The organism is Streptomyces sp. NPDC001848 (assembly GCF_042891915.1).
In the GTDB taxonomy this organism is placed as follows: domain Bacteria; phylum Actinomycetota; class Actinomycetes; order Streptomycetales; family Streptomycetaceae; genus Streptomyces.
This window is the reverse complement of record NZ_JBIATP010000003.1, coordinates 60,647-117,827: the sequence shown is the minus strand read 5'-3', so window position 1 is coordinate 117,827 and position 57,181 is coordinate 60,647. Positions and strand designations below refer to the sequence as shown.

Here is a 57,181-nt window from a genome sequence, read left to right as displayed (position 1 = left end):
TCCAGTACGCGGGTCTTGCCCCAGTCGCGGTTCTCCAGCGTGTAGTTGCTGGTGACGGTGGTCGCGGAGGTGGGGACGGTGAGCTCGGCGAGCTGGAGGCGGTACGTGGCGGGCTCGTCGGCGGCAGGGGCGCCGAGGCGTGTGACGTGCAGGCGGACGTAGCGGGCGGTCGTGGTCGTGAGCCCGTACGTCTGTGGCTGACCATCGGGGTTGGGCTCGGCGGTGACGGTGCGCTGCGCAACACCTTGGAGACGGCGGAGGTGGACACGCCCGCGCTGCGTGCGACGTCGGTGATGGTGACCCGCTTCGTGCCGCCCGCCGGTTCCCTGTGAAGCGCACCTTTCGTGGTCATGCAGCGCTCTTCCTGCGGCGTTTACGGAACGTCGGTGCAGATGGCTTGACGGCTTCGGTCCGTCCGATTCTGCCTTACGGTCTTTCTCCGTGGAACGTTGTACGTCCGGCTACGCGGAGCGGGCGGCGAGCGCTGCCACGGCTGCGGCGACCTGGTCAGGGCTGGAGATCATGGTCAGGTGCCGGGCTCCGGGGACGAGCGTGGGCGCGGGCGCACCGATGCGTCGGGCCGTCTCCATCGGCGTCTGCCTGCTGAACACGTCGTCCCGCGCACCGAACACGACCGACTTGGGGAGGGGAACGGCGGCGAGCCGTGCCACCTGGTCGGCGGGCAGGCCGGGCACGCCTTCGCCGAGCATGCTCCACAGAGCGTCCTCGGCCCCCGGCACCCGAAGCGGCCGGCGCCACTGATCCAGTCCGGCCGCGTCCAGGCGGGGGCAGGCAGGTCCGCACTGGGCGTCGTAGACGGAGCGGATCAGCCAGTCGGCGCCGAGTCCGAGCCGCAGCAGGCTGGTGCGATAGGGATCGATCAGCAGGTACCGGAAAGCCCGCGGCGGACCGGCGCCGGTGTCCAGCGCGTCCCCGTCGAGCAGCATCACGGACCCGATCCGCCCTGGAGCACGCAGCGCCGCCTGGACGACCACGGCGGCTCCGCTGGAGTGCCCCACCAGCATGGGGCGCTCGCCCGGTCCACCGAGGTGCATGGCGTCGAGGAAGCCAAGGAGCTGCTGGGTGAAGTGGCCGACGGTGTAGGGGCCGCGGCGCTCGCTGTAGCCGTCCCCCGTCAGATCCAGCGCATACACGCGGTGATGGCGTGCGAGCAGCGGGGCGAGCCGTGACCAGGTGTCCACCTGCTCGAAGGCGCCGTGGACGAGGACGACCGGCGAGCCGGTCCTGCCCCATGTCCGGTAACGGGTCCGGACGTCGGCCGCCTGGACGTACCGGAGCCCTCCGGGAGGTACGGCACGTCGTCCGGTGGCGGCGTTGTAGAGGAACGAGGCCGATGTGAGGACGACCAGCAGGACGGCACAGACCAGCACCAGGCGACGGACCCACCGCCTCAGCCGCGAACGGCGCCGAGGCGGCCTGCCGTCGTCCGTGCCTCGGGTCTCCGGCGGCGCGGGGTCGAGTGGCTGGGCCTGAGGGTCGGTACGCACGTCGGTCTCCTGTCCGGCCTGGCGGGTATGCGCGACTGCGGCCACTGTGACAGATGGCGTGGACGTACGGCGCGTCCACCCATCCGGCCCTGTGTGACCAGGGGCGCGTGGGTGATCGCGGTCAACTGGACGGCGACACCGTCGAGTTGAGTCCCGGATCGCCGACCCGGTTCAGAAGGCGGTGTGGGCGAACCAGCGGTCCAGTACCACGGTCTCTCCCGAGACGTCGAAGGCGGCCTCCTGGTACGACCGCCGCCCGTAGAGCAGCAGCAGAAGGTCCTCCGCCCGCCCCCGTACCGCCGCCCGCGCCTCGGCCGGCGCGGACCCGGCCGCTGCCGGTGGCAGCAGGCGGAAACCGTCAAGATCCAGTCGCACCCGCCACTCCTCGCCGCTTCCCCCGGCCAAGTCCGCGCACCGGAAGGCGATGACCTCCCCGTCGCCGTGCAGCTTGGTCACGGCCGGCGCGAAGAGACCCGCGTGCGGCAGGTTGACGAGGAACTCGTCCACACAGTCCGCCGCCAGTACCGGGTCGATCTCCGCCTCCCGGCCGACGGCCCGCTCCGCGTCCACCCGGTGCACCAGCGTTTCGCACAGCATCCGACGGGCCCAGAACCGCGCGTGCTGGTCCTCGCCCCAGGCCCACATCGCCGCCTGAGGATCCGCGGCCCGCAGCACCTCGCCCACTCCGGCTACGCCCGCCGCCACCCAGTCGGCGTACTCCTCCGCGTGCTCCGGCAGTCCGTACGCCACGTCACGCGTGCGTGGCGGCTCCTGCACCAGCCGGGTCAGCAGTGCGCAGAACCAGCGCTGCAGCGACCCGACGTGCCGGGCGAGTTCGGCCAGCGTCCAGTCGGGGCAGGAGGGCACGGGGGTCCCGGGGTCCACGCCCTTCACCACCTCGGCGAAACGGAGCGTCTCCCGCTCGATCGCCTGCCGGTAGGTGTCGTAGGGCAGAGGGTGCCCTGCCCGGCTGGTCGTCCCCATGTGCTGCCGCCTTCGTCTTCGCCGTCGGATTCCGCCGCGATCAGTGTGACGGCTGGAGTCCACTCGAAGACAAATCCGCGCGGTGCCCGGGCGAGTGACTGCCGGGTCCGGATGAGGGTACCGGTCAGGCCGTCAGGTGCCGGCAGCCGGAAGAGTCAGGAGGCCATCGCCTGCCGATCGAGCCGTGTGGAGGGTGATGAGGTGCGCCTGCGTCACAGTCGTCCCTGCGAACCGGGCTACACGCGCAGGCGCCGCGGTCGCGGGTTCCAGTATCTCGACGCCTCCGGGAGGGCTTTGACGGACGCGTCGGAAATCGAGCGGATCAAGGGGCTGGTCATCCCTCCGGCCTGGAAGGACGTGTGGATCTGCCGTCACCCTCACGGGCACCTCCAGGCCGTCGGCACCGATGCGGCAGGACGCCGCCAGTACCTCTACCACCCCCGGTTCCGGGCCCAGCAGGAGGAGAGCAAACACGAGCACGTCCTGGAGGTCGCCGACGCGCTGCCACGCCTGAGGGAAGCCGTGGAAGCACATCTCAGCCTGCGCGGACTGACCCGAAACCGTGTCCTCGCCACCGGCGCCCGCCTGCTCGACCTCGGCTTCTTCCGCGTGGGAAGCGAGCGCTACGCGGACATGAACAACTCCTACGGCCTGACCACGCTGCTGCGCCGGCACGCCAGGGCCTCGCGGGGACGCATCGTCTTCAGCTACCCGGCCAAACACGGCAAGGAGCTGATACAGGCCGTGGGGGACGAGGCCATACTCCGTGCGCTCACCTCCCTGCTACGGCGGCGAGGGGGAGGCGACCGGCTGCTGGCCTACCGGGAGCCGCCCGACTGGCACGAGGTCTCGGGTGACGACCTCAACACCTACCTGAAGGAAGTCAGCGGTGTGGCCATCACCGCGAAGGACTTCCGCACCTGGCACGCCACCGTTCTGGCCTCCGTCGCCCTGGGAGTCTCACAGCCCGCGGCCCGCAGCGAGACCGGGCGGCGCAGGGCGATCGCCCGTGCCGTCCGGGAGGTCGCCGACTACTTGGGCAACACGCCGGCAGTCTGCCGCGCCTCCTACATCAACCCCCGCGTGATCGAACTCTTCGAGGAGGGCACCACCCTCGCCGGGTGCCTGGACCGGCTGGGCGACGGGGCCGACTTCGGTGTGCCGGCGACGCAGGGAGCCATCGAGAAGGCCGTCATCCACATGATCAGGACCGGCCGCCCTCCCGTCGACCGTGGGGCGGCCCCGATCTAGTGCGACGCGACGCGGCCTCGTCCGCGGTCCGCGGTCCGGTGCCCGCTCCACGTGTTTTGTCGGGTGGGGCCCGGGTACTGCGGGCGGGGGTGCCGGACCGGGGTGCCGAACGGGAGGAGTCCCGATGAATCCGCTGTGCGTGGCCCGGGCCCAGGGCCTGTTCAATCTCGGCGGCGGCGGGTGGCCCCTGCTTCACCTGCGCAGCTTCGAGTGGGTCTTCGGCCCCAAGACGGAGCACTGGCTGCAACGGACGACGGCCGGCCTCCTCGCCACCAGCGGCTGGGCGCTGCTGCGCACTCCGTCCGGCTCCGGCGCCCTGGCCCAGGCACGCCGTACGGGCGTGGGCACGGCGGTGACGCTGCTGGCGATCGACCTGGTCTACGTGCCGCGGGGCCGGATCCGCCCCACCTACCTGCTGGACGCGGCGATGCAGGCCGGATGGCTGGCGGCCTGGTGGCGGTGCGGCCGTCTGGGCGGGCACCGCGGGAAGGAACGGTGACGTGTGCCGGGCACGACCGCCGCTGACGTCGGCCGGCGGCGCGACGGGCGCCTACGGCTGCGGTTCGATGGGTGGATCGCGGGGATCGGCACGTCGTCGGGTACGCGGGTGGTGCTGGGGTACTGGGTCCGGTCGCCGTTCGGTCCCTTCAGCGACGTGATGCTCGAACGGAAGGGCGGACACCGCGTCCTTCTGGCCCCGTCCGCGCAGACGGCGCGCTTCGTCGCCGGCACCTACCTCTTCGACGAGGTCCGGGTCGTACCGGTCGGGGTGGAGGTCGGCCGCGGGGAATGGACGGTGGCGGCTTCGCCGCTCGACCTGCGTTTCGTCACCGGCCGGCGGGGTCCCATGGGCCTGCTGCTCAGAGCCGTGCCCGGTCCGCTCGCCGCCCGACCGGCGTGGGCCGTGATGACGGCCCCGGCCGCCAGTGCGTTGCTGGGGGTGCGGACCCACGGCAGCGCGCGCGCCGGCCGGTACGAGTGGTACGGGGCGAAGGACCTGCGTCCTGTCATCGAGGCCCGAGCCGCCTACGAGGGCGAGGACCTCGGCTCCCTGGCACCGGTCGAACCCGCCGTGCGGTTCGGGTTCGGCTCGACGCCCCGCAGACCGTGTGTGGTGGGCGTCACCACCACGGTGGCCCTGGAGGGGAGCCGGCAGGCGGTTCCCGCACGGTGACCCGGCAGGCGGTTCCCGCACGGTGACCCGGCCGGGAGCCGCCCGGCCGGGTCACCTGCCGGTGGCGCCTTCGCCCGTCCCGTGCTCGTCGGTCCCGGTCTCCGGCTCCCGCCGGGTCCGTTCCTCCTTCTCGACCCCTTCCAGGGGCTTGCCCGCCGTGGTGCCGCGCTCGGTCTGGTAGCCCTCCTCGGCACTCGCCGTACCGGGCACCGTCCGCTCCCGCGCCTGGCTCTCCGCACCCGAGTGGGCGCCCGGCTCGCCAGGGTCACGCCCCCGTGCGTATCCGCTTCCGCGGTCGTCCTTGCGATCACTCATGTCCGTCCCTCCCGTCCCTGCGGTCGGTCTCGGGACCTCACCGGGTTCCCTCGGGGCACCGGCGGAAACTGCGCCGGGGCGCCTGCCGGGCCCGGACGTCCGCCCTGCTCGGGCAACCGTTCACGGGCCCGGCCGCGCCCACCGCGGCCGGGCGTCTCAGGCGGCCCTGCGGCCCCGGTCCCGGTGCGCGCGCACGATCTCCGCGTACCGGTGGCCGCTGCCCTTGATGGTGCGGACCTGGGTGCGGTAGTCGACGTGAACCAGGCCGAAGCGCTTGTCGTAGCCGTACGCCCACTCGAAGTTGTCCAGCAGTGACCAGGCGAAGTAGCCCGCCAGCGGCGCGCCCTTGCGGGACGCCGAGGCGCAGGCGGCGAGGTGGTTCACCAGGTAGTCCTGGCGCTCGGGGTCGTCCACCGTGCCGTCGGGGCGGACGACGTCCGGGAAGGCGGAACCGTTCTCGGTGACGTAGATCTTCCGGGCGCCGTACTCGTCGGTGAGGCGCAGCAGCAGGGTCTCCAGGCCGCTCGCGTCGATCTCCCAGTCCATGCCCGTGCGCTTCACGCCGGGACGGCGCACCGAACGGGTCCTCGGCACGGGACCGGCCGGGTCGTCGGCGACCGTGGCCGGCATGTAGTAGTTCAGGCCGAGCCAGTCCAGCGGTGCGGCGATCGTCTCCGGGTCGCCGGGCCGCTCGGGCAGGTCGACGCCGTACACCTCCCGCATGTCCGCGGGGAATCCGCGGCCGTGGACCGGGTCCAGCCACCAGCGGTTGACGTGACCGTCCATGCGACGCGCCGCGGCCTGGTCCTCGGGGCGGTCGGTGGCCGCGTGGACCGTGGAGAGGTTGTTGACGATGCCCACCTTGGCCCCGGGCGCGGCGGCGCGGATGGCCCGCACCGCCAGACCGTGTCCCAGGAGCAGGTGGTAGGAGGCGCGCACCGCCGCCGTCAGGTCGGTCAGGCCGGGGGCCATCCTGCCCTCCAGGTGGCCGATCCAGGCCGAGCACAGCGGCTCGTTGAGGGTGGCCCAGTGGGTGACGCGGTCGCCGAGGCGTTCGGCGACCGCGGAGGCGTACGCGGCGAAGTGCTCGGCGGTCGCGCGCTCGGGCCAGCCTCCCCGGTCCTGCAGCACCTGCGGCAGGTCCCAGTGGTAGAGGGTGACGGACGGGGTGATGCCCGCCTGGAGCAGGCCGTCGATCAACTCGTCGTAGAAGGCGAGACCCTTGGGGTTGACCGGTCCGTCGCCGCCCGGGACGACCCGCGGCCAGGCGATGGACAAGCGGTAGGCGTTGGTGCCGAGTCGCCGCATCAGGCCGATGTCCTCGCGCCAGCGGTGGTAGTGGTCGCAGGCGACGTCGCCGTGGTCGCCGCCCGCGGTCTTTCCCGGGGTGTGGGAGAAGGTGTCCCAGATCGACGGGGAGCGGCCGTCCTCGGTGACGGCTCCCTCGATCTGGTACGCCGATGTGGCCGTGCCCCACAGGAAGTCGTCCGGGAGCGCGGCGAGGTCGATGGTGTCAAAGGACACAGGAGTCCCTTCGTGTTCAGGGGTGTTGGTCACTTCACCGCTCCGGCGGTGAGCCCGGCGACGAGATAGCGCTGCAGCAGCAGGAAGCCGGCCACCACGGGCACGCTGACGACGAGCGAGGCGGCCATGATCTGGTTCCAGTACACGTCGTACTGCGTGGAGTAGCCCTGCAGGCCGACGGCGAGCGTGCGGGTGGTGTCGTTGGTCATGACGGAGGCGAAGAGCACCTCGCCCCAGGCGGTCATGAACGCGTAGACGGCGACGGCGACGATGCCGGGGATCGCGGCGGGCACGACGACCCGGAACAGCGCGCCGAGCGGTCCGCAGCCGTCGATCAGCGCCGCCTCGTCCAGGTCGCGCGGCACCGAGTCGAAGTACCCGATCAGCATCCAGATCGAGAACGGCAGCGAGAAGGTCAGATACGTCAGGATCAGCCCGCCGCGCGAGCCGAACAGGGCGATGCCGGTGGCGTTGCCGATGTTGACGTAGAGGAGGAACAGCGGCAGCAGGAAGAGGATGCCGGGGAACATCTGCGTGGACAGCACGGTGACCGTGAACACACGCCTGCCGCGGAAGCGGTGGCGGCTGACGGCGTACGCGGAGAACACCGCGACGACCACCGAGCAGACCGTCGCCGCACCCGCCACGATCAGGGAGTTGACGAAGTACCGTGCGAGCGGCACCGTCGACCAGATGTCGATGTAGGGCCGGATCGTCAGGCCGCTCGGCAGCCAGCGGAAGCCGCCCGTGACGTCCGCGAGCGGTTTCAGGGAGCTGGAGACCATGACGTAGACCGGCACCAGGACGAAGCCGGTCAGCAGGGTCAGGAAGATCCGCCTCGACCACAGGAACGAACGTGGCGGGGCCATCGGGGACCTATGCATCGGCGGACCTCCGTCCGCGTGAGGTGAGCGCCAGGTACACGCCCGTGACGACGAGCAGGAAGAGCAGCAGCAGGACGGACATGGCGGAACCGGTGCCGAAGTTCCAGGTGACGAAGGATGCCTGGTAGATGTGGACCGAGATGAGGTCCGCGGCCTGCGGGGCGGCCCTGCCGAACAGCACGTACGGCGTGTTGAAGTCGTTGAAGGTCCACAGGAACAGCACCAGGATCAGCACCTGGTTGACGGGGCGCAGCGACGGCAGGGTGATGCGGCGGATCTGCTGCCACGTCCCGGCACCGTCCAGGGCGGCCGCCTCGTACAGCTCCCGCGGCACGGTCTGCAGCCCGGCCATGACGATGAGGAAGGCGAACGGCCACCCCTTCCACACCGACACCGTCAGCAGGGCGACGAAGCTGTTGTCGCCGATCAGCCAGAACGAGGGCTTGCCGGTGAGGTGCAGCTGGTCGTGCAGGACGTGGTTCACCAGGCCGTTGTCGTGCTGGAACATGAACACCCAGGTGATCACGGCGGCGTAGACCGGCAGCGCGTACGGCACCAGGAACAGGGCGCGCAGCAGGCCCCGGCCGCGGAAGGCGTCCTGCATGCAGATCGCGGCCGCCGTGCCGATGAGCCAGCACAGGCCGACCGACAGCAGGGTGAAGCCGACGGTGACCAGGAAGGAGTGGAGCAGGGCCGCACCGACGGGCGCGTCGAAGTCCACCGACATGCGGTAGTTGCCGAGGCCGGACCAGGGGGCGGTGCCCCAGTCGCGGATGTAGAACTGCGTGAGCTCCTTGAAGCTCATCACGATGCCGATCACCATCGGCACCAGATGCACCAGGAGTTCGAGCAGCAGGGCGGGCAGGAGCAGCAGGTACGGCAGGGATGCGCGGCGGATCCGCCCCGCGCGGCGGCGGTGGCCGCGCGCCGCACCGGCGGAGTCCTCCCGCACCGTCGGCCTGCCGGCGTCCACGGTGGTCGTCATCGTGCTCACTTCGCCGGCATCTGCTGCTGGGCCTTCTGAAGCTTCGCCTTCACCGAGTCGGTGGTCACCGCCTGTCCGGCCGCGGCGTCGGCGAACAGCTCCTTGACGGCCGTACCGACCGTCGTCTCGAACTGGGACTCGTCGGCCACCTGCGGCAGCGCGGCGGCACTGGTGGCGAGGGTGTTCTTCAGGACCGCGTTGGCGGGCGTGCTGAACGCCGGGTCCGCCTGGGCGGCCTTGACCGGCGGGATGGAGCTGTAGGCCTTGTTGAGGATCTTCTGCTCGGCATCGCTCGTCATGAACTTCACGAACTTCGTCGCACCGTCGAGGTTGTGGCTGTTCTTGAAGACCGCCAGGTTGATGCCGGCGACCATCGAGTCGACCTGGGTGCCGGTCCCCGGGGCGCCGGACTGCACGGGCACCGGGGCGATCCCGTAGGCGTCCTCGCTCATGCCCTGGGACTTGAGGTTGGCGGACGCCGACTGCCACAGCAGCATCGCCGTCCTGCCCTTGGCGAAGTCGCTCACCGACTGGTTCTGCGCGTACTCGGCGTTGCCCTGCGGGATGACCTTGTCCTTGGCCATCAGGTCGACGTACTGCTTCACCGCGGCGACCGCGCCGTCGTTCGCGAAGTCCGGCTTGCCGTCGGCGGTGAAGAAGTCGGCGCCGTGCTGCTTGGCGAAGACGAAGACGTGGTGGATGTTCTCCGAGACGTTGGAGCCCTCGGCGCCGAGTACCTGCTTGCCCTCGGCCTGGATCTTCTTCCCGTCGGCGATCAGCTCGTCCCAGGTGGCCGGGGGCTTGGCCAGCCCCGCGTCGGCGAAGATCTTCTTGTTGTAGTACAGCGCGTACGCCATCGAGTACAGGGGTACGGCCGCCGGGTCCTTGCCCTGGGCGCCGGTCGAGCCGAGCGCGGAGTCGACGAAGCGGTCCCTGCCGCCGATCTTCGCGAAGTTCTTCGCGTCCCACGGCAGCAGTGCGCCGGTGGCCTGCAGGGAGGCGCTCCAGGTGTTGCCGATGTTGAGGACGTCGGGGCCCTGGCCGGAGGTGGTCGCGGTGAGGATCCGGTTCAGCAGGTCCGACCAGGGCACCACCTCCAGCTTCACCTTGATCCCGGTCTGCTTCTCGAACTTGTCGAGTTCGGGCCCGAGGACCTGCTTGTCGACCTCCAGGCTCGCGCCCTGGTTGGAGGCCCAGTAGGTGAGCGTCTTCGGCGAGGTGTCGGACCCACCGCCCGTCGACGAACCGCCTCCGCAGGCCGAGGCGGCGAGAGCGAGAGACAGGGTGACGGCGCCTGTGGCCGCGGCTCGGATGCTGCGCATGGCTCCTGGTGTCCCTTTCCGGGAGTCGAGAACCCGAGGATGGCCCCGGAGCGGACACGCGGTTCGACATCCGAAGCACCTCATGGCTTAATTCAGAGCGTGAGTTAAGCCTCGCGAAAAACAGGCGTCAAGAGATCCGGCAGAACTGACCGCGGAGGTATCTTGCGGGCAGGGACGCAGAACGAGGGGGTCAAGTGGCAACGCGCAACGGCCGGACGGTCCGTGACCTGCGACGTGAGAACCGCGCCACGGTGCTGCGGCGGCTGTTCTTCGACGGGCCGATGAGCCGCAACTCCCTCGGCCCGGCGACCGGTCTGAGTTCGGGCTCTGTCAGCAACGTGGTCGCCGAACTGCTCGCCGACGGACTCCTGGAGGAGGCCGGCAGCGTGGAGTCCGACGGCGGCCGTCCCCGCACTCTGTTGCGTGTCGCCCCGGGCAGCGGCCACATGGTCGGCGTGGACGTCGGCGAGACCCGGGTGCGCGTGGAGCTGTTCGATCTCTCCCTGGCCGAACTCGCCCGCGCCGAACGGCCGTTGGCCGCCCGAGGCACCGGGCGCCGGGGCCCGTACGACGACGAGCTGATCGCCGGCCACATCCGTGACGGCCTGGCCGAGGTCATGGACGCCGCAAAGGTCACCCCCGACGCCCTGCTCGGTGTCGGCATCGGCGTGCCCGGCATAGTCGAGCGGTCCGACGAGGGTGCGGTGGTGCACGGCCAGACCATCGGCTGGGACGCCGTCCCGCTGGAGCGGATGCTGCGCGCCTCGGGCCGGCTCCCCGAGGACGTGCCCTACTTCATCGACAACGGCGCGAGGACGCTGGGGCAGGCCGAGATGTGGTTCGGCGCCGGGCGCGGCGCACGCAACGCGGTCGTCGTGCTCTTCGGCTCGGGCGTCGGCGCCTGCGTCGTCACCGACGAGGTCGAGCGCGGCCGGGCCGTCGAGTGGGGACACCTCACGGTGCGGGTGCGGGGCCGCCGGTGCCGCTGCGGGGCGCTGGGCTGCCTGGAGGCGTACGCGGGGGCGGAGGCACTCCTGGAGCGCTGGCAGGAGGCGGGAGGGCGACCGCCGCAGGGGGTCGACGAGGAGACCGCGCTGACCACGATGCTGGCGGCGGCGTATCCGGTGGACGGCGGCGAGCCGGACCCGGTGGCCACGGCGGTCCTGGCCGAGACGGCGGAGTACCTGGGCGCCGGGCTGTCCGACCTGATCAATCTCTTCCAGCCCGAGCGCATCCTCATCGGCGGCTGGGCGGGCCTTCAACTCGGCTCCCGTTTCCTGGAGTCGGTGCGCGCCCACGCGCTGTCCTACGCGCTGCGGTACCCCGCCGGACGCGTCGGCATCGAACTCGGGAAACTCGGCCCGGACGCCGTCACCGTGGGCGCCGCGATCCTGCCGCTCGCCGACTTCTTCACCCGCGGTGGCCGCCGCTCCCAGCCGCCCGCACCGGTCGCCCCGTCGGATCGGTCCCCGGCGTGGCGTACGACGCTGGGCGGCCGGCTGGCGTGATGCGGGCGCTCCGCGAAAAGCCCGACTCGCGCCGATCAGCGCCGACCGCGCGTCCCGGGCGGCGGCCCCGCGGTTGCGGGTCACCGCTCAACGCCGTGGACTGAGTGCGTGGGGCGCCCGCAGCCCCGCCGACCCGGTGTGGAGGAGTCATGATCGTCGCTGCGGGGGCGGTGGCACCAGGAGGCGGCGGGCCGTGCTGAGTGTGGCGCTCGCCGTCCTGGCGGCGATCGCGAACGCCCTGGCCTCCGTGCTGCAGCGCAAGGCCGCACGGGACCGCCCGGAGAGCGAGAGCCTGAGCTGGCGGCTCGTACGGCACCTGTTGCACCGGCCGGTGTGGTTCGCCGGCGTCCTCTCGATCATCGCCGGATTCCTCCTGCAGGCCACGGCGCTGGGCAACGGCCAGATCTCCGTGGTCCAGCCGCTGCTGGTGATGGAACTGCCCGCCACCCTGCTGCTGGCGTCGCTGGTGTTCGGCAGCCGGCTGGGCGTCCGGGAATGGGGGGCGTCGATCATGATGGCCGCCGGTCTCGCGGCGCTGCTGTACTCCCTGTCCCCCTCGCCCGGCTCCACCGCACACGCGACCGCGGTGAGGTGGGCGTTCGCCTCGGGAGTGAACGTGCTCCTGGTCGCCGCCATGGTGGTGTGGGCCCGTCTCACCGGTCCCGGAGCCCGCAAGGCGGCGCTCCTGGGCGTGGCGACCGGGTGCGGTTTCGGGTTCACCGCCGCGCTGATCAAGGGCATGACGGACAGGTTCACTCACGGCATCGGCGCGCTCTTCACCAGTTGGCAGCTCTACGCCATGATCGTGGCCGGCGCCGGCGCGATGTTCCTGCTGCAGTCCGCGATGCACGCCGGGCGGCTGCTCGCCAGCCAGCCCGGGTTGACCATGTCCGACCCGGTCGTCTCCATCCTGTGGGGCATCTTCGTCTTCGGCGAAGCGGTCCGGGGCGGCGTCTACACCGCCTTGTCGGTGGCGGCGGCGGCCGTCGTCGCCACCGCCGTGACGCTGCTCACCCGCTCTCCCCTTCTCGCCGGTCGGACCGGACGAGGAGAACAGGGAGAGGCCGGCACGGAGTCGGACTGGTTAGTGCCGCGGCAGGCAACGTTCGCCCCGTCGCGACGCCCGGTACGCTCCCCCAAGCTCTTCGAGCAGGGGGTACCCCCGGAGCACGCACCGGACGCCGCGATGCGCCGTCCTCCGGCTGGACCACGGCCATGTGACGACAGGGCCTGGTGTCCCAAGCCGGCGATCTTCCGGTGGGCCCCGCCGCCCTCCCCGTGCCCGCGTCATGCGAGGTCGGCGAAGGGATCGCTCGGTTGCCAGGCGGTGGGCAGGACGACGTCGACGGTGTCACGGCGTGCCAGGGGCAGCAGTCGGCTCATGGTCGTGTCGAGGTCGTCGAACAGGTAGGGCATGGGCCGCAACGGGCGCTTGAGACCGGTGAAGAAGTCATCCCAGTGGACGAGGACGACGCGACGGGCTCCGGTGGCGATGACCACCTCGTCCCAGTACGTCTCGAGGAAGGCGGCGGGCTGCTTGCCCAGGCTGCCGATGCCCAGGTAGACGACGTCGGCGCGGTGACCGCGCAGCGCGCCCGGCCGATGGTTGGCGCTGGCGTGCAGCAGCAGACGGCCGCGGGGATGGGCGACCAGGACCGAGTAGACGGTGCCGGTCCTCCAGGCACTGGCGCGAGCGGGCGGGACGAGGGGGCGGTCGACGCTCCCCGGATAGTGGTCGCCGGGACTGTGCAGGGAGGTCAGGAAGGTGAGGTCGAAGCTGCCGTAGGTGAGGCTGTCACCGTCCTCGACGACCCGCAGCGACCGTGCGGGGACCCCCTGACCGCGCCCGAGGTTCGCGGTGGACCACGACCCGACCAGCTCGGCACCGGTTTCCAGGGCCCACAGCGGGGCGTCGAGGGCGTGGTCGTAGTGGGAGTGCGCGCACACCACGGCGGCGAGGGCGTCCACGCCCAGCCGCTCGATGGCCTCCCGGACCAGCGTCCGGTCGGGCGCGATGCGGCCCAGAGCCACGCGCAGCAGGCGCGGCCGGGTCACGAACCCGTCCATGAGGAGGCGCGTCTCACCGTCCGACAGCAGGACGGAGCTGGTGCCGAGGAAGTGGGCGGTCAGTGCGCCCCGCGGGGGTGCGGCACGCTGCAGGTACGGCAGATGGGGCCGCAGGCTCGGGCGGCCGAACGGTGTCTTCACCCGGTCATCCTCGGGCGTGTGCCGTCCCTGATGCCAGTGCGGTCGGGCAACAGGTGCCGCGGCACCGGACCCGCTCTCACAGGGCGGCGTCGCCGAACTGTTCCAGGAGGACGTCGGTCGGCGTCCGGTCCGTTGCGGCGGAGGCGCCTTCGTGAAGGGCCATTTCCGCCCAGATGACCTTTCCCCGGGCTGTGTAGCGCGTCCCCCACCGCTGGGCGAACTGCGCCACCAGGAACAGTCCCCGTCCGCCTTCGTCCGTGGTCGCCGCCCGCCGCAGCCGCGGCGAGGTGCTGCTGCCGTCCGCCACCTCGCAGATCAGGCAGCGCCCGTACAGCAGCCGCACGGACACCGGTGGTGACCCGTACCGAATCGCGTTGGTGACCAGCTCGCTGATGATCAGCTCCGTGGTGAACCCGGTCTCCTCCAGCCCCCACTCCCGCAACTTGTCCCTGCACTGTGTCCGGACCGAGGACACGACCGCCGGGTCCGACGGCACGCCCCACTCGGCCACGCACGAGCGCGGGAGCAGCCGGGTACGCGCCACCAGCAGGGCGATGTCGTCGGCGGGGGACGTCGGCCCCAACGCATCGATCACCGCCTGGCACGCCTCCTCCGGAGTGCGTCCTGCGCCCCCGCCCAACGCCCGGCGCAGCCGGTCCAGGCCGACGTCGATGTCACGGGCGCGTTCCTCCACCAGACCGTCGGTGTAGAGCACCAGTTGGGAACCCTCGCTCAAGCGCAGCTCGGCGGTTTCGAAGGGGTAACCGCCCAGGCCGAGCGGTGCCGACGCCGGCACGCCGGGACAGGTGACGGTTCCGTCCGGACGCACCACCACCGGTTCGGGGTGCCCGGCCCGGGCCACCGTGCACGCGCCCGTCACGGGGTCGTAGATCGCGTACAGACAGGTCGCTCCCGTCACCCTCTCGCCTTCGTGGCCGTCGGCGGCCCCGGCGGCGTCCTCCTCGTCGTCCATGCGGGCGACCAGGTCGTCCAGGTTCCCCAGCACCTCGTCCACCGGGAGATCGAGCGTGGAGAAGTTGTGGACCGCGGTGCGCAGCCGCCCCATCGTCGCCGCCGCGTGCAGTCCGTGACCGACGACGTCACCCATCGCCAGCGCCACACGTGCGCCCGGCAGCGGGATGACGTCGAACCAGTCGCCGCCCACCCCCGTCGCCGCCGGCAGATACCGCCAGGCCACCTCCAGCGCGTCCTGCTCCGGGTGCCCCCGCGGCAGCAGACTGCGCTGCAGCGTCACCGCCATCGCGTGCTCCCGGGTGAACCGCCGGGCGTTGTCGATGGCCACCGCCGCCCGCGCGGCCAGCTCCTCCGCGAAGGACAGGTCGTCCGGCTCGAACGCGGGGGAGTCCGTCATCCGGTAGAAGTTCACCACGCCGAGCGGCACGTTCCGCGCTCGCAGCGGCATGGTCACCAGCGAGTGCAGCCCGAGTTCGAGCGACTTGCGGGCGCGTTGCGGGTCCTGCGCGCGCCAGCCGTGCGCGTGCCACAGGTCCGGCTCCACCATCCCCCGACCCTGCTGGAGCGCGTGCATCTGCGGGGTTCCCGGCGAGAACGTGATCATCTCGCCCACCCGGTACACCGGTATCACCTGCCGGTCCCCGCTGATCGCCGTACGCCGCAGATGCCGCCACCCCTCCGCCGTCGGCTCCCAACCGCGCAGCACGGCATCCAACAGATCGACGGTGACGACGTCGGCGAACTGCGGCACCGCCACGTCCGCCAGCTCCTGCGCCGTACGCCCCACATCGAGCGTCGTCCCGATCCGCAACCCCGCCTCGTAGAGGAGCTTCAGCCGCTCCCGCGCCACCTCCGCCCGCCCCGAGACCGCCGCCAGCTCCGTGGTGTCCCGCAGCGTCACCACGCTGCCTCCCGGGTCCCCGTGCGGAAACGTGGGCCGCTTGTTCACGGCCAGCAGCCGGTCCTGCGCGAGATACACCTCGTCGGTCACCACGTCAGGCGAGATCAGCAGCCGCGTGATCTGCTCCGGCAGGCCGAGCTCGCGCACCGGTCGCCCCTGCGCCTCCTCCGGCAGGCCCAGCAGCCGCCTCGCCTCGTCGTTGGCCAGCAGCAGCCGTCCGTCGGGGGTGGTGATGAGCACCCCTTCCCGCACCGCGTGCAGCACCGCGTCGTGGTGCTCGTACAGCCGCGCCAGCTCCACCGGAGCCAGACCGTGTGTCTGCCGCAGCAGCCGCCGGGACGCCAGCGTGGTCCCCGTCGCGGCCAGTGCGAGCGTCGCCGCGCCGGTACCGAGGATGATCGGCAGCTGCGGCATCCACAGGCGCGACACGTTCTTGACCGTGATCCCGGCCGACACCAGGCCGACGACCCTGCCGTGCGAGTCGTTCACCGGGACCACGGCCTGCACGTCCGTCCCCCTGCCGGCGGGAACGGGCGGCCCACCGGCCTGTTCGATGACGGTATGGCCATGCAGCGCCGGCTTTATCGTCCCGACGAACTTCTTCCCGATCTCCTTCGGGTAGGGGTACGTGTAACGAATGCCCTTGGTGTTCATGACCACGACGAAGTCCACGCCCGCCTTCTTGCGCGCCACCTCCGCCCGCGGCTGCAGGACCGCCGTCGGGTCCCGGCTGCGCAGCGCCTGGGCCACACCGGGCGCGTTCGCGAACGACTGGGCCGCGACGACCGACACGCGGCGCCCCTGCTGCAGCGCGTCCCGCGCCGCCTGGAGCACCACAGTCGCCATCGCGGCCACGACCAGCAGCACCACGATCACGATCTCAAGGAGGAACACCTGCCCGGCCGCGCTGTGCGGGTTCAGCAGGGAACTGCGACGCTCACGCGCGCGTCCGGTGGGCGGGGGCCGCGTCTGGGGTCCGGTCTCGTCCGAAACGTACCCTCATGTTCCCTTCATAGCACCGCGGTGCGTACCAGGAACGACTGATCTGCAGCGGTCAGCGCTCTCTCTCCCACACCTCCGGACCGCCGCCGTGCCACTCGATCAAGGGCGACTCGGCCACGTCCACCTCGTCCACGCCCTCCAGCCCGGCGTGCTGCAGGAAGACCGTCAAGTCGTGCAGGGAATAGGCGGTGCCGAGGATCTCGCCGTCCGCGCGCACACGCCGGCCGCCGTTCTCGCTCGGCGGGTACACGATCACGCGATGCTCGGCCATGGCACCAGCCTCGCCCCCGGGCGCGGAGCGCGCATGCCGGGCTACTCCGCACCACCCCCGGCCCGGTTCTCCCGGCGTGTCGAGCGGGCCGCCGTGGGCACTGGGAGACGATGGGTTTTCCTCGGACACGGGCCGGAGAGGCAGGGGCCGTATGGAGCAGCGGGGCAGACCGCGGGAGGCCGGCGACGGGACCGGGGTGGTCGCGTCCGGCGTCGGACACGCGCCCCGGGAGAGGGGTGCCGTCGACGCGCGACGGCGCATTCCCCGCACCGACACCCTGCTGAGCGATCCGCGCCTGGCGGACGCGGTGGGCCGGCTGGGACCGCGCGTGGTGAAGGCGGCGGTGCGGCGGGCGCAGGAGCAGGCGCGTGACGGCGGCATCCCGCCGGAGCGGGTGCGGGACGCGGCCCTCGCCCTGCTCCCGGGCACTTCGGGCGGCCTCCGGCCGGTGATCAACGCCACCGGCGTCGTGCTGCACACCAACCTCGGCCGGGCGTCTCTGTCCGCGGCGGCCCGGCAGGCGGTGCTGGAGGCCGCCGGGCCCACGGACGTCGAACTGGACCTGCGCACCGGCGTCCGGGCCCGCCGCGGGCGCACGGCTCTGAAGGCGCTGTGCGACCGGGTGCCGTCCGCCGCCGCGGCGCACGTCGTCAACAACGGTGCCGCCGCGCTGGTCCTGGTCGCCACCGCGCTCGCCGCCGGCAAGGAGATCGTCATCAGCCGGGGGGAGATGGTGGAGATCGGCGACGGTTTCCGGCTCCCGGACCTCCTGGTCTCCACCGGGGCCCGGCTCCGTGAGGTGGGCACCACCAACCGCACGATCGCCGCGGACTACGCCGCCGCGATCGGACCCCAGACGGGGTTCGTGCTGAAGGTGCACCCCTCGAACTTCCGCGTCACCGGCTTCACCCGCGCCGCCGATGTCGGTGAACTGGCGCCGCTGGGCGTCCCGGTGGTCTCCGACATCGGCTCCGGACTGCTCGCCCCCCACCCGCTGCTCCCCGACGAGCCCGACGCCGAGACCCAGTTGCGGGCGGGCGCCTCACTTGTCACCGCGAGCGGCGACAAACTGCTCGGCGGCCCGCAGTGCGGACTGCTCCTCGGCGACGGGGAGTTGGTCCGCGCGGTCTCCCGGCACCCCCTGGCCCGCGCCCTGCGCGTGGACAAGCTGACCCTTGCCGCCCTTCACGCCACCCTCACCGGCCCGCGGACCCCGACCGCCGCCGCCCTGGCCGCCGAGCCCGAACAGCTGATGGCGCGCGCCGATCGGCTCACCGAGGCGCTGAGCGCCGACGGCATCGACGTGCACGCCGTCGAGAGCGCGGCGACCGTGGGAGGCGGGGGCGCGCCCGGCGTGACGCTGCCCAGCGCCGCCCTGTCCCTGCCCGAGTCGTACGCCGCCGCGCTGCGCACCAGCCGCGTCCCCGTGGTCGGGCGTCTGGAGGCGGGGCGCTGTCTGCTCGACCTGCGGGCGGTGCCACCGGAGGACGACGAGCGGCTGGCCGAGGCCGTGCGCTCTGCGGCGGGGAGGTAGGGGACATGCGGGTGCTGGCCACCGCCGGGCACGTCGACCACGGCAAGTCCGCCCTGGTGCGGGCGTTGACCGGGATGGAACCCGACCGCTTCGAGGAGGAGCGGCGCAGGGGGCTCACCCTCGACCTCGGTTTCGTGTGGACCCGGCTGGGCGCGGACGGGGAGCACCTTGCCTTCGTGGACGTGCCGGGACACGAGAGGTTCGTCGCCACCATGCTGGCCGGGGTCGGACCCGTGCCCGCCGTGCTGTTCGTCGTGGCCGCCGACCAGGGCTGGCAGCCCCAGTCCGAGGAGCACCTGGCGATCCTCGACGCGCTCGGGGTACGGCACGCCGTGCTCGCGGTGACCCGCAGCGACCTGGCCGACCCCGGGCCCGTGCGCGCCGACGCCGTGAAGCGCCTGGCCGCCACCTCCCTGGGCACGGTGCCGTCCGTGGCGGTCAGCGCGGTGACCGGCGCCGGACTGGACGAACTGCGCGCGGAACTGACCCGGTTGGCGCGATCGCTGCCGGTGCCGCCGGCGGACGCGGACGTGCGACTGTGGCTGGACCGCGCCTTCACCATACGCGGTCACGGCACCGTGGTGACCGGCACGCTCGGCGCGGGCACCCTGCGCGCCGGTGACCGGCTGGTGACGGGCGACGGCGCGACCCCGCTGAAGGTGCGGGGGCTGCAGTGCCTGCACGAGGAACGGTCCGCCGTCAGCGGCGTGGCGCGGGTCGCGGTCAATGTGCACGGCTCCGTGGACGGTGTCCTGCGGCGCGGGCAGGTGCTGCTGACACCGGACCGCTGGCTGCTCACCGGCCTGGTGGACGTGCGTGTCACCGGCGAACCGGTCGCCGACCTGCCCCGCACGGTGACCCTCCACATCGGTACGGCCGCCGTCCCGGCGACGGTCCGCCCGCTGGGCGAGGACACCGCCCGGCTGACCCTGCACCGCGCGCTGCCCCTGCGCGTCGGGGACCGGGCCGTGCTGCGGGAGCCGGGCGGGCAGCGCACGCCGTGCGGGGTGACCGTGCTCGACGTACGCCCCCCGCGACTGGCCCGGCGGGGCGCGGGACGGGCCAGAGCGGGGGAGCTGGCCGCCATGACCGGCCGCCCGGACGGCCCCGGGGAGCTGCGGCGCCGACGGCTCGTCCGCCGCTCGGAGTTGCTGGCGATGGGAGTGCCGCCGCCCACCGCGCCGGTCGCCGGGGAGTGGCTGGCCGACGACGCCCACTGGGCGGGGCTGCGGGAACGTCTGGTTGTCGAGGTGCAGCGGTACGCCGAGGAGCACCCACTGGAACCGGGCCTGCCCACCGAGGCGGCCCGGCGCCTGCTCGGCCTGCCCGACCGGACGTTGGTGGACGCGCTCGCCGGGTCCCCGGGCCGGTCCCGACTCCTGTGCCGCAACGGCCGGTTGTACAGCCCTCGCAGCGTCCGGCCGACACTGCCGCCGCCCCTCCAGGCCGCCGTCGACGCCGTACGAAGCGAGCTGACGCGGACGCCGTTCCGCGCGCCGGAGGCCGACCGGCTGAAGGAACTCGGGCTCACCCGCAAGGCGGTGGCCGCCGCCGTCTCGGCGGGTGCGCTGCTGGCGGTGGCCGACGGCATCGTGCTCCTTCCGGGAGCGGACGCCCGGGCCGCCGCCGTACTGCGCGGGCTGCCCCAGCCGTTCACGCTCAGCGAGGCCCGCCGCGCCCTGGACACCACGCGCAGGGTGGCCGTGCCGCTTCTGGAACTGCTGGACGCCCAGGGACACACCGAGCGGGTGGACGACCAGCACCGACGCTGTCGGCCCGCGTCGGACAACGGAGGCGGACGGGAATCGAACCCGCCTGCCCGAGATCCTCGGGCACCTCGGTTTTGAAGACCGGGAGGGCCACCAGGCACCCACACGCCTCCACCGCACGCCAGGCTAGTGCCCCAGGAGACAGGTATGACACCGACCCGCCAGGCAACCGTCCGCCTCACGCAGTTCGCCCATGGCGGCGGCTGCGCCTGCAAGATCCCGCCCGGCGAGCTGGAGGAGGTGGTCGCGGGGCTGACCGCGCCACCGCTCGCCGGGGGCGACACCCCGCTGCTGGTCGGCCTCGCCACCGGTGACGACGCGGCCGTGGTCACCCACCGGGGAACGGCGATCGTCTGCACGGCCGACTTCTTCACCCCGGTCGTGGACGACCCCTACGACTGGGGGCGCATCGCCGCCGCCAACGCCCTGTCCGACGTGTACGCGATGGGCGGCCGGCCCGTGCTCGCCGTGAACCTCCTGGCCTGGCCGCGCGACCGGCTCCCGTTCGACCTGGCCCGCGAGGTGCTGCGCGGCGGACTGGACATCGCCACCGAGGCCGGCTGCCACGTCGGCGGCGGGCACAGCGTGGACGACCCGGAACCCAAGTACGGCATGGCCGTCACCGGTGTCGCCGACCCCGAGCGGCTGCTGCGCAACGACACCGGCCGGCCGGGACTGCCGCTGTCGCTGACCAAGCCGCTCGGCCTGGGTGTGCTGAACAACCGTCACAAGACGACCGGCGAGCGCTTCGAGCAGGCCGTCGCCACGATGGTGACCCTCAACCGCGACGCGGCCGCCGCCGCCCTGGACGCCGGCGCGACCTGTGCCACCGACGTGACCGGCTTCGGCCTGCTCGGCCATCTGCACAAGCTGGCGCGGGCGTCGGGTGTGACCGCCGTGGTCGACACCTCCGTCGTGCCCTACCTCGACGGTGCCCGCGAGGCCGTACGGGAGGGTTACGTCAGTGGCGGCACCCGGCGCAACCTCGACTGGGTCACCCCGCACACCGACTTCGGGGACACGGACGCCGACACCCGGCTGCTGCTGGCCGACGCGCAGACCTCCGGCGGCCTGCTCGTCGCCGGGGAGGTACCCGGCGCGCCGGTGATCGGGGAGCTCGTGCCGCGCGGCGCGCACTCGGTGGTGCTGAAGTGAGCGTCCACGGCGGTGGTCAGACCTCCGTACCGGTCTGGTCGTCGATGCCCGCCCGGGCCCGGTAGGCACGCACCAGCTCGACGGCCGCCGGGCCCCTGGGACGGCGCCCGGGCCGGATGTCGACGGCGAACGCCTTCGTCTCCTGGATGTGGGTGTTGGGGTCGAGGGACATGTGCAGCAGCTCGTTGGCCGCGTCGCCCGTGGTGTAGCCGTTCGGTCCCCAGTGGTAGGGCAGACCGACCTGGTGCAGGGTGCGGCCGTGCACGGTCAGCGGCGGCACCCGGTCGGTCACCAGCACCCGCGCCTCGATGACGTTCCGGGCGCTGACGATCGTCGCCCAGCCGGTGTGCTCCAGACCGCGCTCGGCGGCGAGTTCGGGTGACACCTCGCAGAAGAACTCCGGCTGGAGTTCGGCCAGGTAGGGCTGCCAGCGGGACATGCCGCCCGCGGTGTGGTGCTCGGTGAGCCGGTAGGTGGTGGCGACGTAGGGGAACACGTCCGTACCCGGCTCGTCGCCGCTGGGCTGGTAGCGGTTGTCCGGGTGCGTCGGCAGCAACTGCCGTACCGGGTTGCGCTGCTGGGGGTACAGCAGGTTGGTGAAGGGCGAGTCCTGCGGCTCGTAGTGGGTGGGCAGCGGCCCGTCGGTGAGCCCGGACGGCACGAACAGCCAGGCCTTGCCGTCGGCCTGCATGATGAACGCGTCGGTGCCCGACAACGCCTCGGCGCCCGTGGCGTCCGGCGGTGGCTGGTGGTGCGGCGACTTGTTGTTCGCGAAATCCGGGATGTCGTGGCCCACCCACAGCGCCTTGTCCTCGTCCCACCACACCAGTGCCTTGCGCTCGCTCCACGGCTTGCCGTCCGGGTCGGCGGAGGCCCGGTTGTACAGGATGCGGCGGTTGGCGGGCCAGGCCCAGCCCCACTCGTTCGCCACCCAGTTCTGCTGCTTGCCCGGCTTTCGGCGCGCCGCCTGGTTCACGCCGTCGGCGTACACCCCGCAGTAGATCCAGCAGCCGCAGGCGGTGGAGCCGTCGTCGTTCAGCTGCTCGTAGGAGGCCAGCGGGTTGCCCTCGGCGTCGTAGCCGTTGATCTCCGCGAGGACGGCCTCCGCCTCGGGTTCGGCGTGCTCGCCCTTGGTGGGGTAGTTCCAGGTCAGGTCGAGCACCGGGCGGTCCATCTCGTCGGCCGACCCGGCGAGCTTCTCCCGGATGATGCGGCCGAGGTGGTACGTGAACCACAGGTCGCTGCGCGCCTCGCCGGGCGGTTCGACGGCCTGGTGGTGCCACTGCAGCAGACGCTGGGTGTTGGTGAAGGTGCCGTCCTTCTCGGTGTGCGCGGCGGCCGGCAGGAAGAACACCTCGGTGCGGATGTCCTCCGTGCGCAGCTCATGCGTCTCGATCTCCGGACCGTCCTTCCACCAGGTGGCCGACTCGATCAGGGAGAAGTCGCGGACGACGAGCCAGTCCAGGTTGGCCATGCCGAGGCGCTGCATCTTGGAGTTCGCCGAGCCGACAGCCGGGTTCTCGCCCATCAGGAAGTAGCCCTTGCAGGTTCCCTCCAGCTGGGCCATCACCGTCTCGTAGGTGGAGTGGGAGCCCGTCAGGCGCGGCAGGTGGTCGAAGCAGAAGTCGTTGTCGGGGGTGGCGGCATCGCCCCAGTACGCCTTGAGCAGACTCACCAGGTAGGAGCGCATGTTGCCCCAGTAGCCCTTGTGCGCCGCCTCCGCCTCGATGAAGGCGTCGAGGTCCTGGTTGTGGTGCGCGTGCGGCATCGGGATGTAGCCGGGCAGCAGGTTGAACAGGGTCGGGATGTCGGTGGAACCCTGGATGGAGGCGTGCCCGCGCAGGGCGAGGATGCCTCCACCCGGCCGGCCGATGTTGCCGAGCAGGCTCTGCAGCACGGCGGCCGCACGGATGTACTGGACACCGACGGTGTGCTGGGTCCAGCCGACCGCGTAGGCGACGGCGGTGGTCCGCTCGCGCCCGGAGTTCTCCGTCACCAGTTCGCACACCTGGCGGAACAGGTCCTGCGGCACCCCGCAGATCCGCTCGACCATCTCCGGCGTGTAGCGGGCGTAGTGGCGCTTGAGCACCTGGAAGACACAGCGCGGGTGGGTCAGTGTCTCGTCGCGCTCGGGCTCACCCTCCGGGATCACGGCGCCACCCGCACCGTGGGCCTCACCGCGCGCCGCCTCCGACACCGAGCGGCCGCCACGGGTGCGCTCCTCGTACTCCTGGTCACGTTCGCCCGAGGCCGCCTGGATCTCCGTGCCCTCGTACTGCCAGCTGCTGTTGTCGTAGCTGCGGTTGTCGGCGTCCAGGCCCGAGAAGACGCCGTCGAGGTCCTCGGTGTCCCGGAAGTCCTCCCGCAGCACCACCGGAGCGTTGGTGTACGCCACGATGTAGTCGCGGAAGTACTTCTCGCGCTGCAGGACGTAGTTGATGATCCCGCCGAGGAAGGCGATGTCCGAACCCGCGCGCAGCGGCACGTGGAGATCGGCCAGCGCACTGGTGCGGGTGAACCGCGGGTCGACGTGGATCACCTTCGCTCCACGGGCCTTGGCCTCCATCACCCACTGGAACCCGACCGGATGGCACTCGGCCATGTTCGAGCCCTGGATGACGATGCAGTCGGAGTTCTGCAGGTCCTGCTGGAAGGTGGTCGCGCCGCCGCGGCCGAACGAGGTTCCCAGACCGGGAACGGTGGAGGAGTGTCAAACTCGTGCCTGGTTCTCGATCTGGATCGCTCCCAGGGCCGTGAACAGCTTTTTGATCAGGTAGTTCTCTTCGTTGTCGAGGGTGGCCCCGCCGAGGCTCGCGATGCCGAGCGTGCGCCGGGTGCGGGTGCCGTCGACCTCCCACTGCCAGCCGGCCCGCCGCGCCGCGATCACCCGGTCGGCGATCATGTCCATCGCCGTGTCGAGGTCCAGACGCTCCCACTCGGTGCCGTACGGGCGCCGGTACAGCACGTGGTGCTCCCGGGCGCCGCCGGTGGTCAGCTGAAGGCTCGCCGCGCCCTTGGGGCACAGCCGGCCGCGGGAGATGGGGGAGTCGGGATCGCCCTCGATCTGCGTGACCCGCCCGTCCTGGACGTAGACGTTCTGGCCGCAGCCCACGGCGCAGTACGGACACACCGACTTCACCACCCGGTCGGCGGTGGCGACCCGGGGAGTCAGCCGCGCGCTGGTGCCACTCTTGGCGGCGGCCCCGCGGCCCAGCGGGTCGGTGCCCTTGAGCTGACGGTAGACCGGCCAGGAGTCGATCCATGTGCGTACGCCCATGGGCTCTACTCCTCCCGCTCTGTTCCTCGTCGTACGGGCTTCCAGGCCCGGACGACGCCGGACCCCAGACGCTCGCGGTCCTCCTCGGGCAGATTCTCCCGTAGCCGGGCGAAGACGGCATCCTCGAACGCGACGTGCCGGCGCAGTCGGGCCACGAGTTGCTCGACCAGGTCGTCGAACTCCTCGGTGTCCGGGGACGCCTCGCTCAGGGCCGTGAGGGTCGCGGCGCCCTCCCGCTCCTGCTGCAGTCCCTGATCCGCAAGCTGGTCCCCGTCGTCGAGCGCGTCCCGTACGGCGGGCCAGAGGTGGCGCTGCTCGGCCGGCTCGTGACTCTCCAGCGCATCGGCGATCAGGCCGACGAGGGACCCCCTGCGCGACCGCTGCGCCGTCGAGCCGCCCTTCTTGGCGCCCGGCAGTGCCTGCACCTGCTTCAGCAGGGCCGTCACCCGGTCGTGGTCGCGGGTCAGCACCGTGGTCAGCTCATGGACGTCACCGGGGGCACGCTCGCCTTCCGGGCGCGGATCCCGCTGCTCGGCGGCCCGCCTCATCTGGCGGTCGGCGGCGGCCCGGTCCTTGACCCACCGACGTACCGCCTCCTTGCCGGTGGGGTTCTGCGTCGGCGGGTTGGACAGGTGCTGGGTGGACTCCTGGGGCATACCCGGGCGGTGCTGCTCCGCCGTGGTGAGGGTGTCGCCGCCGTCCGCGGGCAGCCCCGTCGCGATCAGGAAGGCCTGCCCCGAGGGTATGCCGAGCCGTCGGCCGGCCTCCTCGTGGTCGAGGCCGTCCGAGAGCAGCTCCCACACCTGGCTCCGGCTGGGCATGACGCTCACTCTCCTTCCGGCCCGGCTGGTCCTGGGTACCCGTCGCACGGCCGGGGAAACGGCCGTCCTGTCGGAGGCGGACCGTCAGCGACCGCGTGCGTCCAGCCGCTCCCGCTGCGGTACGACCGTGTACTTGGGGTCCTCCGCGGACGCCACCCCGGCGTGGAACACGGCGAACCGCAGGGCCGCCGATCCGGCCAGCAGGGTCGCGCCGGCCGTCGCCGGCAGACGGCGGCCCGGTCGCCGTCCCGAGAGGGCCGCGAGGGCGGCACCGCCCGCCGTGAGCGCCTCCGCACAGCGCAGCAGCGCACGCGGCCTGCCCTGCTCGTACGGCTCCGCCGTCAGGCGCATGCGCCGCTTCATCAGCCGGAAGGCGCCCAGCTCCAGGGCGGCACCGAGCACCGCCATACGGCGCGCGGGCCCCGCCTGCGCCGCCGGGGCGCCCACCAGGCCCAGTCCGGCCGCCGCGCTCGCGGCGGACCCCGCGAACACGAACGGCATCTCGCGGTAGCCCTCGTGCCAGGAGGGCACCGCCGTGTCGGAGATCAGGACGGCGGTGTAGGTGGCGACCGCCGGGCCCAGGACGGCCGCACCCGCCGTGGCGGCGGCCCCGGCCGTGCGGCAGCGGCCCGTGACGTCGGCGGTCGCGGCGGCCACCGTCAGCGGCGCGTAGCCGGCGAGCAGCCAGGACCCCAGGTTCATCGGGGAGGTCGGCTTGAAGACGCGGAGCATGTTGATGAAACGGGCCGGGCGCCCCAGGTCGTGCACGAGAGCGACCAGCGACAGGGAGATCGCGCCCGCTGCGCCCAGCTTGCCGGTACGGGCCAGTACCGGCCGCCCGGTGGCGTGGCCCCCGGCGGCGATCAGCGACGAGGCGCCCGCGAGGCCGCCGAGGTACAGGTAGCCCGCGATGTCGAGGGGTTTCCAGACCGGCTTGTTCAGGATCGGTTTGCCGTAGTACGACGAGAACCGCGCCTCGGGCACCATGGACCGCTCGCCGCGCCCGCGCCGTCGCCGACGGCGTCCGGGGCGCGCGCCGGTGACCGCCTCGCGGCCGGGGCGGGCCCCTTCGACGCCTTCGCGGGTGACGTCCGATCCGGTCATCGCGGCCTCCTGGCGAAGCTGACGGCGGCCAGCGCCGCGAGCGCCCCGGCGGCCGCCGCCGCGTGCCGCCACATCGAGGGCAGGTCCCGGGTGGTGACGACCGGGTCGGGCGGCAGACCGTAGACCTCCGGCTCGTCCAGCAGCAGGAAGAACGCGCCGTCGCCGCCCACACCGTCCTGCGGGCTCTCGCCGTACAGGCGGGCATCGGTGACGCCTGCGGCGTGGAGCTGGGCGACCCGGGCGGCGGCGCGTTCGCGCAGCTCGTCGAGCGGGCCGAACTGGATGGAGTCGGTGGGGCAGGACTTGGCGCACGCCGGTTCCATCCCGACGCCGAGCCGGTCGTAGCACAGGGTGCACTTCCACACCCGCCCGTCCCGGGGACGCTGGTCGATGACGCCGTACGGGCAGGCGGGCACGCAGTACCCGCAGCCGTTGCAGACGTCCTCCTGGACCACCACCGTGCCGAACTCCGTCCGGAACAGCGACCCGGTCGGGCACACGTCGAGACAGCCCGCGTGGGTGCAGTGCTTGCAGACGTCCGAGGCCATCAGCCACCGCAGTTCGGTGCGCCCGTCCGGGGACACGGGCGAGATCTCCCCGGCCGGTGCGCCGGCGGGTGCCGAGCCGGGTGCGGGAGCCGTGGCCCCAGGGCCCGGGGAGGAGGCGGAGGTGCCGAGGCTCCGGGCGGCGTCGAAGACGTCCACGTCCTGGTGACCGACACCGGGTTCCTGACCGCCCAGCGGTTTGCGCTGCTCGATGAACGCCACGTGCCGCCAGGTGTCCGCGCCCAGCCCCTGGGTGTTGTCGTAGGACATGCCGGTCAGTTCCAGGCCGTCCTCCGGTACGGAGTTCCACTCCTTGCACGCCACCTCGCACGCCTTGCAGCCGATGCACACGGAGGTGTCCGTGAAGAAACCCATGCGCGGTGGGGTGTCGGTGTACCCGGCCGCCGTCGCGACATCGGGTTGCGGACCGAAGAGCAGGTTGCCGCGTACGGCTTCCTCGCCTGACCCGCCGGCCTCCGCGGCGCTGCCACGCGTCATGCCCAACCTCCTCGCCCAGGCGTCATCGGCGCCCGTCGCGCTCGGCGCGCACTCGCCTTTCGAGCCTGGCACGAGTCCCCCGGTCACGCTCGCCGGAAACGCCCGCGGGGGATTCGGCGGCGGGGACGGCGAGTTGAGCGGGGATCCGGTCCCGTCGGGTGGGTGAGCGGCGCCTTGCGCGCGGTAGAAAGGACGTGTGCCGGAGCGTGAGAGCCCCGCGCGGGGCGTGGACGACGTCGATGCGGTGACCCGAGCCGTCATGACCGCGTCCCGGCTGCTGATGGGAATCGCCGCCCGTTCCCTCGCCCAGGTCGAGGAGCCGGTGACCCTGCCGCAGTTCCGGATGCTGGTCGTGCTGTCCACCCGGGGAGCCACCAAGCTGGTCACCCTGGCCGACCTGCTGCGGGTGGCCCCCTCCACCGCCATGCGCATGGTCGACCGGCTCATCGCGGCCGGCCTCGTCGACCGGCAGACCAACCCCGACGACCGCCGCGAGACCCTGCTGCGGCTCACCGGGGAAGGCCGGCGGACCGTCGAGGAGGTCACCGCGCGGCGCCGTGCCGAGATCGCCGCGATCGTCGAACGGCTCGCGCCGGAGCGGCGGGCGGCGCTCATCGAGGCCCTCGCCGCCTTCAACGAGGCCGGCGGAGAGCCCCCGGTACCCGCGGAAGGTGATACGGAGCCGCACCCGCTCGCCTGACGGTCCGGATCGCCCCCGCCGCCGACTCGCTCGGACGGACGTCAGTTGGCCGAGGGACTGGGCGTGGGGGCGGCCGTGTTGATGTTCAGGTCCGGGCGCGGGGTGAGGACGACCATCGGCTCTCCGGGCTGGGGCGCCGGCGGGGTGAGCTGGTCCTTGGGGAGCTTGGGCGGGGTGGTCTGCTGGAAGTTGGCCTGGTCGAAATTGACCGTGCCCGTCTTCTCCATCATGGTGAGGTGATCGAGGACGGTGTCGTTGGCCAGGTCGGCGAGCTGACGCACCAGGGTGTTCTTGGTGGTGGCGCGGATCTTGGCGATCACCGGGAAGATCTGGCCGTGGGTCACACGCATGATGTTGGCGGCGGTGGAGTCGAACTCCTTGCCGTTGGCCGCCTCCGCGGTCGCCACGAACTGCTGCTGTTGCGGTGTCGCCCGGTTGGGCAGGGTGATGCCCAGCTCGGGCGCGATCTTGCGGCACATCTCGTCGAGTCCGGCGTGCCCGACGATCAGGTGCTTGCCGGCTTCCCGCATCTCCGGCGACGATCCCTTCTTCAGCGAGATCTCGCCCAGGGGGTACTCCCACAGCCCCGCGGAACGCACCTTGACGACGAAGTCACGGTCGGCCTCGGTCAGCGGTCCGTACCGGGTGTTGGCGATGACACGGTCCGGAGAGCCGGCCGTGGTCCGGACGCCGAGCATGGCGGGGTAGGCGAGGGCGGTGAGGGTCAGGCCCAGCGCCCCGGCCACGACGAGGGTTCCTGCGATGTTGCGGGATATGGGCATGCTGCCTCCATGCACGAGCGGCTTTTACAGCAGGAAGTACGTAGGCACCAGCCGCATCGATCATTGCTTTGGGAAAAACTTGTCCATCGTCCTGTGTCGTGCGCCACGGAAGGGCAGATGGGCAGGAGGGCGGGGGCAGCGGGGGAGACAGGCTCAGCGCGTCAGGAAGCACCAGGCCGTGACCAGGCCTGTGATGCCGAGGAGCGCGCAGGCGCACGCGGCATGGCCCCTGAGCAGGGCGCGCCGCAGCGCGGCGTACCGGGCCTCGTACTCGTCGCGCAGCTGCCCGGCGCGCCGGGCGATGGTGGCCAGTGTCCGGCGGGTGATGTCCAGTCGCCGGCTGACGTAGTGGCGCACCAGGTCCTCGGCCTGAGCGGTGGTCAGCCAGGGGAGCCGGGCGCACAGCGCCTCCGCTTCGCGGTGCGCCCTGTCGTACTCGGCGTGGGCGAGCAGGCACCCCTCGACCTCGGCGGCGAGCGTGCGGCCCTCGGTGTGCGGTGCGCTGTCGTCCGGTGCGGCGCTCACCGAGGGGGTCCCTGGTGTCCTGGTGCCTCGATGACGTCGCGCCTGCCGGTGTAGGTCACGTAGTCGTCCTCGGCCAGGTCGGGGTGGTGCAGGTCGAAGGCGGGCGACTCGGAGCGGATCCGGGGCAGGGTGGTGAAGTTGTGGCGCGGCGGCGGGCAGGAGGTCGCCCACTCCAGCGAGCGGCCGTATCCCCAGGGGTCGTCGACCTGGACGCGTTCGCCGTACTGCGCGGTCTTCCACACGTTGTACAGGAACGGCAGGGTGGACAGGCCGAGCAGGAAGGCGCCGATGCTGGAGACGGTGTTCAGCCAGGTGAAGCCGTCGGCGGCCAGATAGTCGGCGTAGCGGCGCGGCATGCCCTCGGCGCCGAGCCAGTGCTGGACGAGGAACGTCATATGGAAACCGACGAACAGCGTCCAGAAGTGGATCTTGCCGAGGCGTTCGTCGAGCAGCGTGCCCGTCATCTTCGGCCACCAGGAGCTGAAACCACCGAACATCGCGAACACGATGGTGCCGAACAGCACGTAGTGGAAGTGCGCCACCACGAAGTAGGAGTCGGTGACGTGCCAGTCCAGCGGCGGTGAGCCGAGGATGACACCGGTCAGTCCGCCGAAGAGGAAGGTGACGAGGAAGCCGGCCGCCCACAGCATCGGCGTCTCGAAGGACAGCGAGCCCTTCCACATGGTGCCGATCCAGTTGAAGAACTTCACCCCTGTCGGCACCGCGATGAGATAGGTCAGGAAGGAGAAGAACGGCAGCAGCACGGCCTGGGTGGCGAACATGTGGTGCGCCCACACCGTGACCGAGAGGCCGGCGATGGCGATCGTGGCACCCACCAGCCCCAGGTAGCCGACGTTCGCCGGTCAGGACGCGGCCGGTGGTTCCGACGCGCGGTGGCGGGTGCATGCCACCCGGCATATCCTCACGACCAGGAAGCCGTGAAGTGCCGGCAGGTGCCCGGCGGGAGCGCACGAGGCAGACCATGGGAGTCGTGGCCCGCGTGGACGCGTACCAGCGGCGCCATCGCTGGGCGGGGCTGCCCCTCGCCGTGCTCTACAAGTTCTACGACGACCAGGCGACCTATCTCGCCGCGGTCCTCACCTACTACGCGTTCCTGTCGCTGTTCCCGCTGCTGCTGATCCTCGTCTCCATCCTCGGCACCCTGCTCAGCGGCGATCCCGAGCTGCGGCAACGCGTGCTGAACTCCGCGCTCCACGAGTTCCCCGTCATCGGCGACCAGCTCGGCGAGAACATCCACTCCTTCCACGGCAGCGGCGTCGCCCTCGCGGTGGGCGTGGTGGGCAGCCTCTACGGCGCCCTGGGCGTGGCCCAGGCGGCACAGCACGCGCTGAACAAGATCTGGGCCGTGCCACGGCACGCCCGTCCCGATCCGTTCCGGTCCAGGCTCAGGGGCCTGCTGTTCCTGTCGATCCTCGCGCTCGGGCTGTTCCTGACCACGGGGCTGTCCGCGGCGGAGTCGCGGGCGAGTGTGTTCGGAGCCCGGCTGGAGACCGGCGTCAGGGTCGCCGCCGCGGTCCTGGCCATCCTCCTCAACGCGGCCCTGCTGCTGCTCATCTACCGGACGCTGATCCGGCGCCGGCTGCCGCTGCGCCGTCTGTTCGGTGCCGTCCTCGGCGGCGCCTTCGCCTGGCAGCTGCTGCAGTGGGGCGGCTCGTACTACGTCAGTCATGTGCTGCGCGGCGCCACGGCCACCTACGGCCTGTTCGGCATCGTCCTCGGGCTGCTGGCCTGGCTGTACCTCGGCGCGCTGATCTTCCTCATGACGGCGGAGGTCAGCGTGGTCCGGATCATGCGACTGTGGCCGCGCAGCCTGCTGACCCCGTTCACCGACCGGGTGCGGCTCACTCCGGCCGACCGCCGGGCCTATCAGTCCTACGCGGCCACCGAGGCCTTCAAGGGCTTCGAGAAGATCAGGGTCCGCTTCGGTCCACCACCGAACCCGCCCTCCGACGACCCTCCGGAGGAAGCCGACTGACCCGTGGGTGGCGGCCACGAAGGGCGGCGTGTCGTACCCGCGACACGACACGCCGCGATGGGCACCCCGCTTGTCTCAGCGGGGGATGCGGCGTCGGGTGACACCGACGGTCAGGCCCATGGCGGCCAGCCCCAGGGCTGCCGTCACCGCGCCGATCCAACAGTTGTTCCAGACGATGCCGGCCCGCGCGCCGTGCGTGGCGGTGACCACCCAGGGCGAGATGACGAGCCACAGGCCGAGCGGGGCGACCACCCAGGCCGGACGGAGCATCCGTTCCGGAGCCAGGGCCGAGCAGAACCCGATGAGGGCGACGGCGAGGCCGACGATCAGGTTGTTGACGGCGATGAACGGGGCACCGGAGAAGTGCACGACCCAGGGCGAGATCGCCGCGTAGAGACCCGCCGGCAGGACGAGTCCGCCGAGGACGACGGCCGACCCGCTGGACGCTGTGCGTTCCAGTCGCTCCCGCATCTCCGCGAGGTCGGGATGCGTGGTCATGCCGGTGGTGTGCCGGGCCATTGCTGTCGCCTCCTCCAGCAGGGGAGTTCCAGTTCTTTGCCTCATGCAATAGTTTACTCCGTTTAGGTGATGTGACCAGATTGTGTGGGTGATCCTCAGGGAGGCGCCACGCCTACGACGTGAGGGTGGCCGTGCCGCTCCCGCTGTTTAGGGGTGGCCCGGCAGGGTCACTCATCGTGGCGGCAAGGTGCGCGGCGAGGGAGCAGAGATGACGTTGGTGGCTGATTTCGTGTTGCAGCGGCTGCGTGAATGGGGTGTCGGGCGGGTCTACGGCTATCCGGGTGACGGGATCAACGGACTGCTCGGCGCCTTCGACCGGGCCAAGGGCAGCCCGGAGTTCATCCAGGTCAGGCACGAGGAGATGGCCGCCTTCATGGCGTGCGCCCACGCCAAGTTCACCGGCGAGGTCGGCTGCTGCACGGCCACCTCCGGCCCCGGCGCGGTGCACCTGCTCAACGGGCTGTACGACGCCAAGCTGGACCACCAGCCGGTGGTCGCGGTGGTGGGCCAGCAGAAGCGGCTCTGTCTGGGCTCGCACTACCAGCAGGAGATTGCCCTCGAGCAACTGTTCGCGGACGTCTCCGAGTACTGCCAGATGGTCGTGGAGCCGGCGCAGGCGCGGCACGTCATCGACCGGGCGTTCAAGACCGCGCTGACCACCCGAGGCGTGGCCACGATCATCATTCCCGAGGACGTGCAGGAGGCGGATGCCCAGCCCTCGCCGCCCAAGACGCACGGCGCCGTCTTCTCCAGCGTGGGCTGGAGCCGCCCCCGGGTGCTGCCCGACGAGGGGGAGCTGCGCAAGGCGGCCGACGTGCTGAACTCCGGCAGCAAGGTCGCCATGATCATCGGCCAGGGTGCGGCCCACGCCGAGAGCGAGGTCGTCGAAACGGCCGAACTGCTGGGCGCCGGGGTCGCCAAGGCGCTGCTCGGCCGCGAGGTGCTGCCGGACGACCTGCCCTTCGTCACCGGCCCCATCGGCCTGCTCGGCAGCAAGGCCAGCGACAACATGATCCAGCGCTGCGACACCCTGCTGATGGTCGGCACCAGCTTCCCGTACGCCGAATGGCTGCCCGACGAGGGCCAGGCCCGCGGCGTCGAGATCGACATCGACGGGCGGATGATTGGCATCCGCTACCCGATGGAGGCCCATCTCGTCGGGGATTCCAAGGAGACGCTCAAGGCCCTCCTGCCGCTGCTCAGGCGCAAGCAGGACCGCAGCTGGCGGCAGCAGATCGAGAAGGACGTCGTCGAGTGGAACGCGGTCTGCGAGAAGTGGTCCGACCAGCACTTCGGCGGCAAGATCAACCCCCAGGCCGTCGCGGCCGAGCTGTCGCCCCGGCTGCCGGACAACTGCATCCTGACCGCCGACTCGGGGTCGGGGACGAACTGGTGGGCGCGCCATCTGAAACTGCGCAAGGGTATGCAGGCCTCCCTGTCGGGCACGCTGGCCACGATGGGGCCGGGGACGCCGTACGCGATCGCCGCGCGGTTCGCCTATCCGGACCGGCCGGTGATCGCGTTCGTCGGCGACGGCGCGTTCCAGATGAACGGCATGAACGAGATGATCACCATCAAGCGGTACCTGGACCGGCTGTCCGGACCCGCGCCGTTCGTCTTCTGCGTGTTCAACAACCAGGACCTCAACCAGGTCACCTGGGAACAGCGGGCCATGGCCGGGGACCCCAAGTTCCCGGGCTCGCAGTACATCCCGGACGTCCCGTACGCGAAGTACGCCGAACTCCTCGGCCTGAAGGGCGTCTACTGCGACAAGCCGAAGAAGGTCGGTGCCGCCTGGGACGAGGCGCTCGCCAGTGACCGGCCGGTGGTGCTGGAGTTCAAGGTGGACCAGGAGATCGCACCGATCCCGCCGCACATCATGACCGAGCAGGGGAAGAAGGCCGCCAAGGCCGCCGTGCGGGACCCGGAGAGGGTGGGCATCGCCACCAAGGGCGTACGCCAGAAGCTCGTCGAGTACGCCGAGCGCCTCCCCGGACGCCACCATGGGGAGTGACACCGGGACCCCCGGGCCCGCCGGCCCGGCACCGGGCGAGTGCCGCATCGACGCGGTCGACGTGCACGCCTTCGAGGTGCCCACCGACGGCCCGGACGGCAAGGAGCAGGACGGAACGCTGGACTGGGAGTCCACCACGGTCGTCCTGGTCCGGGTCCACGCCGGCGGGAGGACCGGGATCGGATACACCTACGGGGACGTGTCGGCCGCCTCGTTCGTCGAGTCCAAGCTGGCGCCGGTGGTCAAGGGGCAGGACGCGTCCTCGCCGCCGGCCCTCTGGCAGCGCATGGGCGTGCGGATCCGCAACGCCGGGCGTCCGGGCGTCGGAGCCATGGCGGTGTCCGCGGTCGACGTGGCGCTGTGGGACCTCAAGGCGAGGCTGCTGGGACTCCCACTGGTCCGGCTGCTCCCCGCCTACCACGACCGTGTGCCCGTCTACGGCAGCGGCGGCTTCACCAACTACTCCCTGGACCGCCTCACCGACCAGCTCACCGGATGGGTGGACCAGGGCATCCCCCGCGTCAAGCTGAAGACCTCGCGGGACCCCGAGCGCGACCCGCTACGGCTGACCGCGGTGCGCAAGGCGGTCGGCGACGAGCCGGAGCTGTTCACCGACGCCAACGGGGCGCTCGGCCGCAAGGAGGCGCTCCACTGGGCGCGCCGCTTCCACGACGAGTGGGACGTGCGCTGGTTCGAGGAGCCCGTCAGCTCCGCCGACCTGGAAGGACTGCGCCTGCTGCGCGAGCGCGGCCCGGAACGACTGGAGATCGCCGCGGGCGAGTACGCCTACACGATGCGGGACTTCGTCAACCTCGTGGAGCGTCCCGCCGTGGACTGCCTCCAGGCCGACGTCACCCGCTGCGGCGGCATCACCGGCGTCCTGGAGGTGGCCGGCCTCTCCGCGGCCCGTGACCTCGACCTGTCGGCGCACTGCGCTCCGGCGGTGTCCGCGCACGCCTTCTGCGCCGTACGACGCCTGCGGCACCTGGAGTACTTCCACGACCACGTACGCGTCGAGGACCTGCTGTTCGACGGCACCCTGTCGCCCGCGGACGGCGCCCTACGACCGGACACCGGCCGTCCCGGGCTCGGCCTGGACGTCAAGTGGGCCGACGCCGAGCCGTACCGCGTGTACGGGGCGCGGCCGGCCTGACCAGACCCGCTGAGGGAAGGTGAGGACCCGATGGCGAAGGCAGCACGCCGGGCGACGCGCGAGGTGCCGACCAGGACCCACCCGGAGATCGCGGGCCCGCCGCGGGCCCGGATGACCCTGGACGTGGGCAGGCTGGAGAGCGCCCTGCGCAAGGCGGTCGAGGGCGAGGTCCGCTTCGACACCGCCTCCCAGGGCCTGTACGCGCAGGACGCGTCGAACTTCCGCCAGGTCCCCATCGGCGTCGTCATCCCGCGAACGCTGGACGACGTCGTCGCCGTGCACAAGATCTGTCACCGGTTCGGTGCGCCCATCCTCAACCGCGGCGGCGGCACCAGCCTGTCCGGCGAGACGGTCAACGAAGCCGTCGTGATCGACCACTCCAAGTACCTCACCGCCATCGGGGAGCTGGACCACGACCGCCGTCTGGTCACCTGCGAGCGGGCGGCGCGCCGTTGAGCCGGGCCGCGTACGCCGGCGGGTCGATCAGTGACTGATGTGCGGCCGCCAGTGGTGTGCGCAGAACCAGCGGCCGAACAGCGCACCGCCGAAGACCACGAAACCCACCCCGGTCAGCCACGACTCCAGAACGAGGACGACCCCGAGCGGTCCGTAACTGACCGCGTTGCTCACGATCAGTGGCGTGAAGACGAGATAGGAGAAGACCCGCAGGCCGATCAGCCCCACCATGGTGGCGATCGCACCCGGCAGCAGATCACGCCAGCGGACCTGACCGCCCAGGAGGAAGCGCTGACCCCACCAGAAGAACAGCACGCCGGTCGCCAGTGACACCACGACCCGCAGCCATCCGTGCAGGGCGAGACGTGTCTGCACCTCTTGGTAGAGGTAGGCGGTGAGCACGATCAGCCAGCTGGCCTGGCGCCAGATGCGGTGCCAGGGCCCGGGAGGCAGGTTCCAGATCCGCTCGTAGCCGTTCTGCACGCTCCCGCCGAAGGACACCCCGAACACGGCGAGCAGAATGCCGCCCCACACGCTGGTCGCGCTGATCACCTTGCGCGGCGCGGTGGTGATGTCGGTGACCACGTGCGCGGACCGGCCGGACAGCCCCATGCCGTCGACCAGCCACGTCGTGAAGCCCCCGTGCGCCAGGGGATCGGCGGCCGCCACCACGATGAGCAGGGGCGCCAGTGTCACCAGGGCCAGCGTGGCGAACCCGAGGGCACGGTGCATCAGCTCCAGTTCACGGCCGCGCCGGACCAGGTCGTACGTCTTCAGCCGGTCCCACACGTGGTGCACGGCCTGCCGGATCAGTTTCACGGACTGCTCCGCGATCATCCTCCCGCTCCTTGGGTGCCCCGCCGATGCATGACGGGTGATCGGGGGGCGGGGGGACAAACGTGCGACGGCGCGAGGCTAGGCGGTGAACCGGGCGAACGGGCCCTTGCGCCGGAGTACGGCATAGCCGATGCCGAGCCCCAGGGCCGTCGGCGCCTCGAGGGCACCCGCGAGGGCCAGCGCGCCGAGGCCCACGTACAGGGGCAGGCCGTGCGCGGCGGGCAGGACGCGGCGGACGGAGGCCAGGGGGGCCGCGACGGCGTCGACCGCCCAGGCGGCGGCCCCGCCGAGCGTGGGGACCGTCACCGTGATCGTGCGCCCACCGGAGGTGACGGACGGTTTCCGCGCCGGCCGCCTCGCGGCCGACTGCCGCGTGACCGGGCGCGTCGCGACGGACTGTCTCCTGATCACCTGTGTCGCTGCCGCCCGTCTCGGGGTCGCCTGTCCGGTGGTCGGCCTTTTCCCCGGCCGACTGCCGTGTGACCGGGCGCGTCGCGACGGACTGTCTCCTGATCACCTGTGTCGCTGCCGCCTGTCTCGGGGTCGCCTGTCCGGTGGTCGGCCTTTTCCCGGCCGACTGCCGTGTGACCGGGCGCGTCACGGCCGACTGCCGGGCATCGGCCGTCCGCCTCGCGGCCGGCTGCCTCGTCGTCGCCTGTCTTCTCGCCGGCGATGTCGTGGTTGCCTGTCTTCTGGTCGCTGATGTCGTGGTCGCCTGTGCTGCCGTCGGCTGGGTCGCGGCGGGCTGTCCGGCGGCCGGCCGTCGCCCCGCCGACGGGGCGTCGGGGCGCTGCCCCGGGCCTGCCGTGGCGGCGGGCGGCGACGCCTTCATGCTGCTCGGCACCGTGCGTTTCCGATCGGTCCTCACCGGGAGCTTCTGCGCGGTCGTTCGCGCGGTCGTTCGCGCGGTCGTTCGCGCGGTCGTTCGCGCGGTCGTTCGCGCAGTCGTTCGCGCGGTCTTTCGCGTGGTCTTCGGCGTGGTCACGGTTCACATCCGTTCGTGGGGTCCGGGACATCGCCCCCCGCCGAGGCAGACGGTACCGGCGGGGACAGGGGCCTGCGAGCGGGGAAACCGTTCGGATCAGTCCGTCGGGCGGGCCGATCGCTTGCAGGCGATGATCGAACCCGTATGGGGATTGGCCCGTTCGGGAGGTGGCACGGATGTCGCTGCTGTCAGGGACGCGCCTGCCACTGCCGGGCCCGCTGGCCTACGGCCTGGCCGCCGGTGCCCGGGGCGCCGGGGAGGCGGCCGCCGCGCTGCTCGGCCTCGACCGGCGGGATGTGTGGTCCCGCCCGGGCCGCTGCCACATCCAGGTCCGCGGCGTGCACGGTCCCCACGGCACCCGGGTGGGCAGGATCGTCGAGCGCGCCCTGGAGGAGCATCCCGGGGTGCTGTGGGCGCGCGTGAACGCACCGGCGGAACGGGTTGTCGTGGAACTGGCCTCGCCGTCACCGCCGCGGCAGGAGTTGATCCGGATCGTCGCCCACGCCGAGGCCCACGGGGCCGCCGCCACCGCGGAGCCCGGCGAGTACGACGCATGGTGCCCGGAACCGCACCACCCGTGCGAGGCGCCGCGCAGCCGGACCACACTCCCGGTCCTCGCCGCGGACATCGCGGGCCTGCTCCTCACGGTCGCCACCCGCCTGTCGCCGTGGACGCCGCTGCCGGCGGAGGTGGGGGCGCTGGCCACCGCCGTCCAGTGCCACCCCTGGCTGCGCAGGCTGGTCACGTCGGGCCTCACGGAGCTGGAACGCCCCGAATCGGTGGTTCCGATGCTCAACGCGCTCGTCCAGGGCCTGGCCACCCGCGGCGGGGGTCTGATGCTGGACGCCGCGCAGCGCATCGCGCAGTGGCGGGAGGCGAACGCGACCCTTGAGGCGTGGGCGGCCGCGGAGCCGCTGCTGGTGCGGGGGCCGGAGCACGCACAGGCCGAGCCGGTGGTCGTGGAACGGCCGCGAGCCCACCAGGACGTGACGGCACGTTACGCCGAACGGGCCATGGGGGCGGGCGCCGCCGTGGGGGCCCTGACCGCGCCGTACGCGGGACCGCGGCGCGCGCTCGCGGTGGCGCTGGCCGGAATGCCGAAGGCTCCCGAGGCCGGCCGGGAGGGCTTCGCCACCAGCCTCGGCCGGTTCCTCGCGCTGCGCGGCGTCGTGGCGATGGACCGCAGTGCGCTGCGCCGCCTCGGCCAGGTGGACACCGTGGTGCTGGACGTGGACGTGCTGCGCAGCGGGCGGTACGAGCTCACCGACCTGGTGCCGCTCGACGGCGCCGACGCCGAACAGTGCTCCGACCGGCTGTTCGCCCTGTTCGACCCGGCCGCGCCGGCCCGGGTCCGGCGCGACGGCGCAGGCTGGGTGCTCGGCCCGCTTCAGGACCTGGAGCCGACCGGCCGCACCGGGCGCCGCGCCGCCGAGCGGCTGCGGACCCGGGGCAGCGAACGGGTCCTGGGACTGGCCCTCCGGGGCCGCCTGAAGGCCGTCGCCGGCGTGGCGACACAGACCCTGCCGGGAGCGCAGGCCCTGACCGCGGCCGCCCGGCGTTCTCAGATCCGGGTGGTCCTCGCCGGCGACCACCCGGACCCGCAGCTCGGCTTCGTCGACGCGACGGTGCCCTCCGGGCGGCGCCTGGTGGCATCGGTACGTGCCCTGCAGGCGGACGGCGCTGTGGTGCTGCTGGTCTCGGGCAACCGGCGTGCGCTCGCGGCGTCGGACTGCGGCATCGGCGTCCACGGGGACGGGGAGCCGCCGGCCTGGGGCGCCGATCTGCTGGTCGGCACCGATCTGGAGTCGGTCGCGCTGATCCTGTCCGGCGTCGGCGTGGCCCGCCGGGTCGACCGGGACAGCGCCGTGCTGTCCGCAGGCGGCAGCGGCATCGGCGCGGTGGCGGCGATGCGGGCACCGGCCGCCGAGGCGTGCTCGCGCGGGCAGGCGGCGTGCAACACGGCCGGGGCGATCGCCTTCTGCCTGGGCGTCTGGCGCGCCCGGCAACTCTGCTGCCGCCCGGTCACCCCGTCCGTGGCGACCGTGCCCTGGCACCTGATGCCGCCCGCGCGGGTCCTGCAGAGGTTGCGGACGACCGCCGACGGGCTGTCCCCGGAGGAGGCCGCCGCGCGGGCCAAGAGCCCCTCGGGGACGGGCACCGCACCGCGCACCACCCTGCTGTCCGCGTTCGTCGAGGAGCTGGCCAACCCACTGACACCGGTGCTCGCCGGCGGGGCCGCCCTGGCCGCCGCCGTCGGGTCCCGGGCGGACGCCGCGCTGGTCGCCGCGGTCACCGCCACCTCGGCGCTGGTCGGTGGTGTGCAGCGGGTCCGCACCGAGCGCGCCCTCGCCGAGCTCACCGCCCGCTCCGCGGTCGAGGCACGGGTGCGGCGCGGGGGCGTGGAGCAACTGGTCGCCGCGGAGGAGCTGGTGCCGGGGGACGTCGTCCTGCTGCGGCCCGAGGACGTGGTGCCCGCCGACTGCCGGCTGCTGCACGCCGAGGGTCTGGAGGTCGACGAGTCGTCGCTGACCGGCGAGTCCCTGCCCGTCGCCAAGACGCCGGCCTCCGTGGTCGCCTCGCACCTCGCCGAGCGCTCCTCGATGCTCTACGAGGGCAGCACCGTCTCGGCCGGCGAGGCGGTCGCCGTGGTGGTGGCCACCGGCGCGGCCACCGAGGTCGGGCGCACCATGGCCGCCGCGCGGGAGGCCGCACCGGTCACCGGCGTCGAGGCGCGGCTGTCGTCGCTCACCAGGGCCAGCCTGCCCGTGGCGACGGCCTCCGCGGTGGCGGTGGCGGGAGCCGGGCTGCTGCACGGGCGCCCGCTCGCCCAGAGCCTCGCCTCCGCGGTGAACCTGGCCGTCGCCTCGGTCCCCGAAGGGCTGCCGTTCCTCGTCAACGCGGCCCAACTGGCCTCCGCGCGCCGCCTGGCCGAGCACGGCGCCCTCGTCCGCAACCCGCGCACCATCGAGGCTCTCGGCCGGGCCGATGTGCTCTGCTTCGACAAGACCGGCACCCTCACCGAGGGCGACCTCCAGCTCGTCGCGGTCAGCGACGGGGAGCGGAACGTGTCCGTCGACCGGCTCGGCCCCCGGCACAAGGCGGTCCTGTCCGCGGCGCTCAGGGCCACCCCCGCCGCCCGGCAGGCCGAACCGATGGCCCACCGGACCGACCGGGCGGTGGACGCCGGGGCCCGTAGGGCGCGGGTGTCGGTCGGCCGCGGCGCGCCCGGCTGGCGGCGCACCGGCACCCTGCCCTTCGACCCCTCACGGGCCTACCACGCCACGGTGGGCCGCACCACCGGCTCCACCCTGCTGAGCGTCAAGGGCGCCCCGGAGACCGTGCTGGCCCGCTGCCGGCGCAGACGCGGGAACGGGGCGGACAGCGTCCTCGACGACTCCGGGCGCAGGGCGCTCGCCCGGGCCACGGAGGAGCTCGCCGGCGCCGGCCGCCGCGTCCTCGCCGTGGCCGAACGCACCCTGGGGCAGGGCGAGGAGCTGGCCGACGACGCGGTGCGGGACCTGGTCTTCGTCGGCTTCGTGGTCCTCGCCGACCCGGTGCGCCCTTCAGCCGCACCGGCCACCGCCCGGCTGCGCGCGGCGGGCGTGCAGACCGTCCTGCTCACCGGGGACCACGCCGCCACCGCCGAGGCCATCGCGGCCTCCGTCACCGGGGAGCCGCAGCAGAAGGTCTGCACCGGGCCGGAGCTGGACGCCCTCGACGACGACGAACTCGACGCGCTGCTGCCGACGGTGGACGTCATCGCCAGGTGCACCCCGCACCACAAGGTCCGTGTCGTCGAGGCGTTCCAGCGGATCGGCCGGGTCGTGGCGATGACCGGCGACGGCGCCAACGACGCCCCGGCCATCCGGCTCGCCGACGTCGGCATCGCCCTGGGGCGGCGCGGCACCCCCGCGGCGACGGCCGCCGCCGATCTCGTCATCGGTGACGACCGTCTGGAGACGATCGTCACCGCGCTCACCGAGGGCCGGGCGATGTGGACCTCGGTCAGGACCGCGCTGGCCATCCTGATCGGCGGCAACCTCGGCGAGGTCACCTTCAGCGTGCTCGCCTCGGCCGCCGGGGGCAGTTCACCGCTCAGTGCCCGTCAGATCATGCTCGTGAACCTCCTCACCGACCTCGCCCCCGCGCTGTCCATCGCCGTCCGCACCCCGGCCGTGGGCACCGGGGAGCAGCTGCTCAGTGAAGGTCCGCACCAGTCGCTGGGCACCTCGCTCACCCAGGAGATGGTGCAGCGCGGGCTCACCACCGCTCTCGGCGCGGGACTGGCCTGGACGGCCGCCCGGTTCACCGGCACCCGCCGCCGCGCGGCCACGGTGGCGCTGGTCGCGGTGGTGGGCACTCAGCTCGCCCAGACCCTCACCAGCGGCGGCGCGGACTTCCAGGTGCTCGCGGCCACCCTCGGTTCGGCCGCCGTGCTCGTGGGGATCGTCCAGACCCCGGGCATCAGCCGGTTCTTCGGCTCCACCCCGCTCGGACCCGTGGGCTGGGGCACCACTGTGGCGGCCATCGCGACCGCCACGCTCCTCCACGGGACGCTCGAGCCGCTCTCGCGGCGCCTGGCCGGTACGGGATGGCTGCCCGCCGGGGCCGAGGACACCGGAGCCGAGGAGACCGGGGCTGAGGACGCCGGGACCCGGGCGGCCGGGACCGAGGACGCCGGGGAGGCCGCGCCCGTGCCGGTGGTCGCGGCCCTGACGGCCTGGCTGAGCGGTGCGCTCTCCCGCCTCGGCCTGTCGGTACCCGGGACGGGCGCCGCCGTCGCGTGAGCGCGCCAGGCGACCGTGCGGACCGTGCACTCAGCCGACAGCGGCGCCGAACCACTTGGGGAGCCGGCTGAGCAGATCCTGTTGGTCCTCCCCGACCCACGCCACGTGACCGTCGGGCCGCAGCAGCACCGCCGGCACGTCCAGTTCCTCGCTGACGTCGACGACGTGGTCGACCCGGTCCGCCCAGCCCGCCGGCGAGAGCCGGCCGGTCTGGTCGAGCAGCAGCCCGCGGCCGCCGTGCAGCAGCGCGTAGAGCCGACCCCGCTTCAGCTGCACGTCCCGCAACCGCCGGCCGACCAGTTCATGCCCGTCGCCGAAGTCGTAACGGACCGCGATCGCGGTGATCTTCTCGATCAGGTACCGGTTCACGTCCTCGAAGTCCATCAGTTCCGACAGCAGCCGGCGCACCGCCTGCGGGCCCGGTTCGGTGGACATCAGCTGCATCTGCGCGCGGGTGTTGTCCAGCACCTCGGCGGCCACCGGGTGCCGTTCGGTGTGGTAGGTGTCCAGCAGCCCTTCCGGTGCCCAGCCGTTCACCTCTGCGGCCAGTTTCCAGCCGAGGTTGAACGCGTCCTGGATGCCGAGGTTGAGGCCCTGCCCGCCGGTCGGCGGGTGGATGTGCGCCGCGTCGCCGGCCAGCAGCACCCGGCCGGCCCGGTAGCGCTCGGCCTGCCGGGTGGCGTCGCCGAAGCGGGACAGCCAGCGCGGCGAGTGCACGCCGAAGTCGGTGCCGGCGATCGCCCGCAGCTGTTGCTTGAACTCCTCGAAGGCCGGCGGGACCGTGCGGTCCTCGGCCACCCCCTCGGCGGGCACGACGACGCGGTACACCCCGTCCCCGAGGGGCACGGCGCCGAACCGCTTCTGGGTCTCGCGGACCTCGGCCACCACGGCGGTCAGCGTCTTTGGTGGCACGGCCACCTCCATCTCGCCCAGCAGCGTCTCGACCCTGCTGGGCTCACCGGGGAAGCCGACGCCGAGCAGCTTGCGCACCGTGCTGCGGCCGCCGTCGCAGCCGACGAGGTAGCGCGAGCGCAACCGCGTGCCGTCGGCCAGCTCGACGGTCACCCCGTGGTCGTCCTGGCCCAGCCCGACCAGTTCGCAGCCGCGGCGGATCTCGGCGCCCAACTCGGTGGCGTGCTCGGCCAGCAGGCGATCGGTGGTGGTCTGCGGGATGCCGAGGACGTACGAATGGGCGGTGTCCAGCCGGTCGGGCCACGACCTGCCCATACCGGCGAAGAAACCGCCGACCCGGTACTGCCGGCCGTGCTCGAGGAACCGCTCCAGCAGACCGCGCTGGTCCATCACCTCGATGCTGCGCACGTGCAGGCCGAGCGCACGGACCACCCTGGTGGGCTCCGCCTCCTTCTCCAGCACGAGCACGCGAACACCGTGCAGCCGCAACTCGCCGGCCAGCATCAAGCCGGTCGGTCCGCCGCCGGCGACGATCACGTCAATCATCGAACCCCCCTTGCCCCACGCCCGCCGCCCCCACAGGTCGATCAGAAGCAGGCGTACTCCGCGAATCCCTGGTTTCCCCAGGTTCTGGCCTCGGCCGGAGATTCTGCGGCACCACCCGGGCCTTGCCGCAAGGCCCCCCGTGCGCTATACGTTGAGAGTGGCAGGGAGTGGGCAACCTCCTTGCCTCGTTTTTTGTCGCCCGACACGGACGGCCGTGTGTTCCGGACTGTGTTCCGGACTCCGTCGGCTCACTCCTCGGGTGCGTCCTCGTCCACCCGGTACGTCCTGGTCCAGGTGGCGCCGCAGCGGCAGCGGGACGACTCGATCAGTTCCCCGTTCTCGCTCACACTCAGCCCCTGTCCGATGCGCACATGCACATGCTCACCCATGGCGTGTCTCCTCTCGCTCACGGAAGCCGACGGAAAAAGCCATTGAACGAGATGCCGCGGCAGGCGGTAAGAGCGGGTTCGCATGGTGAGACATTTCCCGAATGCTGATGCCTCCCGGACGTCAGAATGGAAGGGAGGAAGCGCCATGGCACGGATAATCGTCGACGGCGACGATCTCGTCGTACGCCTGAGGTGGTGGGAAAAGGCGGCCGCCCGCCACGGCGATGTACGGGTGCCGCTCGATGCGGTGCGCCGGGTGACCGTCGAACCCGACTGGTGGCGTGCCCTGCGGGGAGACGCCCGGCGGGGTCTGTGGATCCCCGGGACGCTGTGCGTCGGAACGCGGGGCCACCACGGCGGGCAGGACTTCGCGGTGGTGCGGCCCGGAGCGCCGGTCGTGTGCGTCGCCCTGCGGTCCGGCGTTCCCTTCGGTCTCCTCGCCGTCTCGGTGCCGGACGACGTCGACGCCACGGCGCGAGGACTGCGCCGTCTCGCGCCCAGGATCGACTCCTCCACTTGCGCGCGGGAGGCGATCCCCGTCCCTGGGGAAATCTGACGCCGCCACCCCGCGGCGGACCGGGCCGACGTGGGTTGCGGCCCCTGTCGTAGGGGCGTTTTCTGGAAGTGTCCGGCGGTGAAACGAGCGCGAACGGGGCCACGGCACAGCCCGAGGCCCTCGCCCGCGGTGCCTCCCCCGGTAGCGGCTCCGTCCCGCCGTCGTCAGCCGGCTTCGACGCGGAGGTGACGCAGGTGAAAGCCGTCGTCTACGAGAAGCCCTTCAGCGTGGCTGTGAGGGATGTCCAGGATCCCCGGATCGAGCACCCGAACGATGTGCTCGTACGGGTGACGTCGACCGCGATCTGCGGTTCCGACCTGCATATGTACGAGGGCCGCACGGCGGCCGAGTCGGGCATCGTCTTCGGGCACGAGAACCTCGGCATCGTCGAGGAGGTCGGCAGCGGGGTGACCTCCCTGTCCGAGGGCGACCGCGTCGTGATGCCCTTCAATGTCGCCTGCGGATTCTGCAAGAACTGCCTCGCGGGAAAGACCGGGTTCTGCCTCACGGTGAATCCCGGATTCGCCGGCGGTGCCTATGGATATGTGGCGATGGGCCCGTTCATCGGCGGACAGGCGGAGCGCCTACGGGTTCCGTACGCCGATTTCAACTGCCTGAAACTGCCACCCGGTGAGGAGTTCGAGACCGATTTCGTCCTGCTCGCCGACATCTTCCCGACCGGTTACCACGGATGTGAACTCGCCCAGGTGTCCCCGGGTGAGAGCGTGGCCGTATTCGGCGCCGGCCCGGTGGGTCTGATGGCCGCCTACTCCGCGTTGCTGCGCGGGGCGTCGAAGGTGTTCTCGGTCGACCGGGTGCCCGAGCGGCTCGCCAAGGCGGAGGAGATCGGGGCCATCCCCATCGACTTCACCAAGGGCGACCCGGCCGAGCAGATCAAGGAACAGACGAACGGAGAGGGCACCGACAAGGGCGTGGACGCCGTCGGCTACCAGGCCCAGGCGCACGACGCGAGCCACGAGGAACCCGCCATCGTCCTCAACGAGCTCGTGGAGACGGTACGGCCCACCGGCATGCTCGGGGTACCGGGCCTGTACGTGCCCTCCGACCCCGGCGGACCCGACGAGCACGCCAAGCGGGGCCAGTTGCTGGTCTCCATCGGCCGGATGTTCGAGAAGGGCCAGCAGATGGGCACCGGCCAGTGCAACGTCAAGCGGTACAACCGGCAGCTGCGCGATCTGATCATCGCCGGGCGGGCCAAGCCCAGCTTCGTGGTCTCCCACGAACTGCCGCTGGACCAGGCGCCGCAGGCCTACGAGAAGTTCGACAAGCGGATCGAGGGCTACACCAAGGTGGTCCTGCATCCCGGTCATGCCCTCGCGGCCTGATCGACCGGGTCCGGGCGCGTACGGGCGCCCGGACCCGTCAGCCCTTGGTCGCCGGAGATGACGATGGCCCGAGCGGAGGATCGCCGGCCGGTCGTGGTCGGTGTCGACGCCGACCCCGCCAAGCGGTGGGCGCTGGCCTGGGCCGCGGACGAGGCCGCCCTGCGCCGGGCGCCCCTGCGTCTGGTGCACGCCGAGACGCTGCCCACCGCGGGGATCAGGAGGTGGGAGCCACCGTCCTCCTGGGAGGCCTGCACCCAGGCGCTGCGTGAGGCGGGGGAACAGGTGCTCAAGGCAGCGGTGTCGTTCGTGGAGGCCCGGCAGCCGGGGGTCGAGGTGACCGGTCTGCTGGTCGAGGGCAACCCGGCGTGGGTCCTGCGGGAGCAGGGCCATGACGCGGCAGCCGTCGTCCTGGGGTCGTGGCATCTGAGCCGGGTCAGGGAGGTCTTCTCCGTCTCGGTGACCCTGAACGTCATGGCACACGCCCGCTGCCCGGTGGTCGTCGTACCCGAACCGCAGGCCACCGCACAGGACCCGTACCTCGTCGTCGGCGTGGACGGCAGCGCGCGTTCCGCCGCCGCCGTCGACGTCGCCCGCCAGGAGGCCGCACTGCGCGGGGCCGCAGTGCGCGCCCTGTACGTGTGGCAGCCGGGGCTGCTGGGGGTGCTCGACGAGCACGCGGCCCGGCAGGAATGCCGGCGGCTGCTCCATGAGACGGTGGCGGCCGGCCACGGCGCCGCGTACCCGGACGTGGAACTGCATCAGGAGCTCGTCGGCGGCCATCCTGTGAAGGTGCTGACCGAGGCCTCCGCCCACGCGCTCGGCCTGGTGGTGGGCACCCGCGGGCACGGCGGCTTCACCGGCATGCTGCTCGGCTCGGTGAGCCAGGGCGTGCTGCACCACGTCCGGTGCCCCGTCATCGCCGTGCCGCACCTGCACGCATGAGCCGCTAGGACCCTGTTTGGGTCGGGGCTCCGGTGCCGCTGCCCCGATCGTCCTGCCCCGGAACTGACCCTGGAACAGGAGCTTCCCCACCTTCCCGCGCAACGCGGACCGGAGGCGTCACCGCCCGCAGATCCTCGGCCGCTGGGTCCGGCCGGTTGCGGTCCGGCAGGTCACCGTCCGCCTCCTGCCGCTCCTGCCGTTCCTGACGCAGGACGTCCAGGACGGCGGAGCCGTCGATGGTCTCCCGAGTGACGAGCAGGTCGGCGAGCCGGTCCAGGGCCCGGCGGTGCTCCCGCAGCAGCCCCGTCGCCCGCTCCTCGGCCTCCCGCAGCAGACGTGCGGCCTCCTGGTCGATGATCCGCTGGGTCTGTTCCGAGTAGGGCTGCCGGATCGAGTCCTCCGCGGGCTCGCCCAGGTAGTGCGGGTTGGCGGAGGCGTAGCCGACCGGGCCGAGCGCCGGGGACAGACCGAAGTCCCGCACCATGCGCGTGGCGATCTGGGTGGCCCCGGCCAGGTCGTTCGCGGCGCCGCTGGAGCCGGCGCCGAAGACCACCAGCTCGGCCGCCCGGCCACCGAGGCGCACCGCGAGCAGATCCGTCAGATAGGCCTCGCTGTACAGATGGCGTTCGGCCTCGGGGAGTTGTTCGGTCACCCCGAGCGTCATACCCGACGGCAGGACGGTGACCTTGGCGACGGGGTCGGCGTGCTCGCACAGCGCGGCGACCAGGGCGTGCCCCGACTCGTGCACGGCGACCGAGTGGCGCTCCTCGGGCAGCAGGGCGTTGGAGGCCTCGCGACGGCCCAGCAGGACCCGGTCGCGGGCGGCGTCCAGATCGTGGGGCTCGATCAGCACGCGGTCGGCCCGTACGGCGTTGATGGCGGCCTCGTTGACCAGGTTCGCCAGGTCGGCGCCGGAGAAACCGGGGGTGGCGCGGGCGACGATGTCGAGGTCGACGTCGGGGGACAGGATCTTGCCCCGGGCGTGGACCCTGAGGATCGCGGCGCGCTCGGCCTGGTTGGGCAGGGGGACGGTGACCTGCCGGTCGAACCGGCCCGGCCGCAGCAGAGCGGGGTCCAGCGCCTCAGGCCGGTTGGTGGCCGCGACCACGACGATGCCGGTGGACTGGTCGAAGCCGTCCATCTCGGCCAGCAGCTGGTTGAGGGTCTGCTCGCGCTCGTCGTTGCCGCCGATGTGGCCACTGCCCGAGCGTCGCGCGCCCACGGCGTCCAGCTCGTCGATGAAGATGATCGACGGTGCGCGCTTGCGGGCCTCGTCGAACAGGTCCCGCACCCGGGAGGCGCCCACACCGACGAACATCTCCACGAACGCGGACCCGGTCACCGACAGGAACGGCACGTCGGCCTCACCGGCGACGGCACGCGCGAAGAGCGTCTTCCCGGTGCCGGGCGGCCCCACCATGATCACGCCGCGGGGTCCCTTGGCGCCGGCCGCCGCGTAGCGCATGGGGTTGCGCAGGAAGTCGACGACCTCGCTGATCTCCTGCTTGACCCCGTCGTATCCGGCCACGTCGTCGAACCGGGTGGTGGGCCGCTCCGCCTCGATGATCTTCGCCCGGGACCGGCCGATGGCGCTGAGCCCGCCGGTCACCGAGCGCGCGGCACGGCGCCCGAACCACCAGAAGACGCCGACCAGGAGCAGCAGCGGGAGGAAGGCGACGAGGAACGACAGGAAGGGGTTGCCGCCGCTCCTGCTCTGCGAGGCGGTGATCTGCACGTGCTTCGCCTGGAGCTGCTGCTGCAGCGACCCGGTCCCCAGGGCGGTGGGCAACTGGGTGGTGAACCTGGTGCCGTTCTTCAGACTGCCGCTGACCGCCCCCTTGTCGTTGATGTCGACCGTCTTGACCTGCCCGGCACCGACCTTGGTGGTGAAGTCGGTGTACGTCAGATGGGCCGGCGGGGCCCCCGACGGGGCGCGCACCAGCATGATGACCACCAGGAAGGCCACCCACAGCAGCGGAACGATCCACCACTGCCGGCCCCCCGGCGTGGGCCGCTGGTTCCCGGGCGGCCTCGGCGCGTCACGAGGCGGCCCGGACTTGGCCGGTGGTGTGAGATGCCGGTGCGGCATCCGCACTCGCGTGATCACCACCCACCGCCTCCTCCCACCTGAGCGATGTCACCCGGCGCCCGGCGGCGGGGCTTTCCCGGGTCACTTCTCATGGTCTCTCGCCCAGCCCCGAACGGCGCCCTGCCGAGGTAAGCCGGCGGCGAATCCGGAGAAGGCGGAATTTCCGGTCGGTGTAGCGGGCATCGACAGTGGCCGGTCGCATGCGCCTTCGTGCTCCTGTGCGCCCCCCGAGAAAAGCACGTGGGAAGCGTGCCGCGGGTTGGACTGGTCGGGACAGGACTCATGCTCCACGTCCGAGGAACGTTCACCGATTTGCTGTGCCGACCGCGGAAGGTGGTATTCGATGAGCGGTTCCCTGCCCGAGGCCCAGCGAGTATGGACGGTGGGTACTGCGCCAGGCATATTCCCATTCGTCGGTCACGGTATCACCCTGTTCCGTCACCCACTGGCCTTTCTGAATTCCGTTTCCAAGTACGGGGATCTGGTGGAGATACGCCTCGGTCCCCAGCGCGCCTGGCTGGTGTGCCATCCCGAGCTGGTGCACCAGGTCCTCATGGACGCCCGCACCTTCGACAAGGGTGGTCCGCAGTACGACAGGCTGCGGCCACTGATGGGCAACGGCCTGGTCACCTGCGCCCACGACGACCACCGGCGGCAGCGCAAGCTGATCCAGCCCGCCTTCCACCCCGCTCGCATCACCGACTACGCGCGGGTGATGGGCGAGGAGGCAGAGTCCGTCCTCGGTGTGTGGCGGCCCGGCGGGACGGCGGACGTGAGCGGGGCGATGCTGGCCCTGACCACTCGGGTGACCAGCCGCTTCCTGCTCTCCGACGCAATGGACGCGGAGACCGTCGCCGAGCTGCGGGACTGCCTCGCGGCCCTCGTCCGGGGCCTGTTCGTCCGTACCGTCGTGCCGCTCGCCCCCCTGTTCCGGCTCCCCACGCCCGCCAACCACCGCTACCGCCGCGCCTTCGACCGCCTGCACGCGATCGTCGACACCGTCATCGACGAACGGCGGCGCGGCCGTCCCCGTGACGACCTGCTGGGCCGCCTGCTCGAGGCCGAGCGAGGTCAAGGGGGAGCGGCGGCGGTCACCGGACGGGAGATCCACGACCAGCTGATCACGCTCCTGCTCACCGGCGTGGAGAGCACCGCGATGTGCCTGGGCTCGCTGTTCGCCCTGCTGCCCGCCCATCCGGAGGTCGAGCGCCGACTGCACGCGGAGGTCGACGAGGTGCTCACCGAGGGGCGGCCGCCCGGCCCCGAGGAGCTGGCGCGCCTGGTGTACACCCGCGGCGTGGTGACGGAGACGTTGCGGGTGTATCCGCCCGGCTGGCTCTTCACCCGCACCACCACCAAGGAGACCGACCTCGCGGGCATCCGGCTCCCCAAGGGGGTGACCGTCCTGTACAGCCCGTACGTCCTGCACCACGATCCCGCGTCGTTCCCCGACCCCGACCGGTTCCTGCCCGAGCGCTGGCTCTCCGGGCGGCCCGCGGCCGCCCGGAACGGCGCCCTGCTGCCCTTCGCCGCCGGCAGCCGAAAATGCGTCGGGGACACCTTCGCCATGGCGGAGGCCACCCTGGCCGTGGCGACGGTCGCCCGCCGCTGGCGTCTGCGGCCGCTGCCCGGGCATGTCGAGCAGCCGCGCCCGGCCGCCACCCTCGGGCCGAGGGCACTGGAGATGATCTGCGAACCCCGGTCACAGATGCCGCCCGGGAAACCACCGACGCAAGCGCCCGCCACCCCGGACAAGGACGGCGCGCCCTCGGAGCCACCATCCTCCGAGCCTCTGTTCTCCGGGCCACGCGCATCCCAACCACCATCCTCCGAGCCACCATCCTCCGAGCCCCTGTCCTCCGGGCGGCTCTCCTCCCAGCCATTGCCTTTTGTGCCCCGGACAGAGGTCGCCCGCATTCCGCCCGGCACCACCGCCCGATCCCCCCAGGAATTCCCCGCAAACGGAACGGCGGCATCCTCGCCGTGGAACCGCCGAAGGGAAGGTGACAAAGGTGCCCGCGGAGCATGAAGGCCTGGCGGCCGGACCGCACACCGGGAATCCGGCCGGAAACCTCAAGGAACTGATCGAGTCCGAGCTCTACATGCCCTTTCCCCCACTGCGCAATCCGCACGAATCCGAGGCCGCGGCCGGCGTCGAGGAATGGTTACGCAACTGGGGGCTGACCGACGACCCCACGGTCGCCGCGATGATCGCCCGCACCCGTCCCGCGGAACTGGCCTCCTACAACGGCCCCACCATGGACGCCGGCATCCTGCGGATCGTGGCGAACCAGATCGCCTACCAGTTCGTCTTCGACGACCGGGCGGAAGAGATCGGCCGGCACCGGCCGAGCAGGCTGATGCCGATGCTCTGCGAGAGCATCGGCATCCTGCGCGACGGCCGGCCGCCGACCACTCCGCTCGGGGCCGCCCTGGCCGACCTGTACCGGCAGGTCGAAGAGCGCTGCACCCCCGACCAGGCCGCGCGCTGGGCCTGGCACGGCCGCGAGTACGTGCACGGCCTGCTGTACGAGGCGGTGGCCCAGACGGACCCTTCCCGCATACGGATCGGTCTGTGCGACTCGATACGGGCCCTCACCGCGGGCGTCGAACCCTTCTACCCGCTGTGCGAGGCGGCGCAGCCCGACGAACTGTCCCCCGAGGAGCTCTGGCAGCCGGCCATGCGCCGGCTGCGGAGACTGTCGGCCGACGCCGCGGTGTGGATACCCGACCTGTTCTCCGCCGTGAAGGAGCAACGGGAGGGCGGCGTGATCAACCTGGTCCTGGCCTACCGCAGGGAGCACCACTGCACCCTGCCACAGGCCGTCCGGCTCGCCATCAGGAGGATCAACGACACCGTCAGGGAGTTCGAGCGGCTCTCCGAGGAGATCCGGCCGCGGTCGAGCCCCGCCGGCCTCGGCTATGTGGACGGCATGGCCGGCTGGATCCGCGGCTGCTACCACTGGTCCCGCGACGTGCCGCGCTACGCGGACACCGCGGCCGTCCCCGTCGGCCGGTGACGCGCACTCCCCGCCGGGCTCCCGCAAGGAGCCCGGTTCGGCGGCGTTACCCGAGGTGCGGACGAGCAAACCGCCGCCGTTGATGATTCATTCTTTCCATACGCCGTACCGCCCGAAAGCCTCCTGCCCGCGCCCACCAGGGCGTACGCTCAGCGCTGTCTTCCGACAGCTGACCGCAGGAAGCGACGGGGTACATGGCGCACGGACCACGGCAACCGATCGTCGGGAACCGGACGTTGCTCGAGCGAAACCGTGAACTGGAGGCGATCGACTCCGCGTTGGCGGACCTGTGCGACGCGGCCGACGGCGTCGCGCCCGCTCGGCGGGGCGGACTGCTCGCCTTCACCGGATCGGCCGGCATGGGCAAGACCACCCTCCTCGCTCGGGCCCGCGCCCGCGCCGTGGCCCACGGGTGCACCGTGCTCTCCGGCAAGGGCGGCGAGAACGAACAGGGTCTGGCGTTCCGTGTGGTCCGGCAACTCCTGCAGCCCGTCCTCGCGACGATGGACGGCACGGACCGCCGGGAGCTGCTGGGCAGTTGGTACGACATCGTCGCCGCCGCCCTCGGCCTCGAGGCGGAGTGTGCCGTACCGGTGCCGGATCCGACCGTGGTCCGTGACGGCCTGGACTGGGTCATGACCCGCCTGACGGTGCTGAAGGCGCCCGTCGTGCTGCTCCTGGACGACATGCACTGGGCCGACGACGAGTCCCTGAGCTGGCTCGCGTCCTTCGCGCCACGCGCCGAGGACCTGCCACTGCTGATCGTCGTCGGCTACCGGCCGGACGAACTTCCCCCGGGCGCAACGAACTTCGGCTCCCTCGCCGAACGCCACGGCGACCGCCCCTACACCCTGGCGCCGCTCACCGCCGAAGGCGTGGCACGGATCCTGCGGGACGAACTGGGGGAGGGAGCAGAGGACACGTTCTGCGACGAATGCCGGCAGATCACCGGCGGCAGCCCGTTCGAGACCGTCGAACTTGCGATCCGACTCGGCCGACGCCGGATGAAGGGCACCCGCGAGGAACTTCCCGTGATGCGGGACCTCGCCTCCGTGGTCAAGGGCCCCGGACTGCTGGCACGCCTGCGGCAACTCGGCGCACCCACCGTCCGCTTCGCCTGGGCCGCCGCCGTGCTCGGCAGTTCCATCTCACGGGAACTCGCCGCCGCCATCGCGGTGATCGGCGCCGAGCAGGCCGCCGAGGAGGTCGGGACGTTGCGCTCCGCCCGGATCCTGGCCGAGGGCGAGGGCCCCGACGGCACCCTGGAGTTCGTTCACCCGCTGATCGCCACCACCGTCTACCGGGCCATCCCGCCCGGCGTGCGGGTCGGACTGCACAACGCGGCCGCGGAGGCCGTCCGCACGGCCGGGCTCGGTGCCGTCGCGGCCGCCCGGCATCTGCTGGAGGTTCCCTGCGAGGGCAACACCGACGCGGTCGACTGCCTGCGCGAGGCCGCCCGTGAGTACCTGCGCGCCGGCGCCCCCGAAGCCGCCCGGCGCGTCCTGACCCGGGCGCTGCGCGAGCCGCCCGCCGAGGAGGACCGTGCCGCCCTGCTCCACGAACTCGCCGGTGCCACGTTCCTGATCGACCCGGCGGCGACCGTCGGCCATCTGCGGGCGGCGCTGGCCGAGCCGGTGGTCGACGACGAGCTGCGCGCCCGCATCGTCTACCGGCTGACGCAGGCGCTCGCGCACACCGACCGGGTGGCGGAGGCCGCGGCCGTGGCCGCCGAGGAGGCGCGCCGCGCCACGCACTCGCGCACGCGTCTGAGGATGCAGGCCGACCACTTCCAGTGGAGCGCCTGCCGCACCGACGAACCCGACCCGCGGGCCCGCTCGCGCCGACTGGCCCGGCTGGCCGCGCGGCTGCCCGGCCGGAACCTGGAGGAGCGCTGCATCCTCGGGCTGAGGGCCTGGGACGCCCTCCTGCACGGCGAGCCGCGCAGCACGGTCCTGGAGTACGCGGAGAAGGCCCTGCGCGGCGGACTGAGCTGGACCGAGGAGAACCGCGGCTTCGAGGTCCCCGTCTCGGTCGCCCTCACGTTCATGTACTGCGACCAGCCGCGACGCGCGGAAGAGCTGTTCACCCGGGGCATCGCGGAGTGCGAGGCCAAGGGCTGGCGCGGCTCCCACCTGGCGCTCGGCCAGACCCTCCTCGGTTACATCCGCCACCGCCGCGGCTGCCTCGCCGAGGCGGAGGACCTGGTACGGGAGGGGCTGCACATCGCCGAACGGGTGCGGGAGGCGGTTCCCGCGCAGTGGTTCGCGATCGGCATCCTCATCCAGATCCTGCTGGCCCGGGGGCGCACCGCCGAGGCACGCCACGTCGCCGACGCACACCGCTACGGTGAGATCGTCCCGCGCGCCGTCGTCTACCCCGACCCGCGTACGGTCCACGCCGAACTGCTCCTGGCCGAGGGACGCGACGACGAGGCGGAGAAGCTGCTGTGCGCTGCAGGGGAGTGGCTGGAGTCACGGGCCTGGCGCAACCCGGCCTGGTGCCCCTGGCAGCTCCACCTGGCGTCCGCCCTCGCCACCCGGTCCCCGGAGCGCGCCGTCCGCCTCGCCGGGCAGGCTGTCAAGCGGGCCCGGGACTTCGGCGCGGCATCCGTGATCGGCCAGGCCCTGCACCTGGAGGCCGAGGTGACCGGCGGCGCCGGCGCGCTCGACACACACGCGGAGGCCGTGGCCCAGCTGGAGCGCTCACCGGCGTCGTACGAGCTGGCCCGGGCCCTGGTCGGACACGGCGCCGCACTGCTGGGGGGCGGCAGGGTGCAGGAGGCCGCCGACCGGCTCTACCGGGGGCTGGAGGTCGCCGTCCACTGTGGCGCGGAGGGCGTCGCCACCCGGGCCAGGGCGGAGCTGTCCGCGGCGGGCCTGCCGTCGCTGCCCCTGCGCTACGCCCAGTCGGACACCCTCACCGCTCAGGAACGCACCGCCGCCGGACTGACCGCCCAGGGCCACCCGGCGTCGGTCGTGGCCAAGGAGCTGCGTCTGACCGAGCAGGGTGTGAGGCAGTTGCTCTCCTCCGTGTACCGCAAGGTCGGCACCGACGCCGCGGGGCTCGCCCAGGCCCTGAAGACCTTTCCCCGGCCGTGACCGGCCACCCTCACCCGACGAGCACGTCCGCCCAGCGACTGGTACCGCCCGGGCGCGTGTCCACACCGCACCGGGCTGACAAAGTGGTGACGATGTCGATGCCCCGGCCGTGCTCGTCGGGGTCGACTTCGCAGGACGTACGCGCGGGTCCCATGTCGGTGACGTCCACCCGTACGGCACCGCGTCCGTCCACCAGGACCCATGACAGTCTGAGGGTGGCCGGGGGCAGGGCGTGCACCAGAGCGTTGGTGAGCAGCTCCGAGGTCACCAGGAGCACGTCGTCGGCGGCGTCCTTCGGCAGGTTCCAGCGGGCGAGGACCGCCTGTACGCGTCGGCGCACCGTCGAGACGGCCCTGGGCGCGTGCGGCAGCGGAAAGACGTGTTCCACGTCCACGCGCGGCGCGGCGCCGAGCTGCGCTGTGATCATGGGGCCTCCTCCTCGGGCAGCGCCACCGGCCGGGAGCCGGGCGTGATGGAACGCTAAGGACGGAAATGCCGGGGGTCAATGAACTGCGGTCGGCATTACCGAACACAAGTCCTTAATCCGGATGAATCAGGACTATGATCGCTTCATGGCAGGCCCGGTCCAGTCCATCGAGAGGGCGGCGGCGATCTTGCGCCTGCTCGCCGCCGGTCCCCGTCGGCTCGGACTCGGCGAGGTGGCGTCCGCGCTGGGCCTGGCCAAGGGCACCGCCCACGGCATCCTGCGCACCCTGCAGCACGTCGACTTCGTGGAGCAGGACGCGGCGACGGGAAAGTACCAGTTGGGGGCGGCCCTGCTGCACCTGGGCACCAGCTACCTCGACGTGAACGAGCTACGGTCGCGTGCCATCAACTGGGCCGACGCCCTGGCCGCCCGCAGCGGGGAGGCGGTCCGCCTGGGCACGCCCCTGGAGGGCAAGGTGCTCGTGGTCCACCACGTCTTCCGCCCGGACGACACCCTCCAGACCCTGGACGTGGGCGCGCTGCTGCCGCTGCACGCCTCCTCGCTCGGCAAGGTCCTGCTGGCCTTCGGGGCCGCACCCGTCGAACCCCTGCTGGAGACCGAACTGGAGGCGTACACCCGGCACACCCTGGTCCTCCCGGAGGACCTCACCCGGGCGCTCGGCGAGATCCGGGAGCTCGGCTGGGGCGCCGAGGTGCAGGAGATGAGCGTGGGCGAGGGCGGGATCGCCGCGCCGATCCGGGGGCACGGCGGCCTGGTGGTCGGCGCGATCGGCCTGTCCGGCCCCGTCGAGCGGATCTGCGACACCAAAGGCCGGCCGCTGCCGGCCCTGATCACCTTGCTCCGGGAGGCGGCGCGGGCGATCTCGAGAGACCTGGGCGCGGCCCGCTGGTAGGTCCGGGCACCCCGGCGACGCATGGGAAGGCAGGCCCGATCATGGTTGAACGGTATGTGGTGTCCATCGACCAGGGCACCACCTCCACGCGGTGCATCCTGTTCGACCACCGCGGGCGGCTGGTGTCGGTCGCCCAGCGGGAGCACCAGCAGTACTTCCCCCGGCCCGGCTGGGTCGAGCACGACGCCGTGGAGATCTGGCGCAACCTGCAGCGCGTGGTGCCCGAGGCGCTGTCCAACGCCGGCATCGACCCCGAACAGGTCGCCGCCATCGGGATCGCCAACCAGCGCGAGACGACCGTGCTGTGGGATCCGCGCACCGGGGCCCCGCTGGGCCGGGCGATCGTCTGGCAGGACACCCGTACCGGCCCGATGGTCGATGACCTCATGGACCGGCCGGGGGACGAGTTCTTCCTCGACCGCTGCGGCCTTCCTCCCTCGACCTACTTCTCCGCACCCCGGATCCGCTGGCTGTTCGACAACGTCGAGGGCCTGGAGCAGCGGGCCGAGGCCGGCGAGGTGCTGTTCGGCACCATCGAGAGCTGGCTGATCTGGAACCTCACCGGCGGCACCGACGGCGGTCTGCACATCACCGACGTCACCAACGCCAGCCGCACCATGCTGATCAACATCCGGACGCTGACCTGGGACCAGGAGCTGATGGAGTTCTTCGGG

At 72.2% G+C, this 57,181-nt stretch carries 44 protein-coding genes, 1 tRNA gene and 3 pseudogenes (2 of these 48 cut by a window edge); 22 read left to right on the top strand and 26 right to left on the bottom strand.

The window, feature by feature from the left end:
- The 3 genes from ACFYZJ_RS06685 to ACFYZJ_RS06675 all read right to left on the bottom strand — a co-directional run.
- Positions 1-352: the 5' portion of a LacI family DNA-binding transcriptional regulator gene (locus ACFYZJ_RS06685; RefSeq protein WP_388563588.1), read on the bottom strand. Its footprint begins 20 nt before the window's first position; only the first 352 of its 372 coding nucleotides appear in the window; it begins with the start codon at positions 350-352; its stop codon lies off the left edge, out of view.
- Between the two features lie 109 nt (positions 353-461).
- Positions 462-1,508, bottom strand: coding sequence for an alpha/beta fold hydrolase (locus ACFYZJ_RS06680; RefSeq protein ID WP_388563586.1), 1,047 nt, complete (start codon positions 1,506-1,508; stop codon positions 462-464).
- A gap of 171 nt (positions 1,509-1,679) precedes the next feature.
- Entirely contained in the window at positions 1,680-2,492 is an 813-nt protein-coding gene (locus tag ACFYZJ_RS06675) for a maleylpyruvate isomerase family mycothiol-dependent enzyme (RefSeq protein WP_388563584.1), read from the bottom strand.
- A 201-nt stretch (positions 2,493-2,693) separates the two neighbouring features.
- Between ACFYZJ_RS06675 and ACFYZJ_RS06670 the strand changes: the two genes are divergently transcribed.
- The 3 genes from ACFYZJ_RS06670 to ACFYZJ_RS06660 all read left to right on the top strand — a co-directional run bounded on the left by ACFYZJ_RS06670 (position 2,694) and on the right by ACFYZJ_RS06660 (position 4,917).
- Positions 2,694-3,743 carry a DNA topoisomerase IB gene (locus ACFYZJ_RS06670; protein ID WP_388563582.1) on the top strand — a complete coding sequence of 350 codons (1,050 nt, stop codon included), beginning with the start codon at positions 2,694-2,696 and terminating at the stop codon, positions 3,741-3,743.
- Positions 3,744-3,867: 124 nt separating this feature from the next.
- Complete coding sequence (locus ACFYZJ_RS06665; RefSeq protein WP_388563580.1) at positions 3,868-4,242, top strand: hypothetical protein; 375 nt, start codon at positions 3,868-3,870, stop codon at positions 4,240-4,242.
- Positions 4,243-4,245: 3 nt separating this feature from the next.
- Positions 4,246-4,917, top strand: a complete 672-nt coding sequence (locus tag ACFYZJ_RS06660) for a hypothetical protein (protein WP_388563578.1) — start codon at positions 4,246-4,248, stop codon at positions 4,915-4,917.
- A gap of 51 nt (positions 4,918-4,968) precedes the next feature.
- Here the strand turns inward: ACFYZJ_RS06660 and ACFYZJ_RS06655 are convergent, their stop codons facing one another.
- The 5 genes from ACFYZJ_RS06655 to ACFYZJ_RS06635 all read right to left on the bottom strand — a co-directional run bounded on the left by ACFYZJ_RS06655 (position 4,969) and on the right by ACFYZJ_RS06635 (position 9,947).
- On the bottom strand, positions 4,969-5,232 hold the full coding sequence (locus ACFYZJ_RS06655) for a hypothetical protein (protein WP_388563576.1): 264 nt from the start codon (positions 5,230-5,232) through the stop codon (positions 4,969-4,971).
- Positions 5,233-5,388: 156 nt separating this feature from the next.
- On the bottom strand, positions 5,389-6,756 hold the full coding sequence (locus ACFYZJ_RS06650) for a GH1 family beta-glucosidase (protein WP_388563574.1): 1,368 nt from the start codon (positions 6,754-6,756) through the stop codon (positions 5,389-5,391).
- 29 nt (positions 6,757-6,785) lie between these two features.
- Complete coding sequence (locus tag ACFYZJ_RS06645) at positions 6,786-7,640, bottom strand: carbohydrate ABC transporter permease (RefSeq protein ID WP_388563572.1); 855 nt, start codon at positions 7,638-7,640, stop codon at positions 6,786-6,788.
- Positions 7,633-8,625: a carbohydrate ABC transporter permease gene (locus tag ACFYZJ_RS06640; RefSeq protein WP_388563570.1), complete on the bottom strand. Its 993-nt coding sequence runs from the start codon at positions 8,623-8,625 to the stop codon at positions 7,633-7,635. The genes ACFYZJ_RS06645 and ACFYZJ_RS06640 overlap by 8 nt, the downstream gene beginning before the upstream one ends.
- A gap of 5 nt (positions 8,626-8,630) precedes the next feature.
- Positions 8,631-9,947, bottom strand: a complete 1,317-nt coding sequence (locus ACFYZJ_RS06635; RefSeq protein WP_388563568.1) for an ABC transporter substrate-binding protein — start codon at positions 9,945-9,947, stop codon at positions 8,631-8,633.
- 194 nt (positions 9,948-10,141) lie between these two features.
- On the opposite strand from ACFYZJ_RS06635, the gene ACFYZJ_RS06630 reads away from it, so the two are divergent.
- Together ACFYZJ_RS06630 and ACFYZJ_RS06625 are read left to right on the top strand one after the other, a co-directional pair.
- A complete protein-coding gene (locus tag ACFYZJ_RS06630) occupies positions 10,142-11,455 on the top strand; it encodes an ROK family protein (RefSeq protein WP_388563566.1) in 1,314 nt (437 codons plus the stop codon).
- Positions 11,367-12,461, top strand: a pseudogene (locus ACFYZJ_RS06625) (DMT family transporter); the annotation flags it as partial. The gene ACFYZJ_RS06630 and the pseudogene ACFYZJ_RS06625, both read left to right, overlap by 89 nt.
- A 281-nt stretch (positions 12,462-12,742) precedes the next feature.
- Here ACFYZJ_RS06625 and ACFYZJ_RS06620 read toward each other — a convergent pair.
- The 3 genes from ACFYZJ_RS06620 to ACFYZJ_RS06610 all read right to left on the bottom strand — a co-directional run bounded on the left by ACFYZJ_RS06620 (position 12,743) and on the right by ACFYZJ_RS06610 (position 16,812).
- Positions 12,743-13,663, bottom strand: a complete 921-nt coding sequence (locus ACFYZJ_RS06620; protein WP_388563564.1) for an MBL fold metallo-hydrolase — start codon at positions 13,661-13,663, stop codon at positions 12,743-12,745.
- 76 nt (positions 13,664-13,739) lie between these two features.
- On the bottom strand, positions 13,740-16,433 hold the full coding sequence (locus ACFYZJ_RS06615) for a SpoIIE family protein phosphatase (protein WP_388563562.1): 2,694 nt from the start codon (positions 16,431-16,433) through the stop codon (positions 13,740-13,742).
- Between the two features lie 160 nt (positions 16,434-16,593).
- Positions 16,594-16,812, bottom strand: coding sequence for a hypothetical protein (locus ACFYZJ_RS06610; protein WP_388563560.1), 219 nt, complete (start codon positions 16,810-16,812; stop codon positions 16,594-16,596).
- A 151-nt stretch (positions 16,813-16,963) separates the two neighbouring features.
- Here ACFYZJ_RS06610 and selA point away from each other — a divergent pair, with 151 nt between their 5' ends.
- Together selA and ACFYZJ_RS06600 are read left to right on the top strand one after the other, a co-directional pair.
- A complete protein-coding gene (gene selA, locus ACFYZJ_RS06605; protein WP_388563558.1) occupies positions 16,964-18,346 on the top strand; it encodes an L-seryl-tRNA(Sec) selenium transferase in 1,383 nt (460 codons plus the stop codon).
- A 5-nt stretch (positions 18,347-18,351) separates the two neighbouring features.
- A pseudogene (locus ACFYZJ_RS06600) lies at positions 18,352-20,100 on the top strand (SelB C-terminal domain-containing protein); the annotation flags it as partial.
- A gap of 35 nt (positions 20,101-20,135) precedes the next feature.
- Here ACFYZJ_RS06600 and ACFYZJ_RS06595 read toward each other — a convergent pair.
- Positions 20,136-20,228, bottom strand: a tRNA-Sec gene (locus ACFYZJ_RS06595).
- A gap of 34 nt (positions 20,229-20,262) precedes the next feature.
- Here ACFYZJ_RS06595 and selD point away from each other — a divergent pair.
- Positions 20,263-21,270 carry a selenide, water dikinase SelD gene (selD, locus tag ACFYZJ_RS06590; protein ID WP_388563556.1) on the top strand — a complete coding sequence of 336 codons (1,008 nt, stop codon included), beginning with the start codon at positions 20,263-20,265 and terminating at the stop codon, positions 21,268-21,270.
- Between the two features lie 16 nt (positions 21,271-21,286).
- Here selD and fdh read toward each other — a convergent pair whose 3' ends face one another.
- From fdh to ACFYZJ_RS06570, 4 genes are all read right to left on the bottom strand, one after another.
- On the bottom strand, positions 21,287-24,547 hold the full coding sequence (fdh, locus tag ACFYZJ_RS06585) for a formate dehydrogenase (RefSeq protein WP_388563554.1): 3,261 nt from the start codon (positions 24,545-24,547) through the stop codon (positions 21,287-21,289).
- A 5-nt stretch (positions 24,548-24,552) separates the two neighbouring features.
- A complete protein-coding gene (locus tag ACFYZJ_RS06580) occupies positions 24,553-25,368 on the bottom strand; it encodes a hemerythrin domain-containing protein (protein ID WP_388563552.1) in 816 nt (271 codons plus the stop codon).
- A gap of 84 nt (positions 25,369-25,452) precedes the next feature.
- Positions 25,453-26,472, bottom strand: a complete 1,020-nt coding sequence (gene nrfD, locus ACFYZJ_RS06575; RefSeq protein WP_388563550.1) for an NrfD/PsrC family molybdoenzyme membrane anchor subunit — start codon at positions 26,470-26,472, stop codon at positions 25,453-25,455.
- Positions 26,469-27,515, bottom strand: coding sequence for a 4Fe-4S dicluster domain-containing protein (locus ACFYZJ_RS06570; RefSeq protein ID WP_388563548.1), 1,047 nt, complete (start codon positions 27,513-27,515; stop codon positions 26,469-26,471). Before ACFYZJ_RS06570 ends, nrfD begins: the two co-directional genes overlap by 4 nt.
- Before the next feature lie 196 nt (positions 27,516-27,711).
- Between ACFYZJ_RS06570 and ACFYZJ_RS06565 the strand changes: the two genes are divergently transcribed.
- A complete protein-coding gene (locus ACFYZJ_RS06565; RefSeq protein WP_388563546.1) occupies positions 27,712-28,215 on the top strand; it encodes a MarR family winged helix-turn-helix transcriptional regulator in 504 nt (167 codons plus the stop codon).
- 41 nt (positions 28,216-28,256) lie between these two features.
- Here the strand turns inward: ACFYZJ_RS06565 and ACFYZJ_RS06560 are convergent, their stop codons facing one another.
- The 3 genes and pseudogenes from ACFYZJ_RS06560 to ACFYZJ_RS06550 all read right to left on the bottom strand — a co-directional run.
- Complete coding sequence (locus ACFYZJ_RS06560; protein WP_388563544.1) at positions 28,257-28,997, bottom strand: DUF4142 domain-containing protein; 741 nt, start codon at positions 28,995-28,997, stop codon at positions 28,257-28,259.
- 153 nt (positions 28,998-29,150) lie between these two features.
- The gene (locus tag ACFYZJ_RS06555) at positions 29,151-29,522 is read right to left on the bottom strand and encodes a hypothetical protein (RefSeq protein ID WP_388563542.1); all 372 of its coding nucleotides are present in this window, start codon (positions 29,520-29,522) and stop codon (positions 29,151-29,153) included.
- Positions 29,519-30,373: pseudogene (locus tag ACFYZJ_RS06550) on the bottom strand (cbb3-type cytochrome c oxidase subunit I); the annotation flags it as partial. The gene ACFYZJ_RS06555 and the pseudogene ACFYZJ_RS06550, both read right to left, overlap by 4 nt.
- A gap of 131 nt (positions 30,374-30,504) precedes the next feature.
- Between ACFYZJ_RS06550 and ACFYZJ_RS06545 the strand changes: the two are divergent.
- Positions 30,505-31,518: a YihY/virulence factor BrkB family protein gene (locus ACFYZJ_RS06545; protein WP_388564516.1), complete on the top strand. Its 1,014-nt coding sequence runs from the start codon at positions 30,505-30,507 to the stop codon at positions 31,516-31,518.
- Between the two features lie 75 nt (positions 31,519-31,593).
- On the opposite strand, the gene ACFYZJ_RS06540 is transcribed toward ACFYZJ_RS06545, so the two are convergent.
- Complete coding sequence (locus ACFYZJ_RS06540; RefSeq protein ID WP_388564513.1) at positions 31,594-32,037, bottom strand: SPW repeat protein; 444 nt, start codon at positions 32,035-32,037, stop codon at positions 31,594-31,596.
- A gap of 208 nt (positions 32,038-32,245) precedes the next feature.
- Between ACFYZJ_RS06540 and ACFYZJ_RS06535 the strand changes: the two genes are divergently transcribed.
- Genes ACFYZJ_RS06535 through ACFYZJ_RS06525 form a run of 3 tightly spaced genes read left to right on the top strand, consistent with a single transcriptional unit; the run spans position 32,246 to position 35,660 of the window.
- On the top strand, positions 32,246-34,051 hold the full coding sequence (locus tag ACFYZJ_RS06535; RefSeq protein ID WP_388563541.1) for a thiamine pyrophosphate-requiring protein: 1,806 nt from the start codon (positions 32,246-32,248) through the stop codon (positions 34,049-34,051).
- A complete protein-coding gene (locus tag ACFYZJ_RS06530) occupies positions 34,041-35,204 on the top strand; it encodes an enolase C-terminal domain-like protein (protein ID WP_388563539.1) in 1,164 nt (387 codons plus the stop codon). Before ACFYZJ_RS06535 ends, ACFYZJ_RS06530 begins: the two co-directional genes overlap by 11 nt.
- Positions 35,205-35,234: 30 nt before the next feature.
- Complete coding sequence (locus ACFYZJ_RS06525) at positions 35,235-35,660, top strand: FAD-binding oxidoreductase (RefSeq protein WP_388563537.1); 426 nt, start codon at positions 35,235-35,237, stop codon at positions 35,658-35,660.
- A 27-nt stretch (positions 35,661-35,687) separates the two neighbouring features.
- Here ACFYZJ_RS06525 and ACFYZJ_RS06520 read toward each other — a convergent pair whose 3' ends face one another.
- Both ACFYZJ_RS06520 and ACFYZJ_RS06515 read right to left on the bottom strand, forming a co-directional pair.
- Positions 35,688-36,497 carry a ribonuclease BN gene (locus ACFYZJ_RS06520; protein ID WP_388563536.1) on the bottom strand — a complete coding sequence of 270 codons (810 nt, stop codon included), beginning with the start codon at positions 36,495-36,497 and terminating at the stop codon, positions 35,688-35,690.
- Between the two features lie 78 nt (positions 36,498-36,575).
- Positions 36,576-36,803, bottom strand: a complete 228-nt coding sequence (locus ACFYZJ_RS06515) for a hypothetical protein (protein WP_388563534.1) — start codon at positions 36,801-36,803, stop codon at positions 36,576-36,578.
- An 855-nt stretch (positions 36,804-37,658) separates the two neighbouring features.
- Here ACFYZJ_RS06515 and ACFYZJ_RS06510 point away from each other — a divergent pair.
- A complete protein-coding gene (locus tag ACFYZJ_RS06510) occupies positions 37,659-42,269 on the top strand; it encodes an HAD-IC family P-type ATPase (protein ID WP_388563532.1) in 4,611 nt (1,536 codons plus the stop codon).
- Between the two features lie 30 nt (positions 42,270-42,299).
- Here ACFYZJ_RS06510 and rox read toward each other — a convergent pair whose 3' ends face one another.
- Together rox and ACFYZJ_RS06500 are read right to left on the bottom strand one after the other, a co-directional pair.
- On the bottom strand, positions 42,300-43,727 hold the full coding sequence (gene rox / locus ACFYZJ_RS06505; RefSeq protein WP_388563530.1) for a rifampin monooxygenase: 1,428 nt from the start codon (positions 43,725-43,727) through the stop codon (positions 42,300-42,302).
- Positions 43,728-43,975: 248 nt separating this feature from the next.
- On the bottom strand, positions 43,976-44,116 hold the full coding sequence (locus ACFYZJ_RS06500; RefSeq protein ID WP_388563528.1) for a hypothetical protein: 141 nt from the start codon (positions 44,114-44,116) through the stop codon (positions 43,976-43,978).
- Positions 44,117-44,261: 145 nt separating this feature from the next.
- Here ACFYZJ_RS06500 and ACFYZJ_RS06495 point away from each other — a divergent pair, with 145 nt between their 5' ends.
- The 3 genes from ACFYZJ_RS06495 (at position 44,262) to ACFYZJ_RS06485 (ending at position 46,960) form a co-directional block, all read left to right on the top strand.
- Entirely contained in the window at positions 44,262-44,672 is a 411-nt protein-coding gene (locus tag ACFYZJ_RS06495; protein ID WP_388563526.1) for a hypothetical protein, read from the top strand.
- 194 nt (positions 44,673-44,866) lie between these two features.
- Positions 44,867-46,018, top strand: a complete 1,152-nt coding sequence (locus tag ACFYZJ_RS06490) for a glutathione-independent formaldehyde dehydrogenase (RefSeq protein ID WP_388563524.1) — start codon at positions 44,867-44,869, stop codon at positions 46,016-46,018.
- Positions 46,019-46,081: 63 nt separating this feature from the next.
- Positions 46,082-46,960, top strand: a complete 879-nt coding sequence (locus tag ACFYZJ_RS06485) for a universal stress protein (RefSeq protein WP_388563522.1) — start codon at positions 46,082-46,084, stop codon at positions 46,958-46,960.
- 4 nt (positions 46,961-46,964) lie between these two features.
- Here the strand turns inward: ACFYZJ_RS06485 and ftsH are convergent, their stop codons facing one another.
- Positions 46,965-49,070 carry an ATP-dependent zinc metalloprotease FtsH gene (ftsH, locus tag ACFYZJ_RS06480; RefSeq protein WP_388563520.1) on the bottom strand — a complete coding sequence of 702 codons (2,106 nt, stop codon included), beginning with the start codon at positions 49,068-49,070 and terminating at the stop codon, positions 46,965-46,967.
- A gap of 322 nt (positions 49,071-49,392) precedes the next feature.
- Here ftsH and ACFYZJ_RS06475 point away from each other — a divergent pair, with 322 nt between their 5' ends.
- The 3 genes from ACFYZJ_RS06475 (at position 49,393) to ACFYZJ_RS06465 (ending at position 55,167) form a co-directional block, all read left to right on the top strand.
- A complete protein-coding gene (locus ACFYZJ_RS06475; RefSeq protein WP_388563518.1) occupies positions 49,393-51,078 on the top strand; it encodes a cytochrome P450 in 1,686 nt (561 codons plus the stop codon).
- Positions 51,062-52,069 carry a (-)-alpha-amorphene synthase gene (locus ACFYZJ_RS06470; protein WP_388563516.1) on the top strand — a complete coding sequence of 336 codons (1,008 nt, stop codon included), beginning with the start codon at positions 51,062-51,064 and terminating at the stop codon, positions 52,067-52,069. The genes ACFYZJ_RS06475 and ACFYZJ_RS06470 overlap by 17 nt, the downstream gene beginning before the upstream one ends.
- 194 nt (positions 52,070-52,263) lie before the next feature.
- Complete coding sequence (locus tag ACFYZJ_RS06465; RefSeq protein ID WP_388563514.1) at positions 52,264-55,167, top strand: ATP-binding protein; 2,904 nt, start codon at positions 52,264-52,266, stop codon at positions 55,165-55,167.
- A gap of 10 nt (positions 55,168-55,177) precedes the next feature.
- Here ACFYZJ_RS06465 and ACFYZJ_RS06460 read toward each other — a convergent pair whose 3' ends face one another.
- Positions 55,178-55,594, bottom strand: a complete 417-nt coding sequence (locus ACFYZJ_RS06460; protein WP_388563512.1) for an ATP-binding protein — start codon at positions 55,592-55,594, stop codon at positions 55,178-55,180.
- Positions 55,595-55,739: 145 nt separating this feature from the next.
- On the opposite strand from ACFYZJ_RS06460, the gene ACFYZJ_RS06455 reads away from it, so the two are divergent.
- Positions 55,740-56,507 carry an IclR family transcriptional regulator gene (locus ACFYZJ_RS06455; RefSeq protein WP_388563510.1) on the top strand — a complete coding sequence of 256 codons (768 nt, stop codon included), beginning with the start codon at positions 55,740-55,742 and terminating at the stop codon, positions 56,505-56,507.
- 41 nt (positions 56,508-56,548) lie between these two features.
- Positions 56,549-57,181: the 5' portion of a glycerol kinase GlpK gene (gene glpK / locus ACFYZJ_RS06450; protein WP_388563508.1), read on the top strand. It continues 885 nt past the right edge of the window; 633 of the gene's 1,518 nt are visible here — the first part of the coding sequence; the start codon lies at positions 56,549-56,551; its stop codon lies beyond the right edge, outside the window.

Bases quoted from the DNA above. Each gene is read 5' to 3' on its own strand.
- ACFYZJ_RS06545 (WP_388564516.1), top strand. From the start codon at position 30,505: ATGGGAGTCGTGGCCCGCGTGGACGCGTACCAGCGGCGCCATCGCTGG.
- ACFYZJ_RS06475 (WP_388563518.1), top strand. From the start codon at position 49,393: ATGAGCGGTTCCCTGCCCGAGGCCCAGCGAGTATGGACGGTGGGTACT.
- ACFYZJ_RS06460 (WP_388563512.1), bottom strand. From the start codon at position 55,594: ATGATCACAGCGCAGCTCGGCGCCGCGCCGCGCGTGGACGTGGAACAC.
- selA (WP_388563558.1), top strand. From the start codon at position 16,964: ATGGAGCAGCGGGGCAGACCGCGGGAGGCCGGCGACGGGACCGGGGTG.
- ACFYZJ_RS06485 (WP_388563522.1), top strand. From the start codon at position 46,082: ATGGCCCGAGCGGAGGATCGCCGGCCGGTCGTGGTCGGTGTCGACGCC.
- ACFYZJ_RS06640 (WP_388563570.1), bottom strand. From the start codon at position 8,625: ATGACGACCACCGTGGACGCCGGCAGGCCGACGGTGCGGGAGGACTCC.
- ACFYZJ_RS06540 (WP_388564513.1), bottom strand. From the start codon at position 32,037: ATGGCCCGGCACACCACCGGCATGACCACGCATCCCGACCTCGCGGAG.
- ACFYZJ_RS06665 (WP_388563580.1), top strand. From the start codon at position 3,868: ATGAATCCGCTGTGCGTGGCCCGGGCCCAGGGCCTGTTCAATCTCGGC.
- ACFYZJ_RS06610 (WP_388563560.1), bottom strand. From the start codon at position 16,812: ATGGCCGAGCATCGCGTGATCGTGTACCCGCCGAGCGAGAACGGCGGC.
- ACFYZJ_RS06560 (WP_388563544.1), bottom strand. From the start codon at position 28,997: ATGCCCATATCCCGCAACATCGCAGGAACCCTCGTCGTGGCCGGGGCG.
- ACFYZJ_RS06675 (WP_388563584.1), bottom strand. From the start codon at position 2,492: ATGGGGACGACCAGCCGGGCAGGGCACCCTCTGCCCTACGACACCTAC.
- ACFYZJ_RS06510 (WP_388563532.1), top strand. From the start codon at position 37,659: ATGTCGCTGCTGTCAGGGACGCGCCTGCCACTGCCGGGCCCGCTGGCC.
- rox (WP_388563530.1), bottom strand. From the start codon at position 43,727: ATGATTGACGTGATCGTCGCCGGCGGCGGACCGACCGGCTTGATGCTG.
- ACFYZJ_RS06535 (WP_388563541.1), top strand. From the start codon at position 32,246: ATGACGTTGGTGGCTGATTTCGTGTTGCAGCGGCTGCGTGAATGGGGT.
- ACFYZJ_RS06525 (WP_388563537.1), top strand. From the start codon at position 35,235: ATGGCGAAGGCAGCACGCCGGGCGACGCGCGAGGTGCCGACCAGGACC.
- ACFYZJ_RS06455 (WP_388563510.1), top strand. From the start codon at position 55,740: ATGGCAGGCCCGGTCCAGTCCATCGAGAGGGCGGCGGCGATCTTGCGC.
- ACFYZJ_RS06570 (WP_388563548.1), bottom strand. From the start codon at position 27,515: ATGACGCGTGGCAGCGCCGCGGAGGCCGGCGGGTCAGGCGAGGAAGCC.
- ACFYZJ_RS06520 (WP_388563536.1), bottom strand. From the start codon at position 36,497: ATGATCGCGGAGCAGTCCGTGAAACTGATCCGGCAGGCCGTGCACCAC.
- ACFYZJ_RS06635 (WP_388563568.1), bottom strand. From the start codon at position 9,947: ATGCGCAGCATCCGAGCCGCGGCCACAGGCGCCGTCACCCTGTCTCTC.
- ACFYZJ_RS06655 (WP_388563576.1), bottom strand. From the start codon at position 5,232: ATGAGTGATCGCAAGGACGACCGCGGAAGCGGATACGCACGGGGGCGT.
- ACFYZJ_RS06530 (WP_388563539.1), top strand. From the start codon at position 34,041: ATGGGGAGTGACACCGGGACCCCCGGGCCCGCCGGCCCGGCACCGGGC.
- ACFYZJ_RS06495 (WP_388563526.1), top strand. From the start codon at position 44,262: ATGGCACGGATAATCGTCGACGGCGACGATCTCGTCGTACGCCTGAGG.
- ACFYZJ_RS06580 (WP_388563552.1), bottom strand. From the start codon at position 25,368: ATGCCCAGCCGGAGCCAGGTGTGGGAGCTGCTCTCGGACGGCCTCGAC.
- ACFYZJ_RS06465 (WP_388563514.1), top strand. From the start codon at position 52,264: ATGGCGCACGGACCACGGCAACCGATCGTCGGGAACCGGACGTTGCTC.
- ACFYZJ_RS06645 (WP_388563572.1), bottom strand. From the start codon at position 7,640: ATGCATAGGTCCCCGATGGCCCCGCCACGTTCGTTCCTGTGGTCGAGG.
- ACFYZJ_RS06500 (WP_388563528.1), bottom strand. From the start codon at position 44,116: ATGGGTGAGCATGTGCATGTGCGCATCGGACAGGGGCTGAGTGTGAGC.
- selD (WP_388563556.1), top strand. From the start codon at position 20,263: ATGACACCGACCCGCCAGGCAACCGTCCGCCTCACGCAGTTCGCCCAT.
- nrfD (WP_388563550.1), bottom strand. From the start codon at position 26,472: ATGACCGGATCGGACGTCACCCGCGAAGGCGTCGAAGGGGCCCGCCCC.